The 56189-nt window shown below is 61.5% G+C and carries 56 protein-coding genes (2 of these 56 running past the window's edge); 36 read left to right on the forward strand and 20 right to left on the reverse strand.

The features are described 5' to 3' along the window. The 3 genes from ACYQ47_RS13740 to ACYQ47_RS13750 form a co-directional block, all read left to right on the forward strand. Positions 1-908, forward strand: the 3' portion of a protein-coding gene (locus tag ACYQ47_RS13740) for a Dyp-type peroxidase (protein ID WP_459905688.1). The gene continues 142 nt to the left of window position 1, outside the view; the window shows 908 of its 1050 coding nt (coding positions 143-1050); its start codon lies off the left edge, out of view; the stop codon is at positions 906-908. A 1-nt stretch (position 909) separates the two neighbouring features. Next, positions 910-1716 carry a family 1 encapsulin nanocompartment shell protein gene (locus ACYQ47_RS13745; RefSeq protein ID WP_459905689.1) on the forward strand — a complete coding sequence of 269 codons (807 nt, stop codon included), beginning with the start codon at positions 910-912 and terminating at the stop codon, positions 1714-1716. A 90-nt stretch (positions 1717-1806) separates the two neighbouring features. Then, positions 1807-2127 (forward strand): DUF1330 domain-containing protein, encoded by a 321-nt coding sequence (locus ACYQ47_RS13750; RefSeq protein WP_459905690.1) that lies wholly within the window; start codon positions 1807-1809, stop codon positions 2125-2127. Here ACYQ47_RS13750 and ACYQ47_RS13755 read toward each other — a convergent pair. The 4 genes from ACYQ47_RS13755 to ACYQ47_RS13770 are packed head-to-tail and all read right to left on the reverse strand — an operon-like array spanning position 2124 to position 5823. Next, positions 2124-2867 carry a FadR/GntR family transcriptional regulator gene (locus ACYQ47_RS13755; RefSeq protein ID WP_244831068.1) on the reverse strand — a complete coding sequence of 248 codons (744 nt, stop codon included), beginning with the start codon at positions 2865-2867 and terminating at the stop codon, positions 2124-2126. The two genes, ACYQ47_RS13750 and ACYQ47_RS13755, sit on opposite strands and share 4 nt — an antisense overlap. 51 nt (positions 2868-2918) lie before the next feature. After that, entirely contained in the window at positions 2919-3707 is a 789-nt protein-coding gene (locus ACYQ47_RS13760) for an ATP-binding cassette domain-containing protein (RefSeq protein ID WP_244831069.1), read from the reverse strand. Beyond that, complete coding sequence (locus ACYQ47_RS13765) at positions 3704-4717, reverse strand: ABC transporter permease (RefSeq protein ID WP_244831930.1); 1014 nt, start codon at positions 4715-4717, stop codon at positions 3704-3706. Before ACYQ47_RS13765 ends, ACYQ47_RS13760 begins: the two co-directional genes overlap by 4 nt. Beyond that, positions 4717-5823, reverse strand: a complete 1107-nt coding sequence (locus ACYQ47_RS13770) for a sugar ABC transporter substrate-binding protein (RefSeq protein ID WP_244831070.1) — start codon at positions 5821-5823, stop codon at positions 4717-4719. Before ACYQ47_RS13770 ends, ACYQ47_RS13765 begins: the two co-directional genes overlap by 1 nt. A gap of 321 nt (positions 5824-6144) precedes the next feature. On the opposite strand from ACYQ47_RS13770, the gene ACYQ47_RS13775 reads away from it, so the two are divergent. From ACYQ47_RS13775 to ACYQ47_RS13820, 10 genes are all read left to right on the forward strand, one after another. Continuing rightward, positions 6145-7887 (forward strand): IlvD/Edd family dehydratase, encoded by a 1743-nt coding sequence (locus ACYQ47_RS13775; RefSeq protein ID WP_310391091.1) that lies wholly within the window; start codon positions 6145-6147, stop codon positions 7885-7887. A gap of 182 nt (positions 7888-8069) precedes the next feature. After that, entirely contained in the window at positions 8070-9302 is a 1233-nt protein-coding gene (locus tag ACYQ47_RS13780; RefSeq protein WP_244831072.1) for an urea ABC transporter substrate-binding protein, read from the forward strand. Between the two features lie 62 nt (positions 9303-9364). Further along, entirely contained in the window at positions 9365-10234 is an 870-nt protein-coding gene (locus ACYQ47_RS13785) for an ABC transporter permease subunit (protein WP_244831073.1), read from the forward strand. A gap of 66 nt (positions 10235-10300) precedes the next feature. Beyond that, positions 10301-11281, forward strand: a complete 981-nt coding sequence (locus tag ACYQ47_RS13790) for a branched-chain amino acid ABC transporter permease (RefSeq protein ID WP_250511420.1) — start codon at positions 10301-10303, stop codon at positions 11279-11281. Next, on the forward strand, positions 11278-11988 hold the full coding sequence (locus ACYQ47_RS13795) for an ABC transporter ATP-binding protein (protein WP_250493837.1): 711 nt from the start codon (positions 11278-11280) through the stop codon (positions 11986-11988). The genes ACYQ47_RS13790 and ACYQ47_RS13795 overlap by 4 nt, the downstream gene beginning before the upstream one ends. After that, positions 11985-12692 carry an ABC transporter ATP-binding protein gene (locus ACYQ47_RS13800; protein WP_244831075.1) on the forward strand — a complete coding sequence of 236 codons (708 nt, stop codon included), beginning with the start codon at positions 11985-11987 and terminating at the stop codon, positions 12690-12692. The genes ACYQ47_RS13795 and ACYQ47_RS13800 overlap by 4 nt, the downstream gene beginning before the upstream one ends. 13 nt (positions 12693-12705) lie before the next feature. Further along, positions 12706-13692: an acetamidase/formamidase family protein gene (locus ACYQ47_RS13805; protein ID WP_309964562.1), complete on the forward strand. Its 987-nt coding sequence runs from the start codon at positions 12706-12708 to the stop codon at positions 13690-13692. A gap of 74 nt (positions 13693-13766) precedes the next feature. Next, complete coding sequence (locus tag ACYQ47_RS13810) at positions 13767-14921, forward strand: transporter substrate-binding domain-containing protein (RefSeq protein ID WP_250527119.1); 1155 nt, start codon at positions 13767-13769, stop codon at positions 14919-14921. Position 14922: 1 nt separating this feature from the next. Further along, on the forward strand, positions 14923-15564 hold the full coding sequence (locus tag ACYQ47_RS13815; RefSeq protein ID WP_244831078.1) for an ANTAR domain-containing response regulator: 642 nt from the start codon (positions 14923-14925) through the stop codon (positions 15562-15564). A gap of 17 nt (positions 15565-15581) precedes the next feature. Next, complete coding sequence (locus tag ACYQ47_RS13820; RefSeq protein WP_309964564.1) at positions 15582-16346, forward strand: SDR family NAD(P)-dependent oxidoreductase; 765 nt, start codon at positions 15582-15584, stop codon at positions 16344-16346. A gap of 15 nt (positions 16347-16361) precedes the next feature. Here the strand turns inward: ACYQ47_RS13820 and ACYQ47_RS13825 are convergent, their stop codons facing one another. Continuing rightward, positions 16362-17288 carry a lipopolysaccharide biosynthesis protein gene (locus tag ACYQ47_RS13825; RefSeq protein WP_459905691.1) on the reverse strand — a complete coding sequence of 309 codons (927 nt, stop codon included), beginning with the start codon at positions 17286-17288 and terminating at the stop codon, positions 16362-16364. Between the two features lie 4 nt (positions 17289-17292). Between ACYQ47_RS13825 and ACYQ47_RS13830 the strand changes: the two genes are divergently transcribed. The 5 genes from ACYQ47_RS13830 (at position 17293) to ACYQ47_RS13850 (ending at position 22774) form a co-directional block, all read left to right on the forward strand. After that, positions 17293-17784, forward strand: a complete 492-nt coding sequence (locus tag ACYQ47_RS13830) for a hypothetical protein (RefSeq protein ID WP_459905692.1) — start codon at positions 17293-17295, stop codon at positions 17782-17784. A gap of 878 nt (positions 17785-18662) precedes the next feature. Continuing rightward, positions 18663-19382, forward strand: a complete 720-nt coding sequence (locus tag ACYQ47_RS13835; protein WP_244831081.1) for a FadR/GntR family transcriptional regulator — start codon at positions 18663-18665, stop codon at positions 19380-19382. 37 nt (positions 19383-19419) lie between these two features. Then, a complete protein-coding gene (locus tag ACYQ47_RS13840; protein ID WP_459905693.1) occupies positions 19420-20187 on the forward strand; it encodes an SDR family oxidoreductase in 768 nt (255 codons plus the stop codon). A 27-nt stretch (positions 20188-20214) separates the two neighbouring features. Beyond that, positions 20215-21522 (forward strand): MFS transporter, encoded by a 1308-nt coding sequence (locus tag ACYQ47_RS13845; RefSeq protein ID WP_244831083.1) that lies wholly within the window; start codon positions 20215-20217, stop codon positions 21520-21522. Between the two features lie 4 nt (positions 21523-21526). Next, entirely contained in the window at positions 21527-22774 is a 1248-nt protein-coding gene (locus ACYQ47_RS13850; RefSeq protein ID WP_459905694.1) for an enolase C-terminal domain-like protein, read from the forward strand. Between the two features lie 2 nt (positions 22775-22776). Here ACYQ47_RS13850 and ACYQ47_RS13855 read toward each other — a convergent pair whose 3' ends face one another. The 3 genes from ACYQ47_RS13855 to ACYQ47_RS13865 form a co-directional block, all read right to left on the reverse strand. After that, positions 22777-23247 (reverse strand): hypothetical protein, encoded by a 471-nt coding sequence (locus ACYQ47_RS13855; protein ID WP_244831085.1) that lies wholly within the window; start codon positions 23245-23247, stop codon positions 22777-22779. A 42-nt stretch (positions 23248-23289) separates the two neighbouring features. Beyond that, positions 23290-23757 (reverse strand): zinc-finger-containing protein, encoded by a 468-nt coding sequence (locus ACYQ47_RS13860; RefSeq protein WP_250467797.1) that lies wholly within the window; start codon positions 23755-23757, stop codon positions 23290-23292. A 155-nt stretch (positions 23758-23912) separates the two neighbouring features. Continuing rightward, positions 23913-24092: a CsbD family protein gene (locus ACYQ47_RS13865; protein ID WP_244831087.1), complete on the reverse strand. Its 180-nt coding sequence runs from the start codon at positions 24090-24092 to the stop codon at positions 23913-23915. 148 nt (positions 24093-24240) lie between these two features. On the opposite strand from ACYQ47_RS13865, the gene ACYQ47_RS13870 reads away from it, so the two are divergent. Next, positions 24241-24948: a GNAT family N-acetyltransferase gene (locus ACYQ47_RS13870; RefSeq protein WP_459905696.1), complete on the forward strand. Its 708-nt coding sequence runs from the start codon at positions 24241-24243 to the stop codon at positions 24946-24948. Here the strand turns inward: ACYQ47_RS13870 and ACYQ47_RS13875 are convergent. Then, the gene (locus ACYQ47_RS13875; RefSeq protein WP_459905697.1) at positions 24932-25813 is read right to left on the reverse strand and encodes an alpha/beta hydrolase family protein; all 882 of its coding nucleotides are present in this window, start codon (positions 25811-25813) and stop codon (positions 24932-24934) included. The two genes, ACYQ47_RS13870 and ACYQ47_RS13875, sit on opposite strands and share 17 nt — an antisense overlap. 225 nt (positions 25814-26038) lie before the next feature. Between ACYQ47_RS13875 and ACYQ47_RS13880 the strand changes: the two genes are divergently transcribed. From ACYQ47_RS13880 to ACYQ47_RS13910, 7 genes are read left to right on the forward strand one after another with little or no spacing between them, the layout of a single operon-like run. Next, complete coding sequence (locus tag ACYQ47_RS13880; protein WP_459905698.1) at positions 26039-27118, forward strand: ABC transporter ATP-binding protein; 1080 nt, start codon at positions 26039-26041, stop codon at positions 27116-27118. Continuing rightward, positions 27115-28020, forward strand: a complete 906-nt coding sequence (locus ACYQ47_RS13885) for an ABC transporter permease (RefSeq protein WP_250493846.1) — start codon at positions 27115-27117, stop codon at positions 28018-28020. Before ACYQ47_RS13880 ends, ACYQ47_RS13885 begins: the two co-directional genes overlap by 4 nt. Further along, positions 28017-28871 carry an ABC transporter permease gene (locus ACYQ47_RS13890; protein WP_459905699.1) on the forward strand — a complete coding sequence of 285 codons (855 nt, stop codon included), beginning with the start codon at positions 28017-28019 and terminating at the stop codon, positions 28869-28871. The genes ACYQ47_RS13885 and ACYQ47_RS13890 overlap by 4 nt, the downstream gene beginning before the upstream one ends. Before the next feature lie 31 nt (positions 28872-28902). After that, positions 28903-29982, forward strand: a complete 1080-nt coding sequence (locus tag ACYQ47_RS13895) for an ABC transporter substrate-binding protein (RefSeq protein WP_459905700.1) — start codon at positions 28903-28905, stop codon at positions 29980-29982. Further along, positions 29979-31346, forward strand: coding sequence for an LLM class flavin-dependent oxidoreductase (locus tag ACYQ47_RS13900; RefSeq protein ID WP_310391113.1), 1368 nt, complete (start codon positions 29979-29981; stop codon positions 31344-31346). The genes ACYQ47_RS13895 and ACYQ47_RS13900 overlap by 4 nt, the downstream gene beginning before the upstream one ends. A gap of 10 nt (positions 31347-31356) precedes the next feature. Continuing rightward, complete coding sequence (locus ACYQ47_RS13905; RefSeq protein WP_459905701.1) at positions 31357-32586, forward strand: acyl-CoA dehydrogenase family protein; 1230 nt, start codon at positions 31357-31359, stop codon at positions 32584-32586. 15 nt (positions 32587-32601) lie between these two features. After that, complete coding sequence (locus ACYQ47_RS13910) at positions 32602-33900, forward strand: NtaA/DmoA family FMN-dependent monooxygenase (RefSeq protein WP_459905702.1); 1299 nt, start codon at positions 32602-32604, stop codon at positions 33898-33900. A 23-nt stretch (positions 33901-33923) separates the two neighbouring features. Here ACYQ47_RS13910 and ACYQ47_RS13915 read toward each other — a convergent pair whose 3' ends face one another. Genes ACYQ47_RS13915 through ACYQ47_RS13935 form a run of 5 tightly spaced genes read right to left on the reverse strand, consistent with a single transcriptional unit; the run spans position 33924 to position 38564 of the window. Beyond that, a complete protein-coding gene (locus ACYQ47_RS13915; protein WP_459905704.1) occupies positions 33924-35120 on the reverse strand; it encodes an acyl-CoA dehydrogenase family protein in 1197 nt (398 codons plus the stop codon). Positions 35121-35159: 39 nt separating this feature from the next. Next, positions 35160-35876 (reverse strand): ABC transporter ATP-binding protein, encoded by a 717-nt coding sequence (locus tag ACYQ47_RS13920; RefSeq protein ID WP_459905705.1) that lies wholly within the window; start codon positions 35874-35876, stop codon positions 35160-35162. A 3-nt stretch (positions 35877-35879) separates the two neighbouring features. Then, positions 35880-36695 (reverse strand): ABC transporter permease, encoded by an 816-nt coding sequence (locus ACYQ47_RS13925; protein ID WP_244831099.1) that lies wholly within the window; start codon positions 36693-36695, stop codon positions 35880-35882. A 23-nt stretch (positions 36696-36718) separates the two neighbouring features. After that, a complete protein-coding gene (locus ACYQ47_RS13930) occupies positions 36719-37723 on the reverse strand; it encodes an aliphatic sulfonate ABC transporter substrate-binding protein (protein ID WP_244831100.1) in 1005 nt (334 codons plus the stop codon). Between the two features lie 31 nt (positions 37724-37754). Next, entirely contained in the window at positions 37755-38564 is an 810-nt protein-coding gene (locus ACYQ47_RS13935) for a class II aldolase/adducin family protein (protein WP_309964590.1), read from the reverse strand. Positions 38565-38854: 290 nt separating this feature from the next. On the opposite strand from ACYQ47_RS13935, the gene ACYQ47_RS13940 reads away from it, so the two are divergent. Further along, entirely contained in the window at positions 38855-40426 is a 1572-nt protein-coding gene (locus ACYQ47_RS13940) for an alanine/glycine:cation symporter family protein (protein WP_459905706.1), read from the forward strand. Positions 40427-40474: 48 nt separating this feature from the next. Here the strand turns inward: ACYQ47_RS13940 and ACYQ47_RS13945 are convergent, their stop codons facing one another. Next, positions 40475-41221 (reverse strand): glucose 1-dehydrogenase, encoded by a 747-nt coding sequence (locus ACYQ47_RS13945; protein WP_244831103.1) that lies wholly within the window; start codon positions 41219-41221, stop codon positions 40475-40477. A 393-nt stretch (positions 41222-41614) separates the two neighbouring features. Between ACYQ47_RS13945 and aqpZ the strand changes: the two genes are divergently transcribed. Further along, entirely contained in the window at positions 41615-42346 is a 732-nt protein-coding gene (gene aqpZ, locus ACYQ47_RS13950; protein WP_459905707.1) for an aquaporin Z, read from the forward strand. Between the two features lie 26 nt (positions 42347-42372). Here aqpZ and ACYQ47_RS13955 read toward each other — a convergent pair whose 3' ends face one another. After that, positions 42373-42921: a MarR family winged helix-turn-helix transcriptional regulator gene (locus tag ACYQ47_RS13955; protein WP_250527139.1), complete on the reverse strand. Its 549-nt coding sequence runs from the start codon at positions 42919-42921 to the stop codon at positions 42373-42375. A 105-nt stretch (positions 42922-43026) separates the two neighbouring features. On the opposite strand from ACYQ47_RS13955, the gene ACYQ47_RS13960 reads away from it, so the two are divergent. Continuing rightward, positions 43027-43824 (forward strand): SDR family NAD(P)-dependent oxidoreductase, encoded by a 798-nt coding sequence (locus ACYQ47_RS13960; protein ID WP_244831106.1) that lies wholly within the window; start codon positions 43027-43029, stop codon positions 43822-43824. Positions 43825-43853: 29 nt separating this feature from the next. After that, a complete protein-coding gene (locus tag ACYQ47_RS13965; protein ID WP_459905708.1) occupies positions 43854-44894 on the forward strand; it encodes an aldo/keto reductase in 1041 nt (346 codons plus the stop codon). Between the two features lie 82 nt (positions 44895-44976). On the opposite strand, the gene ACYQ47_RS13970 is transcribed toward ACYQ47_RS13965, so the two are convergent. The 3 genes from ACYQ47_RS13970 to ACYQ47_RS13980 all read right to left on the reverse strand — a co-directional run bounded on the left by ACYQ47_RS13970 (position 44977) and on the right by ACYQ47_RS13980 (position 47100). After that, entirely contained in the window at positions 44977-45114 is a 138-nt protein-coding gene (locus ACYQ47_RS13970) for a hypothetical protein (RefSeq protein WP_244831107.1), read from the reverse strand. Between the two features lie 89 nt (positions 45115-45203). Beyond that, positions 45204-45659, reverse strand: coding sequence for a YaiI/YqxD family protein (locus ACYQ47_RS13975; protein WP_459905709.1), 456 nt, complete (start codon positions 45657-45659; stop codon positions 45204-45206). Between the two features lie 52 nt (positions 45660-45711). Beyond that, entirely contained in the window at positions 45712-47100 is a 1389-nt protein-coding gene (locus ACYQ47_RS13980) for an MFS transporter (protein ID WP_250467818.1), read from the reverse strand. Positions 47101-47314: 214 nt separating this feature from the next. Here ACYQ47_RS13980 and ACYQ47_RS13985 point away from each other — a divergent pair, with 214 nt between their 5' ends. Next, the gene (locus tag ACYQ47_RS13985; RefSeq protein WP_244831110.1) at positions 47315-49132 is read left to right on the forward strand and encodes an IlvD/Edd family dehydratase; all 1818 of its coding nucleotides are present in this window, start codon (positions 47315-47317) and stop codon (positions 49130-49132) included. A gap of 15 nt (positions 49133-49147) precedes the next feature. On the opposite strand, the gene ACYQ47_RS13990 is transcribed toward ACYQ47_RS13985, so the two are convergent. Beyond that, a complete protein-coding gene (locus tag ACYQ47_RS13990) occupies positions 49148-50248 on the reverse strand; it encodes a LacI family DNA-binding transcriptional regulator (protein WP_459905710.1) in 1101 nt (366 codons plus the stop codon). A gap of 219 nt (positions 50249-50467) precedes the next feature. On the opposite strand from ACYQ47_RS13990, the gene vgrG reads away from it, so the two are divergent. The 5 genes from vgrG to ACYQ47_RS14015 form a co-directional block, all read left to right on the forward strand. Beyond that, positions 50468-52861 carry a type VI secretion system tip protein VgrG gene (vgrG, locus tag ACYQ47_RS13995; RefSeq protein ID WP_459905711.1) on the forward strand — a complete coding sequence of 798 codons (2394 nt, stop codon included), beginning with the start codon at positions 50468-50470 and terminating at the stop codon, positions 52859-52861. Beyond that, on the forward strand, positions 52858-53691 hold the full coding sequence (locus ACYQ47_RS14000) for a DUF4123 domain-containing protein (protein WP_459905712.1): 834 nt from the start codon (positions 52858-52860) through the stop codon (positions 53689-53691). Before vgrG ends, ACYQ47_RS14000 begins: the two co-directional genes overlap by 4 nt. Next, positions 53685-54167 (forward strand): DUF3304 domain-containing protein, encoded by a 483-nt coding sequence (locus tag ACYQ47_RS14005; protein WP_250527144.1) that lies wholly within the window; start codon positions 53685-53687, stop codon positions 54165-54167. The genes ACYQ47_RS14000 and ACYQ47_RS14005 overlap by 7 nt, the downstream gene beginning before the upstream one ends. Positions 54168-54181: 14 nt before the next feature. Beyond that, a complete protein-coding gene (locus ACYQ47_RS14010) occupies positions 54182-55213 on the forward strand; it encodes a T6SS phospholipase effector Tle1-like catalytic domain-containing protein (protein ID WP_459905713.1) in 1032 nt (343 codons plus the stop codon). Between the two features lie 34 nt (positions 55214-55247). Next, positions 55248-56189 (forward strand): IS3 family transposase gene (locus ACYQ47_RS14015; protein WP_459904298.1). Its coding sequence is split into 2 segments (ribosomal slippage): positions 55248-55506 and positions 55506-56189, totalling 1122 coding nucleotides; it runs 179 nt beyond the window's last position; the frame shifts between segments, so codons are not numbered across the junction.

Below are 56189 nucleotides of genomic sequence, written 5' to 3' on the forward strand. Positions count from 1 at the left end.
GCGCAGTCGGCACGCGGGCTCCAACCGCGAATCTCTCTTGCGTGTGCGGCTTCGGCTCCGACATTTGGGACTCGCTGTTCGGCTCGCCACGCCCGGCCGCGCTGCATCCGTTCCGCGAGTTCGGTTCGGGCGAGCGGCGCGCCATTTCCACGCCCGGCGACATTCTGCTGCATATCCGCGCGGACCACATGGACCTGTGCTTCGAGCTTGCCGCGCAAATGCTCGAGGCACTCGGCGATGCCGTTACCGTCGTCGATGAAGTGCACGGCTTTCGTTACTTCGATCTGCGCGATATGGTCGGCTTCGTGGATGGCACCGAAAATCCATCGGGCCGCGCGGCGCAGCACTTCGCGATCATCGGTGAGGAAGATGCGGAATTTGCGGGCGGCAGCTATGTGATCGTGCAAAAGTATCTGCACAAGATGGCCGCTTGGAACGCGCTGACGGTAGAGCAGCAGGAGAAGATCATCGGCCGCAAGAAGCTGTCCGATATCGAACTCGACGCAGCCGTGAAACCCTCGTGCTCGCACAGTTCGCTCACCACGCTCGATGAAAACGGCCAGGAAGTAAAAATCCTGCGTCACAACATGGCCTTCGGACGGCCCGGCGCGGGCGAATTCGGCACGTATTTCATCGGCTATGCGCGTTCGCCCGCGCCCACCGAGCAGATGATGGAGAACATGTTCGTCGGCAGGCCGCCCGGCAACTACGACCGGCTGCTCGACTTCAGTCACGCCGTCACGGGCGGCTTGTTCTTCGTACCGTCGGCCGACTTGCTCAAAGCACTCGCCGACCGCGATCCCGCCGCACAACCCGCGCCCGCATCGTCATCGTCGTCTTCATCCGATGCAACGCCGAGCCGTGCGGACGGCTCACTGAACATCGGTTCACTCAAAGGACAGTCCTGACATGAATAACCTGCATCGCGAGCTCGCGCCCATTTCGAGCGCGGCATGGTCGCAAATCGAAGCGGAAGTGGCGCGCACCTTCAAGCGCTCGCTTGCCGGCCGGCGCGTGGTGGATGTGAAAGGTCCCGGCGGTGTCGATCTTTCGGGCGTGGGAACGGGACATCAGACGGCGATTGCATCGCCTGCCAAGGGCGTGAGCGCGAAGCGTTACGACGTGAGGACGCTCATCGAACTGACGGTGCCTTTCACGTTGCAGCGCGAATCGATCGACAGCGTCGAGCGCGGTTCGAACGACGGCGACTGGCAGCCCGCGAAGACGGCGGCGAGCGAACTGGCTATCGCCGAAGACAGCGCCATTTTCGATGGTTTCGGCGCGGCGGACATCACGGGCATCCGCGAAGGATCGTCCAACGACGCGACGACACTGCCTGCCGACGTAAGCGACTATCCGCGTGCCATTAGTGAGTCGCTCGAAAAATTGCGGCTTGCGGGCGTGGACGGTCCGTACACGGTGCTGCTAGGCGCGGATGCCTACACGGCGCTCGCCGAAGCCAGCGATCAGGGCTATCCGGTGATCCAGCATATCAAGCGCATAGTGGCTGGCGATCTCATCTGGGCGCCTGCCATCAAGGGCGGCTGCGTGCTTTCCACGCGCGGTGGCGACTACGAACTGCATCTCGGGCAGGACCTCTCCATAGGCTATACGAGCCATACGGACACGACCGTGCAACTCTATCTGCGCGAAACGCTGACCTTCCTGATGCTGACGAGCGAGGCGTCGGTGGCGGTGGTCGCTGCAACGGCTTAAAGCGCGGGCCACGCCTTACCTCTCAGGTAATCGACGCACGGCACGGCGCACGCGAAGATGTCTTCACCTCATCAAACGGGAGACATTCGAATGACCGCATACGCCGTGGGCCAACTGCACGAAGTCGAGATGTGCGCGGATATCGTTCAATACCTGGAAGCGATCGATGCGACGCTCGCGCCTTTCGACGGTCACTTCATCATTCACGGTGAACGCCCGGAAATGCGCGAGGGAGCGTGGAAGGGCGATCTCATCGTGATCGCCTTTCCCGATCTCGCGCAAGTGCGCGCCTGGTACGAATCCGACGCTTATCAACGCATCCTGCCGCTACGCACGAAGCACGCGAGCAGCGCGGTGTTCTTCATCGATGGCGTGGATAGGGATCACAAAGCGACCGACATCCTGACTTAACCCGACAGCGGCCGCTCGGGCTCCAGGGCTGCGCCGCCCAGAATGGACGTTGCATCGGCGCGCGCGTGGTTGAGTTGCACGAGGCTCGCCTGACGCGCGGCGAGCGCATCGCGATGCGCTATTGCCGTGAGAATGGCTTTGTGCCGCGGCAGCGACAGCGCATGCGTGTTCGGATGCCGGCTCGTCAGCTTGATCGATTCCGACAGCGCGAGCGACAGCATATTGCCGATATACGCGAGCATATCGTTGTGCGTCGCGGACATGATCGCGCGATGAAAATACAGATCCGGTTCGAGCAGCTCTTCGGCGGTCTGCGCGGCTTCCATGCTCTTATATGCCGCGCCGATACGCTCGATATCCTCGTTCGTTGCAGAGATGGCGGCGAGCGCGGCAGCGGCAGGCTCGATGATCTGCCGCACCGTCATCAGCGAACGAAAGAACTCGCCTTCACGGAGATTGCCGACGGTCCAGACGAGCACATCGGGATCGAGCATGTGCCATTCGTCGCGCGCACGCACCACGCTGCCCACGCGCGGCTTGGAGACGACGAGTCCCTTCGCCACCAGCACGCGCGTGGCCTCACGCAGCACGGGACGGCTCACGCCATAGGTTTCGCAGAGCGCGGGCTCGGCAGGCAGACGTTGTCCCGGCGCGAACACGCCGCTCACGATCTGCATGCCGAGTTCCTGCACGATCCGTCCGTGCATGCTCTTGCGTTTCGCCGGGTTCCGGTAGTCCATATCGATCCGGCCGATGTCCTGAAGTCGCGCCCGTTGCGCCCGTTGCGTCCGCTACGCGGTGGTCGCACGCATCGCGCGATATTCCCGCCGCACGATTTCCATCAGCTCCGCCACCGACGTATTCGCGCTGCGCTGCTCATACGTCACGCGTCCGCGTTGCATCAGGATGATGCGATCGGCGATATCGAGCGTCTGCGCGTAGTTGTGCATGATCATGATGATCGACAGGCCGCCTTTCTCCTTCAGACGCAAGACGAGATCGATGATGAGCGCAGCCTCGCGTGCGCCCATGGCGGCGAGCGGTTCGTCGAGCAACAGAATCTTCGCGTTCGAATTGACGGCGCGCGCCACCGCGATAGCCTGACGTTGGCCGCCCGAAAGACGCTCCACAGGCAGATCGACGGAAGGCACATGCACGCCGATATCGTCGAGACATTGCGCGGCGCGCTCGCGCATCTGCTTGTGATCGAGCAGACGAAACGGGCCCGGCTTCACGATCTCGCGATTCAGGAACATGTTGTGATAGATGCTCAGCGAATTCGCGAGCGCGAGATCCTGATACACACATTCGATACCGAGCGAACGCGCATGATCGACCGAGCGCAGCAAGGTTTCTTCACCGTGTATCTCGAGCTTGCCATCGGTCTGCTGATGGTAGCCCGTGAGTATCTTGACGAGCGTGGACTTGCCCGCGCCGTTGTCGCCCAGCACGCCAAGAATTTCGCCGGAGCCGAGCGAGAACGACACGCCATCGAGCGCCGTCACCGCGCCGAAGCGCTTGACGAGGTTGTCGCCACGCAGCGCATAGCTCGCCGGGGCGGTTTGCAAAACATCGCTCATACCCGGCCTCCCTTGCGGCGAACGCGGCCGATATGGATGTTGAAGATCATCGCGGCGAGAATGGCGGCGCCCAGAATGATGTTGAACGTGAACGCGTTGATGCCGATGAGCGTAAAGCCATCGTTCAGAATGCCCAGCACGGCCGCGCCGATGAGCCCGCCCACGATGGTGCCCGAGCCGCCGGTCAGTGGGGTGCCGCCGATCACGGCCGCCGCGACGGCCAGAAACATGATCTGGTTGCCGCCTGCTTGCGGGTCGATGGACGTAATGCGGTAGCCCTCGAGAATACCCGTGAAGCCCGCGAGCACTGCGGCGAGAACGAAGTTTCCGAGCCGCAGGCGGTTCACCTGAATTCCGGCCTCGCTCGCGCCAATGGCGTTCGCGCCGGCCGCCTGCGTATGCAGTCCCCATCGCGTATGACGTAACAGCACGTGCATGACGAAGCCTATCGCCACCGTCCAGATGATCTCGCTATAGCCCCATCCGCCCATCACGGCAGCGAAGCCCGGTTCGCCCGGCGTGGCCACCGGCGTGCCGCGTGAAAGCGTCAAGGTGATGCCGTTGATGAGAAACAGCGTGCCGAGCGTGGTGACGAATGAAGGCAGGCGCAGCCATACCGTCACCGCGCCATTCACGAAGCCGATGATCGCCGCCGCGACGAGTCCCGCGATCACCGCGAGCCACATGGGCGCGCCCGCGTCGTTGGCGAACACCATCATGAAAGGCGCGAAGGCGAACACCATGCCCGCCGACAGATCGATGTCGCCGCCGATCATCAGCATCACTTCGCCGAACGCGATGATCGCCACCGGCGCGATGAACTGCGAGAGGTTGACGAGACTCGCGTTGCTCAACAGGAAGTCGTGATTGATGACCTGAAAGTACGCGCACAACAGCACGGCCACGAGCAGGATGCGCAACTCCGCCGCCCAGTTCGACAACAAGGCCCCGCGCGGCCGTGGAACGCGCGCGGGAGCTTGTGTCTTCTGCGGTTCGTTGACCGCGTTCATCATGATTTGATCGCGCCGTTCATCGGCACGATCTGCGGCTTGGTCGACTTGCCTTCATAGCGCGTCGACGTGTTGAGATACGGCTCGACCGTGCCCTTGGTGACGAACTTCAGGCCCGTGTTGATGTTGGCAGGCCCGACGAGTCCACCGGAAGCCAGGAACGTGAACGCTTCCACGACCGTATAAAAGCCCTGCACATAAGGCTGCTGGTCGATGGTGAAATCGAGGAAGCCTTCGTGAATCAGCTGGACGGTCTGGGGCAACAGATCGAAGCCGCCGCCGTGCACGCCCTTCGACGGCAGGTTGGACTCCTTCATCACTTGCGCCACGCCTTGCGTGCTGCCTGCATCGACCGCGAACATGCCTTTCAGATCCTGATGGCCGAGATAGAACGCCTTGATCTTCGAAAGCTCTTCGTTGACCGTGGCGCCCGTGGCGACCGTCTGAACGTCGATTTTCTTGCCGGACTTCTTGATCGCGTCGCTCGCGCCATCGAGGCGCGGCTGGATGTTCAACTGTCCCGGCGTCGCGATGAAAAGCGCCACCAGGCCGCTGTCGACGAGACTCGCAATACGCTCGCCCATCTGATAGCCAGAGAGATACAAGTCCTGCCCGATGTACGCGAGGCGCGGGCTCGTCTTGCCGCGCGGCGCATCGGCGTTATAGGCGAACACGGCGATGCCCGCATCGAGCGCGGCCTGGATGGGCTTGTCGAAGGCGGTCGGATCGACGATAGGAACGGCGATGGCATCCGCCTTGGCCGCGATGGCGGAATTCACCGCGCGCACCATTTCGCCCGCATCCGAAGTGGCGGAGCCCGTCCACTGATAATCCATGCCGAGCAGCGAACAGGCGTCCTGAATGCCGTATTGCGTTGGCACGAAGAAAGGATTCGTGGTCACGTGATTGACGAACACGATCTTCCATTTCTTGTGCTGCGGAAATGCGGTTTCCGCGGCCTGCGCCGACGAGATCAATCCGCCCGCGCCGCCGGCCGCGCCGAGAAGCGACAGCGCTGCTCCCAGACCCGCACCCTGCATGAGGCCGCGACGGCCGTTGTTGATCGTGCTCTTGTTGTCTTCCGCGTCTTTTGAATCATGCGCCATGTCTTCCTCCTAGCCCTTTCTCGTTGGTCGATGGGTCGACTGATCGTCGATCATGTTCAGATAGTGAGTGGTGCGGGTTTGCGTCAAATGATGGGATGCTCGTGCAGCTCCGACGTTGTTCTATTTCTTCGATTCATCGCGCTCTCAGGTTCGGCGTGGTGAAGCTCGAAGCACTCGGTTTGCTTCGCTGCAGCATCGCCTCTCGCTGAATTAGCCAAACTATATGCAGCGTTCACGCACGTTTCGATTAGCGTTTTCCCGGTAAGATGAAGCGCAATAGTCATGCTATTTCCAGCATCTCTCAAAGAGTGGGTAAAAGACATGGATGAGCCAAAACGTAAGCTTCGATCGGCCGCCTGGTTCGGCACCGCGGACAAGAACGGCTTCATGTATCGAAGCTGGATGAAGAACCAGGGCATTCCCGATCACGAGTTCGAAGGCAAGCCGATCATCGGCATATGTAATACGTGGTCCGAACTAACGCCGTGCAATGCGCACTTCCGCAAGCTCGCCGAGCACGTGAAGCGCGGCGTATTCGAGGCGGGCGGTTTTCCCGTCGAGTTTCCGGTGTTTTCGAATGGCGAATCGAACCTGCGTCCCACGGCCATGTTCACACGCAATCTCGCGAGCATGGATGTCGAGGAAGCCATTCGCGGCAATCCAGTCGATGCGGTCGTGCTGCTCGTCGGTTGCGACAAGACCACGCCCGCGCTTCTGATGGGCGCGGCGAGTTGCGACGTGCCGGCCATCGTCGTGTCGGGCGGGCCGATGTTGAACGGCAAGCATCACGGGCGCGACATCGGCTCGGGCACGGTCGTGTGGCAACTGAGCGAGCAAGTGAAGGCGGGCAAGATATCGATTCACGAATTCATGTCGGCGGAAGCGGGCATGTCGCGTTCGGCGGGCACCTGCAACACCATGGGCACCGCATCGACCATGGCGTGCATGGCCGAAGCGCTCGGCGTGACCTTGCCGCACAACGCCGCGATTCCTGCCGTCGATGCACGCCGCTATGTGCTCGCGCATTTGTCCGGCATGCGTATCGTCACCATGGCGCTCGAAGACTTGCGACTGTCGAAGCTCCTCACGCGTGAAGCATTCGAGAACGCCATCCGCGCGAACGCGGCCATTGGCGGTTCGACCAATGCGGCCATTCACTTGAAGGCGATTGCGGGACGCATTGGCGTCGATTTACAACTCGACGACTGGACGCGCGTCGGACGCGGCACGCCCACGCTCGTCGACCTTCAGCCATCGGGCCGCTTTCTGATGGAGGAGTTCTATTACGCGGGCGGCTTGCCTGCGGTGCTGCGGCGCCTTGGCGAAGCGAATTTGCTGCCGCATCCAAACGCGCTCACCGCGAATGGCCACACGATCTGGGAGAATTGCAGGGAAGCGCCGCTCTATAACGACGAAGTCATCCGGCCGCTCGACAAACCGCTCGTGGAAGACGGCGGCCTGTGCGTGCTGCGCGGCAATCTCGCGCCGAATGGCGCGGTGCTGAAGCCGTCGGCGGCGACGGCGTCGTTACTCAAGCATCGCGGGCGCGCGGTCGTGTTCGAAAACTTCGACGACTACAAGCAGAGAATTGCCGATCCCGAACTCGAGGTCACGAAAGACTCTGTGCTCGTGATGAAGAACTGTGGACCGAAGGGTTATCCGGGCATGGCTGAAGTCGGCAACATGGGTTTGCCGCCCAAGATTCTCGCGCAAGGCGTGACCGACATGGTGCGCGTATCCGATGCTCGCATGAGCGGCACCGCTTATGGCACCGTCGTGCTGCACGTTGCGCCGGAAGCGCGCGCGGGCGGTCCGCTGGCTATCGTGCGCAACGGCGACTGGATCGAGCTCGATGCCATGCAAGGCGTGCTGCGTATCGATATCGACGAAGCGGAGATCAACACTCGGCTCGCAGCATGGAAGGCGGCGAAGACCGAGACGCCCGCGGACCAGAGCGGTTATCGCAAGCTCTATGTCGATCATGTGCTGCAAGCCGACGAAGGCTGTGACTTCGACTTTCTCGTGGGCTGCCGGGGCGCGGAGGTGCCGCGTCACTCGCACTAGACACGAAGCGCACCGAACTATTTTGATTTCTCGTTGACAACGCGAATTTCGGCGCACTAGTATCGACTCCATTCCTTACGGCCCGACAACGATGTCCGCCTGAGGACCCGGCGCAGAAGCCCCCTGACGAACCGTGCGTTCGTCAGGGGGCTTTTTTTTGTCTGTTTTCCTGGAGAACCTCAATGTTGCCAAAGCCGTCTGGCTGGATGCGTCTGGCCCTGCTTGCAGGACTTGGTCTCTCGTCGCTTGCTGCCAGCGCGGCAGACCCCGTGAAAATCGGCTTGCTCGAAGATGCTTCGGGCAACTTTGCGCTTGCGACCATCCCGAAGATCCACGCGACGCAACTCGCCGTCGATGAAATCAACGCAAAGGGCGGCATTCTCGGGCGCCCCATCACGTTGATCGCGTATGACACGCAGTCCGACAATACGAAGTTCCAGGAGCTTGCCCGGCGGCTCGTTCAGACCGACAAACCCGACGTGATTTTCGGCGCGTTCTCCAGCGCGTCGCGCGAGGCCATTCGTCCGATCATGGACCGCGCCAAGCAACTTTATTTCTACGATAACCAGTACGAAGGCGGCGTCTGCGACAGCACCACATTCGTCACGGGCGCCGTGCCCGAACAGCAGTTCTCGACCTTGCTGCCGTGGATGATGCAGAAGTTCGGCAAGAAGGTGTACACCATCGCGGCCGACTATAACTTCGGCCAGATCTCGGCGGAATGGGTGCGCAATATCGTCAAGGAAAATGGCGGCACGATGGTCGGCGAGGAATTCATTCCGCTTTCTGTTTCGCAGTTCGGCCAGACCATTCAGAACATTCAGAAGGCCAAGCCCGACTTCGTCGTGACCTTGCTGGTGGGCGCCAATCAGGCTTCTTATTACGAGCAGCAAGCGTCCGCGCATCTGAACTTGCCGATGGCGAGTTCGGTCAACGTGGGCCAGGCCTACGAGCACAAGCGCTTCAAACCGCCCGCGCTCAAGGACATGTACGTGACGGCGAATTATGTCGAGGAAGTCGATACCCCCGCGAGCAACGACTTCAAGAAGCGCTTCCACGCCAAGTTCCCGAACGAGCCGTATATCAACCAGGAAGCGGCCAACGCTTACGACGCCATCTATCTGTACAAGGCGGCGGCTGAAAAGGCCAAGACCACTGATCAGGCGGCGGTGCAGAAGGCGCTGGAAAGCGGCATTTGCACGGAAGGCGCGCAGGGCAAGGTGTGTATCGATCCGAAGAGCCACCACGTGAGCCACACGATCTACCTCGTGCATGTGAAGGACGATCACTCGGTCGACATTCCGAAAGTATGGGACGACGTGCAGCCTTACTGGCTCGGCAAGGTCGGCTGCGATCTGCCGAACAAGCCGGATCATCGTCAGTACACGCCGACGAATCTGCCGAAGAAGTCGTAAGTTGAGGAAACGGCGCGCCGCTCGTCACGAGCGAAACGCGCCGGCAACCTGGGTGACGCATCATGGCCACGGTGTCCGTACTTTATTCGCTCGTTTATCAGTTCGGCGACAGCTTCGCTTATCTCGTGCTCGCAGCGCTCGGTCTTGCCGTGATCTTCGGCATGATGGGGGTGATCAATCTTGCGCATGGCGAGTTCATCATGTGCGGCGCGTATGTGACGATCATCGCGGCGAAGCGCGGCGTACCCTTACCGCTCGCGATGCTGCTCGGCGCGATCGCCGCTGCGATAGCGGGCGTCGTCATCGAACGTCTGGTGATACGTCATCTCTACGACCGTCTCTTCGATTCGGTGGTCGCGACGTGGGCCATCAGCCTTATCGTGCAACAGACCATGCTGCTGGTCGCCGGGCCGTCGATAGAAGGCATCGGCACGCCGTTCGGATCGTTCTATGTCGGCGAATACTCGTTCTCGGTGTATCGCGCCGTCTTGCCGGTGATCGCGCTCGTGATTTTGTTCGCGTTGTACCTCCTGTTCTTCAAGACCAACTATGGCGTCTGCGCACGGGCCACCATACAGAACGCGAACATCGCGCAATGTCTCGGCTTGCGCACGGACCGGCTCTACACGCTGACCTTTGCGCTCGGTGCGGGGCTCGCGGGGCTGACCGGCGCGCTCTATGCACCGACCATGACCGCCGTGCCCACGATGGGCAGCAACTTCATCGTGCAGGCGTTCGTCTCGGTGGTGGTCGGCGGCGCCAACGTCATTGCGGGCACCACGCCTGCCGCTGCCGTGCTCGCGGTGATACAGACGGCGCTCACTGCATCGTATGGTCAGTTGTTCGGGCAGATCGGCTTGCTGGTGACGGTGATCGTCGTCATCCGGCTGATGCCGCAAGGCCTCGGCAATCTGTTCACCCGCTTGCGTTAGGAGCCTCGTGTGAACAAATCAATCGCATTGAAGTGTCTGCCGTGGCTCGTCGCATTTTGCTTGCCGATGGTGATCGACGCCACCGCAAGCGGCAATCTCGCCTACTGTCTCGTGTGGGCTTTCAGCGCCGTCGGACTTGCGGCGATGTGGGGCCACGGCGGCATTCTCTCGTTCGGACAGACCGCGTTCTTCGGGCTTTCAGGCTATACGTATGGCGTCTTTACGCTCAACTTCGGCGACTACTGGTATCAGTCGTGGCTCGGCGTGATCGTCGGCTTGCTGGTGAGCGTCGTGGTGGCCGCGTTGATCGGCTACATGATCTTCTACGGGCGCATCAAGGGTGTGTTCATCGGCATCGTGACCTTGTCGGTCACGCTCGTGCTCGAAACGTTCATGGCGCAGACGGCGGGGCCGCAATGGACCATCGGACAGGCGCCGCTCAACGGCTACAACGGCATGGGCGGCATGCCGCAGCTCACCATTCCGTGGCCCGGCGGCACGCTCACGCTGGAGAACGCGAGCTTCTATTACCTCGTGCTGGTATTGCTGCTGATCGTGTATGCGATCACTAAACGCCTGCTCGACGGAACCTTCGGACTCACGCTCGTCGCGATCCGCGAGAACCCGCAGCGCGCGGAAATGCTGGGCGTGGATATCCGCCGGCATCAGTGGATGATCTTCGTATTCGGCTCCACGCTCGGCGGCCTGTCCGGTGCGCTCTATACGATCTGGGGGTCCTATATCACGCCATCGACGATGGGACTCACCGCAGCCGCAATGCCCGTCATCTGGGTGGCAACCGCGGGCAGGCAGAGCATCGGCGGCGCGATCATCGGCACTGCATTCCTCGTGTGGCTCTCGCAGAACCTCGCGGTGTACGGCAGCCAGTACGCGCTCATTCTGATGGGTGCGATCCTGCTGATCGTCGTGCTCGCGGCGCCCGAAGGCTTGCTGCCATCGTCGGCGAAGTTGCTGCGACGACTCTTCGAACGCGACCGGACGCATTCGCATGGCGCGATCAATGCGCACAAGGAGAGCAAATCTTGACGGCCTTACTCGAAACGCGCGCGCTCAAGAAGCACTTCGGCGGCGCGCATGTGATCAACGGTATCGACTTTCAGATCGATGCGGGCGAGATACGTTGCGTGATCGGTCCCAATGGCGCGGGCAAGAGCACGTTCTTCAAGCTCATTACCGGTGAACATAAACCATCGGACGGCAGCGTGTATTTTCTCGGCCGCGACATGAACCATGTGTTGCCGCATGAGCGCATACGCATGGGCATGAGCATCAAGTTTCAGATACCCGGCGTGTTCCCTGACCTCACCGTGCGCCAGCATCTGCAACTGTCGCTGCATCGCGCGAAAGATGACAGGCCCGAGAGCATCGACGAACTCTTGCAACGCTTCTTGCTGGCGCAGGAAGAGCATGTACCGGCGCGCAATCTTTCGCACGGCAAGAAGCAATGGCTTGAAATAGCGATGGCCGTATCGCTGCGCCCGAAGCTACTCTTTCTCGATGAACCCGTGGCCGGCATGTCGGTGGAAGAGACGCACGCGACCGGCGAACTCATCAAGCAACTACGCGACGATGGTCTCACGATGATGGTCGTCGAACACGACATGACCTTCGTGAAGCAGATCGCAACGCGCGTGAGCGTGCTGCACGGCGGACGCCTTCTCGCCGATGGTCCGCTCGATGAAATCCTCGCGCGCGACGATGTTGCCGAGGTTTATCTGGGGAAGAAGCAATGAGCGCCTTCTTCGAGGTATCGGGCGTGGAAGGCGGCTATGGCGGCGGACGCGTGTTGAATAGCGTGTCCTTCGGCATAGAACGCGGCGAAGTGCTCGCAATGATCGGCCGCAACGGCGTGGGCAAGACCACGTTGATGCGCGCGTTGATCGGACTCGTGCCGTTGAGCGCGGGAAGCATTGCGCTCGATGGCGTCGAGCTCGGGCATGCGAAGCCTTACGTGCGAGCGCAGCAAGGCATCGGTTATGTGCCGCAAGGGCGCGAGATATTCGGCATGTTGACCGTGGCCGAGAACCTGCAGGTCGGTGCACAGGCCAATCGCGCGCAGGCTGCCGAAATGAAGGCAAAAGTCGTCGAGTACTTTCCGATTCTCAAGGCGCGTTACCGGCAAAAGGCGGGCACCATGAGCGGCGGCGAACAACAGCAACTGGCGATTGCGCGCGCGTTGATCAGCGCGCCCAAGGTGTTGTTGCTCGATGAGCCGTCCGAGGGCATTCAACCGTCGATCGTCACGCTCATTGGCGACACCATTCAACGGATTGCGCGGGAGGCGCGTATCGGCGTATTGCTGGTCGAGCAGGACATGGGCATGGTGGAGCGCATTGCGTCGCGCTGCTGCGTGATGGACAAGGGCCGCATAGTCGATACCCTGAGCCCGGCGCAACTCGGAGACGAACAACTGATTCGCCAGTATCTGGCACTGTGAAGGAGCATCGGACATGAAATGGCTTGAAGATTCGATCATGATGAAACGTGGCGTCGGCGCGAGCCGCGAGCCGGTTGAGCACCATCTCACGGAAGAGTTGCAGCAGACGTTCCACTACACCATCGGTCCTTATTCGCAACCGGTGCTGCATGTGAAACCGGGCGACCGTATCGTGGTTGAAACGCGCGATGCCTTCGAAGGCAAGATCAAGGAAGAGACCGACAAGCCATCCGAACTGCTGACCGTGCCGTTTCTCAATCCGCAGAACGGACCCGTCATGATAGAAGGCGCGGAGAAGGGCGACGTGGTGGCCGTGTACATCGAAAAGATGTCGCCGCGCGGTGACGACCCGCACGGCTTCTGCTGCATGATCCCCAACTTCGGCGGCCTCACGGGCACGGACTACACGGCGCTTCTCAACGAGCCGCTGCCCGAGATCGTGCGCAAGATCAAGATCGACGAAGAGAACGTCTATTGGAGCAAGCGCAATACGTTGCCGTACAAGCCGCATATCGGCACCTTGAGTCTTTCGCCGGAGATCGACTCCATCAACTCGCTCACGCCGGATTCGCACGGCGGCAACATGGATGTGCCCGACATGGGGCCAGGCAGCATCACCTACTTGCCGGTGCGCTCGCCAGGCGGACGGCTTTTTATCGGCGATGCGCACGCCTGCCAGGGCGATGGCGAAGTGTGCGGCACGGCGGTGGAGTATCAAAGCACGACGACGGTGCGCGTCGATCTCATCAAGGGCTGGAAGATCGATTGGCCGCGACTCGAAAACGAAGACGCGCTGATGAGTATCGGTAGTGCGCGTCCGTTGGAAGACGCCACACGCATTGCGTACCGTGAGCTCGTGTTGTGGATGGCCGCCGAATATGGTTTCGACAAGTGGGATGCATATATGATGCTGAGTCAGGTAGGCAAGGTTCGGCTCGGCAACTTCGTCGATCCGAAATACACGGTGGGCGCCATGGTCGCGAAGCGCTACCTGAAATAACACTCAAATAAAGGCGTGCGACGCTCGAGTTCACGCGTTGCGCGTCCGTACATTTCCGGTGAGCGTGTCACGCTATGGCTTTGTCCGATCCCATCAAAGTGGGCCTGCTTTCTTCCACGAGCGGCGCGACTGCACTGCTCGAACGTTCGCAATGGCGCGGGGCCGCGCTTGCAATGGCCGAGATCAACGCGTGTGGTGGCATTGGCGGGCGCGAACTCGTGGCGGTTCATTACGATCCCGCGTCCGACCCGGCGGCATTCAGAGAGCGGGCGGAACGGCTCATCATGAAAGACGGCGTGAACGTGATCTTCGGCGGTTATACGTCCACGAGCCGCAAGGCCATGTTGCCGGTGGTCGAGAAGCACAATCGTCTGCTCATTTATTCGCAGCAGTATGAAGGCTTCGAGTATTCGGACAACATCATTTATAGCGGGGCATCGCCGAATCAGAATGGCGTGCAGTTGGCCGACTTCATGACGGAGACGTTCGGTGCGCGTGTGTATATGGTCGGCTCGCGCTATGTCTATCCGTATGAGTGCAACCGCACGATGCAGGAATTGCTGTTGCAGCATCCGGAAGGCGCGATTCTCGGTGAACGTTATCTTCCGCTCGATGTATCGCGCGAGCCGTTCGCCGAAGTCATCGCGGACATCAAACGCAAATCGCCCGACTGGATTTTTTGCACGCTGATCGGCGCCACGGTGCCGTATCTCTACGAAGCCTATGCGCGCGCCGGCCTCGATCCCGCGGTGATGCCCATTGCCAGCCTCAACACGTCCGAGACCGAGATTCATGCAATGGAACGAGGAATCGCACAAGGACACTACACGGCCGCGCCTTATTTTCAAAGCATCGATACGCCGGAGAATCACGCCGCCGTGCGTCATCATCAGACGCGCTTTGGCGCCGATACACCCACCGACATGAACTGGGAGGCTGCGTACTATCAGATGCACATGTTCGCCGAAGCCTGCGCGCGCGCGGGCTCGGACGAGATCGGCACGATCATGCCGCATCTGCTCGGCGCGGAGTATGCGGCGCCGCAGGGACGCGTGCGTATCGACCCGGTGAATCATCATATGGCGTTGTATCCGCGTATTGGCCGCGCGAATGAAGACGGTCACTTCAGCGTGTTGCGCGAGTCGAAGATCGCGGTCGCGCCCGATCCTTATATGACGCACCAGACGCTCGGCGATTGGGTGACCAAGCTGAGCTTGCGGGACTACTGACGTGAGCACGCGAGGCGACAGAGGACAGCGCAGTCTGACTGGCTCCATTCTGGAGCGCAGTCCGCGCGTGATCGTCGTGCATCCGGACGATGACGACGGCCTCACGTTGACGAGCCATTTGCGACGCATTGGCTTCGAGGTCGAACGCGTATGGCCGCCCACGGATGTGCTGCCCGATCACGTGGATCTCGTGTTTCGGGCGTTGCGGCCCGACGAACGCGCGCCGCAGGACGAATGGCTCGGTCCCGACGCGCCGCCGCTCATCTGCGTCATCGGCTACGAGAACCCGACGTTTATCGATCAGGCCATCAAGATGGGATCGGACGGCATCATCACCACGCCCATACGCGCGTCAGGCTTGTTGTCGGCCATCGTCATGGCGCTCTATCACGCACGACGCGCGCGTCAACATACGCAGCGTATTGCGAAGCTCGAACAGAAGCTGCTCGACAGTCGGCATTTGAGCGAGGCGAAGAGCATCCTCATGCTCATGCATCAGATCAGCGAGAGTCAGGCTTACGACATGCTCAGGGCGCAGGCGATGGAAAAGCGCGTGACTATCGACGATATCTGTCACTCGGTCATTCAAGCGGGCGAAGTGCTGCAGCTCAAACGCTGCGCCGCGCCCGGAGAGGAAAGTTAGGCACAGGAGCCACGGACATGGACTTGCAACTCAAGGGATTGAAAGCGATCGTCACGGGCGGGACCAAGGGCATTGGCCTGGCCATTGCACAGACGTTGGCGAAGGAGGGCGCGGATGTCGCCATCTGTGCGCGCGATGCGGCAAGCGTGGCAAGCACGGCGGATGCGCTCGCGGAACTGAGCGGCGCGCGTTCGCTGGGCGCAGCCGTCGATGTCGCCGACGGCGCGGCGCTCGAGACCTGGGTGCAAAGCGTTGGAGAGGACTGGGGCGGTATCGATATCATCGTCGCCAATGTGAGCGCGCTCGCCATCGGCAACGACATCGAATCGTGGCGCAAGGAGTTCGAGACCGACTTGCTCGGCACAGTTCATCTCGTCGATTCCGCCATGCCCTACCTCGAAAAGAGCGCGGCTGCATCTATCGTGGCCATTTCCAGCGTGTCGGGACGCGAGATCGATTTCGCGGCGGGACCGTATGGTGTTTTCAAGGCGGCGCTCGTTCACTACATGCAGGGGCTTGCGAATCAGCTTGCCGCGAAGGGCATTCGCGCGAACACGGTGTCGCCCGGCAATGTGTACTTCGAAGGCGGCGTGTGGGACTGGATCGAGCATAACGATCCCGAGCTCTTCGCCAAGGCGCTCGCGTTGAACCCGACAGGACGTATGGCAAAGCCGCAGGAGATCGCGAACGCCGTTGCGTTCATCGCGAGTCCGGCGGCGAGTTTCGTGAGCGGCGCCAACTTTGTCGTCGATGGCGCGCTCACTCGCGGCGTGCAGCTTTGAGCGGCACAGCGGCCCTTACATCGGGTTCGCGGCGACGAAGTTCTTGAACGCCGTGTACTTCGGCTTGATGGTCCTGCCGTCGTTCTGCATCAGACCGTAAGGACCTTCGCCGCCCACCGGGTCGTCATAGAGCTCGTAAGTCTGGATGGACTGGATGTTGTATTGCCTCGCGAGCAGCACGAACTCCGCCATCATCAGGTTGCCGACCAGATAGTTCGCGGTTTGCGTGTCCGTGCCATAGCTCGGGCGCACACCGAATTCGTTGATCCAGATGGGCTTATTGAACTGCGCGAGCGCCGCGAGCACGTTGTGGCATCCGGTGCCGCCGCAAGCGTTCACGATGTCGCCCTGATCCGAATACCAGTGCCATGCGGTAATGTCCCAGCTCACGATGGGGTGATTCGTGGTGCCGTCGGGTTGCGTGCCGTTGGCGAGCATCTGATCGAAGCCGTAGTGCATCCATGCGCCGCCGCCCATGACGATCTTGCCCGCCGTATCGACGGACTTCACGCCCGCGATCATGCCGCGGATCACGCCGCGTGCAATCTGAAACTTCGCGTTGTCGTAGTGCTGCGGATAGATGCCGTCCACGTTTCCGGTGAGGCATAGCGCTTCGAGCTCGTTGCTGACTTCATAGTACGGATAGCGATATGCGGCCGCCGTCTGCTGACCGAGCGTGAAGGCCGCGTTATAGGCATCGGCTTCGCTGCGGTAGTTTAGGTCCATCAGCATGACGGGGTAAACGGTCACGCCGCCTGCGGCCATCGTCGTTGCGATGCCGGCGAGCTTGGTCGCACCATACGCGCTGAACACTTCGTTGCGATACATCTTCACGCCTAGATCCTGCAACTGCGAGAGTTGCAGCGCGGGGCTCGATATGTCGTAGGCGCCGCCTTCGTTGTTGTGGCCGTTCGCGCCATAGAAGATCGAGTGCACGGTCACGGGTGTGACGGGCGTGACGATCGTGCCGGAAGCAGGGGAGCCTGATGACGCCGGAGGGTTGTTTGCAGCGGGCGGGACAATGGGCGTTACGGGCGTTATAGGCGTTACGGGCGCTGCGGGCGCCGTGGGCGCGATGACGGTCGTGTCGTTGCTGCTGGTCGAGTTGCTGCCGCTGACCGTATGCGCGGACGACGTCGTGTCGCTCGTGGATGCCGTCGTCGTCGTGGTGGTCGCGGCCGAAGCCGATGCAGCGCCGCTTTGGGTCGTGGTCGTGGTTGTAGTCGTCGCTGCGGAGCCGGACGAATTAGTGCCTGCCGCCGAGGTGCTCGACGCTTCCTTCGCATCGCCTCCGCCACCGCCGCCGCCACATGCCGCGAGAACGAGGCTCGCGGCGACCGCTGCTGCAAGCTTGATCGCGCTTGGCGCGGTAAAACGGGTTGCAGAGAAAAGAGGCGCGTTCGTCATAACGATACAGAATCCCTTAAAGAAGGCGTGATCATCCGCACGGACCAGACGCAACGGAAGTTAGTCATCCGTATAAACTCAAATCGAGGACGAACGAAACCGTCCGACACGAAGATCGGTGCTGGACCACTAAAGCGGTATCACGTCAGCCTGCGTCTTCAACGACGCGCGGCCCTGGGCGGCGAGCGTCGGACAATCGTTTGCCTCGAAGCTCGCATTTGAGAAAAGCTTGAAAAGTCGCTTGAACCGATGTTGCAAGAACGACCGATCGTCCTATAAGCATCGCTGCAACAAGTACGTTATCGGCGCGGCAGTGGCGAACTTTAGGCATTCAGGGAACGATGACAACGAAGTCCATCACGCCGGTTTCAAACTCCAAAAAAACCAAACCCCGCTGGGCCATCGGCCGAACGGGGTTTCGTCGTTGCACTTGCTCATTGCTCACTTCCTGACCATTGCGCTCAGGCCTGCATTACGGCTACAGCGGGAAAACGTGCTGCGCTTTGTTGCGATAAAGATGACGCGTTGGTTTCAGACAACTTCTGTTTGCAACTGCTTCAAGCGAACCTTGCTTGGCTGCGCTTCGGTCAAGGTAGGTAGGTGAGGCCGTGTGTTCAGCACTCGCTGGGTCCGCTTTCGTGCGGTGCGTTGATCAGCACCACGGAACAAAGTTTAATGCGCGTGCTCACTTTTCAATCGGTGAAGGTGATGCCTTTTCGACTTTCTGTTCGGCGCATATGCGGCACTCAAGTCCAGCGAGATACCGCCGTCTGATCGACGCTGCGCAACTAACCGCCGAATCCTGGCGCCCCGGCCTTCGCTGGCGCCATCCTAGGGACAACCCGCATTGTTCTGACGGCCACTTGATTGTTACCTTCCAAATCATACGTATGATCTAGAGACATAAAAATGCCGACTTTGCATAGTCAAGTGCTCAACGAGATGGGCGAGCAGATTTGCTCCGGCAAATTCGCGCCCGGCGACATCCTGCCTGCCGAGACAGAACTCGCGGAGCAGATGCAGGTGAGCCGCATCACTATCCGCGAGACGATGAAGTCGTTGTCGGCGAAGGGCATGCTTCAGGTGCGCCGCCGCCACGGCACCATCGTGCTGCCGCGCGCGCAGTGGCAGCTTTTCGATCCCGACGTCATCACGTGGCGCGCACGCGCAGGCGCAATCGACGACGCGCTCATTCAGGACCTGATGGAGTTGCGGCTCATCATTGAACCGAATGCCGCGAAGCTCGCCGCGAAACGGGCGACCGCGCAGGACCGCAAGGACATTCGACGCGCATTCAAGGCAATGGAGCGGGCTGTCGCGGGCCAGGGCGAATACGTTCCCGCCGACCTTGCTTTTCACGGCGCGATTCTCACCGCTTGCCATAACCAGTTCATCCAGCAGATGCAGAACGCGCTGTCGGCCATCCTGCGCACGAGCTTCGAATTGAGCTCGGAGATCGCGGGCGGTCCCGCGCGTTCGTTGCCGATGCACGAAGCGCTCTGCGTCGCAATCGAACAGGGCGATACCGCCGCCGCCGAGCGCGCGGTGCTTACGCTCATCGAGCGGGCGGAGAAGGACTTCGACGATCGCGCCGCGATGACGCGCACGCTCAACGACAAACCGCTTTGAACCTGCAACGCGAAACGATTCAACCGAGGACTTACGCATGACACAGTTGTTCGACTTGAGCGGCCGCACCGCGCTCGTAACGGGATCGGCGCGCGGCATCGGCTTTGCGCTGGCGGAAGGCCTGGCGCAAGCGGGCGCGGGCATCATCGTGAACGGCACGCGGGCCGATACCGTCGATGAAGCCGTGCGCCGTCTGCGCGAACGGGGCGCCACGGCGCAAGGCCGTGCATTCGATGTCACCGACGAAACCGCGGTCGCCGCCGCCTTCGAGGCATGGGACGCCGAACGCGTCGAGGTCGATATCCTCGTGAATAACGCGGGCATCCAGTTTCGCAAGCCGCTCGTCGAACTCGCGCTCGCGGACTGGCAACGCGTGATCGACACCAATCTCACGAGCGCGTTCATCGTCGCGAAGGAAGCGGCGCGGCGCATGATCGCGCGCGGCAAGGGTGGCAAGGTCATCAACATCGGGTCGCTGACGAGCGAAGGCGCGCGCGCCACCGTCGCGCCTTATACGGCGGCCAAGGGCGGCGTGAAGATGCTCACGCGCGCCATGAGCGCCGAATGGGCCGCGTTCGATATTCAGGCGAACGCCATCGGCCCTGGCTACATCCTCACCGACATGAATCAGGCGCTCGTCGATAACGTGCAGTTCGACGCATGGGTCAAGGCAAGCAATCCGTCGCAACGCTGGGGCAAGCCCGAGGAACTCGTCGGCACGGCGGTGTATCTCGCGTCGCCTGCATCGAGCTATGTGAACGGCCAGATCATTTATGTCGATGGCGGTTGGCTCGCCGTGCTTTGAAGTATCACCATGAATCTTGGAGACAACATGGATAGCGTCAAAACGGTGGCACCGCAAAGATGGTGGTATCTCATGCCCATCATCTTCATCACATACAGTCTTGCGTATCTGGATCGCGCGAATTACGGCTTCGCGGCTGCGGCGGGCATCGACCGCGATCTCGGCATCACGCATGCGACGTCGTCGCTCATCGGCTCGCTGTTCTTTCTCGGATACTGCTTGTTTCAAGTGCCCGGCGCGATCTACGCGCAAAAGAACAGCGTCAAGAAACTCATCTTCATCAGCCTCGTGCTCTGGGGCGTGTGCGCCGCGTTGACGGGCATGGTGAGCAATATCCCGATGCTGATGGTGCTGCGCTTCGTGCTCGGCATCGTCGAGGCGGCGGTGATGCCTTCCATGCTCATGTACATCAGCCGCTGGTTCACGCGCACCGAACGCTCGCGCGCGAACACGTTCCTCATTCTCGGCAACCCCGTGACGGTGCTGTGGATGTCGGTGGTTTCGGGCTATCTCGTGAAAAGCTTCGGCTGGCGCGAGATGTTCATCATCGAAGGCGTGCCGGCTATTGCATGGGCCGTGGTGTGGTGGTTCACGGTGAAGGACCGTCCCTCCGAAGTCACCTGGATGAGCGACGCCGAGAAAGCCGAACTGCAAGCGCGTCTCGTCTCGGAACAGGCGCACATCGCACCCGTGCGCGATTACAAGTCGGCGTTTCGGTCGTCCATCGTGCTCAAGTGCTGCGCTATCCACGCGCTGTGGAGTATCGGCGTGTACGGCTTCATCATGTGGCTGCCGTCCATCCTGAAGGCGGCCTCGACCATCGACATCGTGTCGGTCGGCTGGCTCGCGGCGGTGCCTTATCTCGCGGCCATCATCCTGATGCTGCTGGCATCGTGGCTCTCCGACAAGACGCGTAATCGCAAGCTCTTCGTGTGGCCGCTGCTGCTGATTGGAACGATCGCGTTCGTCGGCTCCTATCTCGTCGGCAGCTCCAACTTCTGGCTCTCGTTCGGCTTGCTCGTGATCGCGGGCGGCACCATGTACGCGCCCTACGGACCGTTCTTCGCGCTCGTGCCGGAACTCATTCCGAGCAACGTGCTTGGCGGGGCGATCGGACTCATCAATGCATGCGGCGCACTCGGCGCGTTCTGCGGTTCGTGGGTCGTCGGCTATCTGAATGGCGCGACGGGCAGTCCGTCCGCATCGTATGTGTTCATGGCTGCGGCGCTCTTCGCTTCGGTCGTGCTGATGATGCTCGTGCCCGCCACCACCGGTGAACGTTCCACGCCCAAGGGAGGCGCGGGCAAGTCCACGCCTTCCGTTCTTGCGAAGTAACGTCATGGCCATCCTCATCACCGATGTCAAAGTCATACTGACCGCGCCGGAAGGCATCAATCTGCTCGTCGTGAAGGTCGAGACGAATCAGGACGGTCTCCATGGGCTCGGCTGCGCGACCTTCGCCTACCGGCATCTCGCGGTCAAATGTCTGATCGAAGAGTACTTGCGGCCGCTGCTCATCGGGCGCGATGCGCAAGCTATCGAAGAGCAATGGCAGCTCATGCATCAAAACGCTTACTGGCGTAACGGGCCGATAGAGAACAACGCGATCTCCGGCATCGACATGGCCTTGTGGGACATCAAGGGCAAGCTTGCGAACATGCCGCTCTATCAGCTTTTCGGTGGCAAGGTGCGCGAAGGCGTGCCGATCTATCGTCATGCGGATGGTCGCGATCTCAACGAACTCTGCGAGAACATTCAGCGATATCGCGAGCAGGGCATCACGCATATTCGCTGTCAAAGCGGTGGTTATGGCGGTGGCGGTTTCGGCAAGGCACCGCAGAGCGCACCGCGCGGCGCGCCCGATGGCATCTATCTCGACAGCCGCAAATATATTCGCGATACGCTGAAGCTTTTCGATGGAATTCGCAGCAAGATCGGTTTCGATGTCGCGCTGTGCCACGACGTGCACGAGCGCCTGAAGCCAGTGGAAGCAATTCGCTTCGCACGCGAGCTGGAACCGTATGAACTTTTTTTTCTCGAAGATGCGATCGCGCTGGAAGAAGGCGAATGGATGCGCCAGCTACGCGCGAAGACCACGACGCCGCTCGCGCAAGGCGAGTTGTTCAACAACCCTTATGAATGGCGTTTTCTGATCACTGAACGGTTGATCGATTTCGTGCGTGTGCATCTGAGTCAGATAGGCGGCATCACGGCGGGACGCAAGCTGCAGATTTTCGCGGAGCAGTTCGGCGTGCGCACGGCATGGCACGGTCCAGGCGATATGTCGCCGCTCGCGCATGCGGCGAATATTCATATCGATCTGGCATCGCGTAATTTTGGCGTGCAGGAATGGTCGGGCACGGAGCCGCCCAACTTCGTGATCCAGAGTCTGAAAGGGCCGCGTGCCGCCTTGCTCGATGTGTTCCCCGGCCTGCCGGAGTTTCGCGACGGCTACGTTCATGCGAACGACAAGCCAGGCTTGGGCGTCGATATCGACGAGAAGGAAGCCGCGAAATATCCCTGCGAGGCCGACGTTACCGTATGGACGCAAACGCGCCTCATGGACGGCAGCCTGCAAACGCCTTGAAGCTAACTCAAGGCGCGGCGTTGCTGCATCGGTTGATACGCTTCGCCGGCCTTGAAGCGGTCGAGGCGCTCGCTTGCCGTCGTCAGGGCGGCGAGCGTGGCGCGCTGCAACTGATGATCGTACAAGGAGACGATTGCCGCGATCTGCTCGAATGCTTCCGGCGCAAGGGTCCACGTGCCGGATTCGCGGCCGCCATCGAATACTTCGGCCATGATGCGGTCCGCGGCCATCAGCGCGTCGTGGGAGAAGTCGCCGTGACCCGCTTCGGACAGGAAGCGCGCGAGCAGCATTGCTTCAGTGATCTGCTGGGCGGGTGCGATGTCGGTGGCGCCGGCACGCAGCGCTTGCAATGACAGATGCACTTGCAACGCGAGTTCGTTGGCTACCGCGCGAGGAATCGGCAGCAGTTGCGCTTTGGACAGCCGCGCGCGCGAAGCCTGCGGCGAACGCTGAAAAGGAAGGGTGCGTGACATGCGTATAAGCGAAAGAAGCGCCGTCGTGGTTGACTTCTCTCGTTAACGTTCGTCCCACGCGTTTTCTGAAGGGTTGTTTTGGCGTGTGCGTGCAAATTCTTCGAGGATCGCAATGGCGCGCTCGCACTGCGCCGCATCCAGCGAGTGGATGGACGGTTTTACCGTATCGGCGCCGATTTGCTGCGCGAGCCACTTCAGGCCCTTTGCGCGGGCTTCGAAAATATTGCACGCGTCGCGGCGCACTTTTGCCTGGGCGAGCGGTTCGAGGGCAGCGTGTAGTTTTGTCTTCAGATCGCGTAAAGCGGCATCGGCCAGACGCCCGAGCGGAACCTGGCGCGTGCTGCGCGGGAAAACACCGATCCACGCCTGACAAGGCGCACAGACCCAGAGCGGGCCGTGATCGTCGCGATACGGGTAGATTTCATCGTCCGAGCGAACAAGCGTCGCGGGCGCGCCGCAATAGTCGCAATTGGGATGAGGCAGAGGTTTGACCGGGCGGCCGACTCGCATTGTTGAATAAGTCGAGGGACGGAAGCGGCCAATATATCAAACGCAAACTGCGAAATGAAACGATGCCGGCAAGTGAGCGCGAAGCTCTCGTGCCGGCATCAAACCTCGACTTGCAGGGAGCGGCTCAAGGCTCACTCCTGGAGGCATTTAGCGACTTAGCGCTGGTCCTTCTTCACTTCTTCCTTGACGTCGCCGTATTGCTTGCGAGCTTCGCCGGCGCCTTGCTGGACCTGACCCTTCACTTGCTGGGCAGTGTCGCCAGTCATCTTGCCGACCGCCTCATTCGCCTTGCCCTTCACCTTTTCGGCGGTACCCTTAACTTGATCCTTGTTCATGGTGAACCTCCTTGAATGGTTGCGTGGGACGGTTTGCCTCCACAAATATCCTTATCGCAAAACACGGGCCTGCCCTGCGAACGATCGGTCGTTTTTGTTCGTGCCACACTACACTGCAAATTCAACTGAAAGAGGAGACTTCCGGCGTATGGCAAGAACCAACGAGTACCAACAAGCTATCGGCGATGCCGTGACCGACTGGAAAACGCGCGAGCGGCCCGCGCGAATCGTCATCGAAGGCACGCACTGCAAGATCGTGCCGCTCGATGTCGGCGCACATGCGCAGGATCTTTTCCACGCGTACAGCGAGCCGAGCGACTGGACCTATCTGTTCACCGGTCCGTTCAAGGAGTTTGCGGCGTTCCGCACGTATTTGACACAAGCGGCGGCATCGGCCGATCCGTTGCACTACGCCGTCATCGATAAATCCAGCGGCAAGGCAGTCGGGACGTTCGCGCTGATGCGCATCGAGCCGGTTCATGGCGTGATCGAAGTGGGCAGCGTGACGTTTTCGCCGCTGCTCAAGCAAACGCGCATCTCGACCGAAGCGCAGTATCTGCTGATGCGCTACGTGTTCGAAGCCCTGCAATACCGGCGCTACGAATGGAAATGCGACAGCCTGAACGCGCCATCGCGCAAGACGGCGCTGCGACTCGGCTTCGAGTTCGAAGGCATCTTCAGGCAAGCTATCGTGTACAAGGGGCGTAACCGCGATACCGCGTGGTATTCGATCATCGATAAAGACTGGCCCACGGTGCGCGCCGCATTCGAACGCTGGCTCGCCGACGACAACTTCGACGCCGACGGCAAGCAACGCGCATCGCTTGCGAGCTTGAGAGTCAACGCATCTGAATGACAGGCGCGAGAAAATTGCGCACGTAAGGCAGCCAGATCGGAATGGCCGCGCGGGACGCGAACATTCCGTGACCGTTTTCACCGTAGGGCGGCTCCATCACGAACTGACCTTGGCCGCCTGCTTGCTGGAATGCGTTGAACCAGCTTCGTGTGTAGTCCGGGCCGAAGTACTGATCGTTCTCGACATAGTGCCAAAGCACCGGCACGCGCACGGTGCCCGCGAAGTGCGTGATCGCGCTCAGCATGTTGTCCGGGGCGCACGGCACGGTTGGATGCCTCGCCGGATCGCCGCCGCGTCCGCCCGAGAAGTTGAGCACCGCTATCACGCCGGGCGGATCGAAGCTCGCCGCGGCCAGCGAAGAAAACCCGCCCGCAGATTGCCCCGCCAGCACGATCCGGTTGCCGTCCACTTGCGGCAGGGTCTTCGCATACGCGATGGTCGCGAGAATGTCCTGTGCGGCTGCATTGCCGGATGCTTCGTAGTCGGCATTGACGCACTTGCCGGTGCTCTCGGCATACGTGCCGCCCGTCGCGCCATAGCCTCGGCGAATCGGCACGATCACGGCGAAACCCATCTCCACGAAAGTACGAATCTGCGGAATCAGCCGATAACGCCCGGTCTTCACGCGATTGAGCGGATCGGGCGGACTGCCGTGACTCAGCACGATGAGCGGAAACGGCCCCGCGCCATCCGGCTGATAGAGCGTCGCGACCAGCTCACGGCGCGAGTCGCCGAACAAGCCTTTCTCGATCATCGGAACCTGCACGACGGTTTCATGCAAATCGGCGGCGAGGCTTTCGGGTTCGTCCGCGCGCGCGACGGAGACGGCGGCAAGCGCGACAAACACAAGGGCTGAAAGGCGCATGAGCGGAGTTCGAGCGTCTGGGTGATGCGCAATGTATCAGATCGTCTCCTTAGTTAATCACCCATCGGTGAATTCGTTTATCACCGCGCCATCACTTTTCTAAGCCAGGAAAATTGGTTTGGCCTCGGCATGCCGGCTCTTATTCTTTTTGCTCTGCGACGACGCGTCTCTCCAGTGCTCGTTCCATTCAACCGGCGCGGCCACGCGCTGCATCTCAGAGCGTCCATGGCAACGGTTCAATTGCATAGCGTCATCAAGCGCTACGACGGCGCACCGGTCGTCGATGCGGTCTCGCTTTCCGTGCGCGACGGCGAATTCCTCACCTTGCTCGGCCCGAGCGGATGCGGCAAGACGACGTGTCTCCGCATGGTCGCGGGCTTCGTCACGCCGGATGCGGGCTCGGTCCATATCGGCGGCGAGGATGTGACGCAGGTTCCGGCTCATCGGCGCAATACGGGCATGGTGTTTCAACAGTACGCGCTGTTTCCGCATCTGACGGTCGCGCAGAATCTCGCCTTCGGTCTACGCGTGCGCAAGCTGCCGGGCAAGGAGATCAAACGGCGCGCCACCGAAGCGCTCGACCGCGTGCGCCTTTCGGGTTATGCGGATCGTTACCCGGACCAGCTATCGGGCGGGCAGAAGCAGCGTGTCGCGCTGGCACGAGCGCTCGTCATCAATCCGCGCGTGCTGTTGCTCGACGAACCGCTCGGCGCGCTCGATCAGAAACTGCGCGAGGAATTGCAGGCGGAGATCAAGCGCATTCAGCGCGAAGTGGGCATCACGACCATCTTCGTCACGCACGATCAGAGCGAGGCGCTGAGTCTTTCGGATCGCATCGTCGTGATGCGGCAGGGCGGTATCAGTCAGATCGGCTCGCCGCAGGAACTGTACGACCGGCCGGTGGATCGCTACGTCGCGAGTTTCATCGGCAAGATCAATCTCGTCGCGGTGACGGCGGGCGCGCTCGGCGCCGATGGCCGCCTACGCGTGCAAAGCCGCGAGACGGCCGAACCATTCGATGTCGATCTCGCCGGCGGCGCAACGCCCGCGCCCGGCGAACCGCTGTTGCTCGCGTTGCGGCCGGAGCGCATTCAGATCGGCGCGGGTTTGCCGAACCGCGTGCAGGGCCGCGTGGAACTCGCCACGTATGCGGGCGACGGCTGGTATCTCGAAGTCCGCACGCAGGCAAGCGAGCCGCTCATCGTGCGCACGTCGGGCCGCGCGGCACCCGCCGCTGGCGATACCGTCACGCTCGGCTGGCACCACGGCGATGCCGTCCTCTTGCGCGACGAGGCCGCCACATGAGCAACGATGCCTTGCTGACAGGCGGCGATCTCGCCGCGACGCCTTCGCCGCTTTCGGCGACGAAGCGCAGGGGCGCCGCCTACGGCGCGCTCGCCTTGCCGGGACTGGCGTTTCTTGGCGTGTTCTTCGTCGCGCCTATTGGCTATCTGCTGATCTTGTCGCTGCACGGCGGCGGCTCGATGGGCCGTGTCGACGACACATGGACGCTTTCCAACTACGCGCGCTTTCTCTCTGATGCGTACTACCTCCAGATCCTGCTCGACACGCTCGTCTTCGGCGCATTGACGGCGATCATCTGCGCGGTGTTCGGCTTTCCGTTCAGCTATTACCTTGCGCGCACGCGTTCGCGCTGGCGCACGCCGCTTTTGTTCGTGACGGTGTTGCCGTTGCTCATCAGCGCCGTGATCCGCAATCTCGGCTGGATTCCGGTGCTTACCGAACACGGCATGCTCAATACGCTCTTGCTGGGTTCCGGTGTGGTGAAGGAACCCGTGCAGTGGATCTTCAACTACACCGGCGCGCTCATCGGCATGGTGCACGTGGAGTTTCCCTTCATGGTGCTGATGCTGACGAGCGCCATCCGCAAGATCGATCCCGCGCTCGAGGAAGCCGCCATCAATCTCGGCGCGACGCCTTTTCTGGCGTTCGTGCGCGTGGTCTTGCCGCTGTGCCGGCCGGGACTGGCGGCGGGCGCGTCGATGGTCTTCATGGCCGCGATCAGCGCGCTCGTCACGCCGGGCATTCTCGGCGGGCATCGGGTGATGTTCATGGCGCTCTACATCGATCAGCAGATGCACGGCGTGCTGAACTACACGGTCGGCTCGACCGCGGCCATCCTGACGATGATCGCCGCGCTCGCATCGATGCTGCTTGCCGTGCGCATGAGCGGAGCGCGGACATGAGTACCCAAGCGAGTACGTCGGCCGTCGTCTGGCATCGCGATGCCGCATCGAGCGCGTTGAAATGGCTGCTGCGTATCGCGACCTTCGCGGTGCCCGTGTTTTTGCTGCTGCCGTTTATCGGCATCGTCAGTGCTTCGTTTTCGAAGAGCGGCGCGCTCGCGTTTCCGCCGAGCGACTGGACGCTCCACTGGTATCGCTCGATCTCGCCGGACTATTACGCTGCGCTTCGCTACAGCGTCGCGCTGGGCACGGCGACGACCGCGCTCGCCACGCTCGTCGGTGTGCCGCTTTCGTTGTCGATCGTGCGCGGACGTTATGCGGGGCGCGGCATCGTGAATGCGCTATGCGTTGCGCCGCTGGGCGTGCCGACTATCGTCATTGCGGTGGCGGGCTTCAAGTTCTTCATGCTCGCCGCCGACTGGCACGACATCGGACTCAACGGAACGAGCGCGGCCATCGTGCTGATGCAGGCCGTGTTCACCTTGCCGCTCGTCGTGCGCTCGGTGGTCGCGAGCTTCGCGCACTACGACAATGCGCTCGATGAAGCCGCGCAGAACCTTGGCGCCACGCCTTGGCAAGTGTTTTGGCGCGTGACCGTGCCACTCGTTTTGCCCGGCGTGATCGCGGGAATGCTGTTCGCCTTCGTGCTTTCGTTCGACGACGTGGTGGTCGCATGGTTCATGGGCAACCCGAGCCGTCCGACCTTGCCCGTCAAGCTCTTCAACGCGATGGAAGTGGAGTTCGATAACGCAGTCACCGCGCTGTCCACGCTGATCGTTGCGTTCTGGGCCGCGCTCGCGTTGCTGCTCAATCGTTTCTTCCGTCTCGAACGTCTCTTTTCGCGGCGTTGAGCCTTCTCCTTCTTTCCTCACGAGGCCATTCTTGAAAGTTATCGCCAGGCTCGCGCTCGGGCTCTTCGCACTGACCGCATCCCTCGTTGCCGGGCTCGCGCATGCGCAGAGCGCAGACCCCAAAGACATCGTGCTGCGCGTGTCGTCGTGGGGCGGCAAGTCCACGCAGACGCAGATCAAATACGCGGGCGACATCTTCACCAATAAAACGGGCGTGAAGGTGCAATTCATCGATGGCGCGTCGATCGATCACGTCGCCAAGCTCGTCGCCGCGAACGGCCGCAACGTGCCCTATGACGTCGTGTTGCTCGACGGCGACGTGCGCGCGCAAGCCATCAAGGCAGGCGTGCTGCAAAAGCTCGATCCGGCGAAAGTGCCGAACGTGAATTTCGCGCTCGATCTCGCGAAGAACGCGCAGGGCTATGCGCCTGACTTCGATTTCGTCTCGGCGATCTTCGTCTACAACGCGGACAAGTTTCAGCAAGCAGGCATTCCCGCGCCGTCATCGTGGAAGGACTTGTGGAACCCGAAGCTCGCGGGTCACGTTGCGTTGCCCGATCTCGCCAATGGCGCGGGCCGCGCGCTGCTGATCGAAACGTCGCGTCTGAATGGCGGCGATGAAGGCAATCTCGACAAGGCCGTTGCGGAGATTGCGAAGGTCAATGCGCGCACGTTCTGGCAGACCTCGCAACAGGCGGAGCAACTCATCAAGTCCGGCGATATCTGGCTTACCGTCATTGCCGATGGCCGTGCCTACGCGCTTCAGGATGCCTACAAGCCCGCGCGCGCGGTGCGTCCGAAGGAAGGCTCCATCGCGTTCGCATCGACGGCGGATATCGTCAAGGGCACGCCGCATCCCGACCTCGCGGCGCAGTTCCTAAACGAGATCTACGGCGCGCTTTATCAGCTCGGCAACGCAACGGACTTCTACTACGGCCCGACCAACCGCCTGCTTGCGCCCGTGATCGAAGCCGACCCGCAACTCGCGGCCAAGCTCATCTACAAGCCGGAGCAAGCCCAGGCGCTCTATCACCCGGACTGGAACAAGTTCTGGGGCGCGTTCGATCGCGCGCAGGACTCGTGGAACCGGACCATCGTCTCCAGAAAATGACCCAGCACATCCACTTCAACGCGTTCCACATGAACGCACCCGCGCATTCGTGGGCGGGCTTCTGGCGGCATCCGCGCGACCGCTCGCTCGAACACAACACGCTCGGCTACTGGGTCGAACTCGCGCAGACGGCCGAGCGCGGTCTCTTCGACGGCGTGTTTCTCGCCGATGTCTTCGGCATCTACGATGTCTACGGCGGCGGCACCGACGCCACGCTCTTCGCGGCTGCGCAAGCGCCTTCGCACGATCCGTTGCTGACCGTGCCCGCCATGGCTTATGCGACGAAGCACATCGGCTTCGGCGTGACGGCGAACCTCACGTACGAGCATCCGTATCAGTTCGCGCGGCGCTTTTCCACGCTCGATCATCTGACGAGCGGCCGTGCGGGCTGGAACGTCGTGACGGGTTATCTGGAAAGCGCGGCGCGTGGCATGGGTCTCGCGAAAGCGCGCGAGCACGACGAGCGATACGCGGCCGGCGAGGACTTCCTCGAAGCCGTCTACAAGCTGTGGGAAGGAAGCTGGGCCGAAGGCGCGGCGGTGCGCGACAAGCGTGCGGGACACCCTTATACCGACCCGTCGCGCGTGCGGCGCGTGAAGCATGAAGGCCCGTATTACCGTGTCGATGGCTTCAATCTCACCGAGCCTTCGCCGCAGCGCACGCCGGTGTTGTATCAGGCCGGTGCGTCGGGACGCGGCAAGGCGTTCGCAGGCAAGCATGCGGAATGCGTGTTTCTCGAAGGACAGACGCCTGCCATCGTCGCGGCGGCGGCGCGCGACATCCGCCAGCATGCAGTCGATGCAGGCCGCGCTGCCGACGATGTGCTGCTCTATCTCGGCGCGACCGTCGTGGTTGCGCGCACGTCGAAGGAAGCGCGCGAATTGCAGGCCGAGTATGCCGAATACGTCGATACGTTGGGACAACTTGCGCTGGTGTCGGGCTGGACCGGCATCGACTTCGGGGAACTGGATCTGGACGAACCGATTCGCTATGTGAAGAGCAACGCGCTGCAGTCGACCGTCGAGAATCTCACGAAGCGTGCAGGCCGGCCCATCACGCCGCGCGACATGAGCCGCTTCGATCAGATCGGCGGACGCGGGCCGTTCATCGTCGGCGATCCGCGCGAGGTGGCGGATCAGTTGATTGCATGGATTGATGAAACCGGCGTCGATGGCTTCAATCTGCGGCGTCTCGTGATGCCCGAAAGCCTGCATGCGTTCGTGGATCTCGTCGTGCCGGAACTGCAGAATCGCGGGCGTTATCGCACCGAGTATGCCGAGGGCACGCTGCGCGAGAAGCTCTTTGCCGGGCGCGGACCTCATCTGCGAGCGACGCATCCGGGCGCGCAATATCGCGACCTTTGAGACAGCCGACATGAACCAGATCGATCGAACCATTTTCTCCGATGCCATCGCGCGCCTGCATCGTGGAGTTGCCGAAGCCACGCCGGTGCTCAAGCAACGCAGTGCGCAAACCGACGAAGCCGCGACGTTTCCCTATGACAACATCCGCACCTTGCACGATGCGGGTCTGCTCGCAGCGGGTCTGTCGCTGGAACGCGGCGGAGCGGGCTTCGGACGCGGCACGAGCTTCACGCATTTCTTCGATGCGGTGACATCGATCGCGCGCGCCTGCAGCAACACCGCGCAGCTCTATACGGTGCAGACAGGCGCGCTTTTCACGCTGGAAATGCTGGCCGATTCCGCACTTGTGGATGAACTCGCCGCCGCCGTGCGCGAGGATGGCGCGACCTTCTGCTTCACCGCCGCCGAACCCGACGAGCGCTTCACGTACGACAACAAGCGCACGAACCTCAAGTCGTATGCCGAGCGTCTCGACGACGGCCGCTGGCGCGTCAAGGCGGAAAAAGCCTTCGCGACAGGCTCGGTCGGCTGCACTTATGCGCTCTTCCAGTGCGCGACCGTGACCGATGACGAAGGCCGTCCGCCCGAGTCCGTTCTCGTGCTGCTGCCGCGCAGTCACGAAGCGGTGAACGTGCTCGATACGTGGGACGGCATCGGTCAGCGGGCCACATCGAGCGGTCGGCTCGTCGTGAACGAAAGCGTGATCGATGGCCGCTGGGTTGCGGGCAATCCGGCCAGCGTGCCTGCTGCGGCTATCTTCGCGCCGCTCTATCAACTCGGCTTTGCGGCGATTCTCGCGGGCATCGGCGAAGCGGCGCTCGACGATACCTTGCACTTCGTGAATAACGTGCAGAAGCCGACCAACGGTTACGCACGCGCCGCCGAGGAGCCCGCGATTCAGGCGCATGTCGCCGATATCCGCATCGCGCTGAGTGCGAGCCGCGCGCTGATCAACGAAGCAGCCCGTTCGATGGACGCCTTCACGCGCGGCGAAGCGGATATTGCCGAGGTGCTGGTCGCCGTTTATCAGGCGAAGGTGCATGCGAGCGGCAGTTCCATCGAGGCGGGTTCGCGGCTCTTTCAGATCGGCGGCGCGCGTTCGGCTACGAGGCGCGCCGCGGCGGACAGGCACTGGCGCAACGCGCGCACGCTGACGCTGCACGATTCGATCGACAAGCAAAAAGGCGTGGTTGCGCGACACGTTCTCGGCGTCGAGCGTCCGAACGTTTCTACGCGCTAAACAAGGACACATATCGTGCTGCTTGCATTCTTTCTGTCGCATTCGGCTTCGCCGCACACGGTCGGGCAATGGCGTTTGCCGCGCTCGTTCCAGGGCTTGCGCTACGACCGTCCGGCGTATTGGGAGCACGTTGCGCGCACGGCGGAGCGCGGCGGCATCGACACCATCTTCTTGTCGGATTCGTATTCGATCTACGAGACGTATCGCGGCGACAGTGACGACACCTTGCGCTGGGCCGTGCAATGTCCGCGACATGACCCGCTGCCGCTCATTCCGATCATGGCGCGTGTGACGCAGTCGGTTGGCATCATCACGACGCTGAGTACCGCGTTTCTGCCGCCGTACTGGGTCGCGCGGCAGTTCGCGACGCTCGATCATCTGACCGAAGGGCGCGTGGGGTGGAATCTCGTGACCACGGCGGGCGAACCCGAAGCACGTCAGTTCGGGCAGAAGCTCGATGAACACGACACGCGGTATCGGCGCGCGGAGGAGTATCTCAAGCTGTGCCAGACGCTATGGGATAGCTGGGAGCCGGACGCGATCGTCGCGGACCGCGCGTCGGGCGTGTTCGCCGATCCATCGAAAGTCGCGAGGATCGACTTTCACGGCGACTTCTTCGCGAGCCAGGGGCGCTTCACGGTGCCGCGCTCGCCGCAGGGCAGGCCGTTGATTGCGCAGGCGGGTTCATCGAGCGCGGGCGCGGCATTCGCGGGACGGCATGCGGAACTCGTGTTCGGCTTGCGGCATTCGGCGCGCGGCATGCGCGAGTTCGTCGACAAGGTGCAGGGCGAAGCCTCGAAAGCCGGACGTAGCGCGGGCGATGTGCGTATTTTGTGGGGTGTCGTGCCTATCGTTGGGCAGACTCGCGAAGAAGCCTTGCAGAAGCAGAAGGCCATTCGCGACAACGTGACGGTCGAAGCGGGCCTCACCATGTTGTCCGCGTTTCTCAACACCGACCTCTCGCGCTTCGACGCCAACGCGCCGTTTCCCGATATCGGCGAAACGAGCGGCATTCGCGGGCATCTTTCCACCATCACCGAAGACTTTGCGCCGCATACGCCGCTCGGCGAGATCGCGCGTCATTTCGCTGCGGGACAGGGACCGCATGTCGTGGGTACGGCGTCGGAAGTCGCGGATCAGTTGCAGACCTTGCTCGATGAAGGCGGCGGCGATGGCTTTATCTGCATCACGCACGCGTTGCCTGCCTGCATGGACGAGTTCGTCGATCTCGTGGTCCCCGAGTTGCGGCGACGCGGCTTGCGGCCCGCGTCGTATGAACATGCGACGTTGCGCGAACGCGTGAAGGCGGGTTGACTTGCACGGCACGCGAGCATGATTCAGAAGTAGGAGAGATTGGGCAGCGGCGTGCCATGCGCCGCCTGCCTGCCGATTGCAAGCGCCTTGAAGATGAGCGGATTGTGCGCCGTCACCGTACGCAACGCGCGCCAATGCCGGTCGAGCCGCTGGCTCACGCGCGTGCTCGAAGCGCCACCGAGTTCGAACAGTTCTCCCGCTGCGCGCAAGGCGAGTTCGTCGATCACCACTTTCGACTTCGCCGTGCTGTTGGCGGCGCGCTCGAACGCATGGGAGGAGACATCGCCCGATGCGGCGCTGTCGAAGCCGCGTTCGAGCCATTGCGCCGCTTCAAGCACACTCACACGCGCCAGATGCGCCACGCTTTCGATGCGGCCGAGCACTGCTTGCAGAAGCGGGTCGTTGGCGGGTACTTCATCAACACCGTGATAGAAGTTGCGTTCGCGCGACTTCAGCAAGTGCGCGGCATCGGAAACAACGCGCTGCAAAATGCCCGCCACCACCGCCGAGAGATACAACTGCGCGAAGGTCGCGACATACGGCAGCGCGGTGACGCGGCTGTTATCGACGATCTCGTCGGGCAACACCTTCACGTTCGTGTAGTTGGTCGAGCCGCTTGCCGTGAACTGCTGACCGAAGCCGTCCCAATCGTCCGCTATATCCACGCCTTCGCGCGTGGCGGGCACGACGACCTTGATCTGCTTGCCGGCTTCATCGACTGCATAGACATAGATGTGGTCCGCATACAGGTTGCCCGTGCTGTAGAACTTCTTGCCGTTCAGACGCAGGCCGTCAGGGCCGGACGTGACCGCTGTGTCGTAGTCGAAGTTGCCTACGTTGCGCTTGCCGAGTTCCGTCGCCGATGCGCCATAAGTCTCGCCACGCGCGACGCGGTCGAGATAGGTATCGAATGCGGGAAGGCGTTTATGGTCGATCAGCAGGCTTTCCACCAGATTCAGATGGTTGCGGAACGCGTGCGCGACATTCGGATCGGCTGCTGCAAGATCGATCACGAAGTCGAATAACTGCGTGAGCGTCAACGCGGCGCCGCCACGTTCGCGCGGCAAACGCAATGCGCCGATGCGCGCGTCTTTCAGGCGCTGCATCGTGGCCTTGAAGGCGGCCGTGTCGCGGCCGGGTTGCGCTTCCTGATCGGCGACCCAGGGCAAAAGCGCGCGCAAGTCGCGGACATCGAGTGCAGATGGTGCGGTGTTGGTCACGTTGATCTTCCTTGAACGATGAGAGGGAAAGATGTCGGATTACGCGTGCGCTTCGGCGGGCACACCGAGCGTCGCGAGCAAGCGGTCGCGTAGCGCCGCAAACGCAGGATCGGTGGACACGCGCGGGCGCGGCAACGCGATGTCGATATCGCTGCCAATGCGGCCATGCTCCAGGACGAGCACGCGGTCGGCGAGCAGCAGCGCTTCATCGACGTCATGCGTGACGAGCAGCACCGTCGCCGCATGCGCTTTCCACACGTGCGCAATGAGCCGCTGCATCTGGATGCGCGTGAGGGCATCGAGCGCGGCGAACGGTTCGTCGAGTAGCCAGACTTTCGGATCGCGGACCAACGCACGCGCGAGCGCCACGCGTTGCGCTTCGCCGCCCGACAGCGTCAGCGGCCATGCATGCAGCCGATGCCCGACGCCCACTTCGTTGAGTGCCGCGGCGATCACGGCGCGCGCGTCGGGCTTGCGCAAACCGAGCGAAAGATTTTCCTCGACGGTTTTCCACGGTACGAGACGCGGCTCCTGAAACACGACCGCGCGCTTGTCCGGCACGTCGACCGTGCCGGCGGGTGCTTCATCGAGGCCCGACAGCGTGCGCAACAAGGTGGACTTCCCCGAACCCGAACGGCCGAGCAACGCCACGAAAGAGCCGCGTTCGATGTCGAGATCGAGCCGGTCGAGTACGGTGTGCGCGCCGAAGCGCCGCGTCAGTTGCCGGATACGGATGATAGGATCGCGTGTGGTCATCGCTCAGTCCTTGATCGTGGATGGCCGCCATGCAAGCAGACGTTTTTCGGCGCCGCGCACGAGGGCATCGGTGACGAGTCCGAGCAGTGCATAGATCAGGAGACACGCCATAATGATGTCGGTACGCATGTAGTTCTGCGCCGTGATCGCGAGATAGCCGATCCCGCTCGACGCGTTGATCTGCTCGCCCACCACGAGCGAGAGCCACGCAATGCTCAGCGAATAGCGCAAGCCGACGAGAAACGAAGGCAATGCGCCCGGCAGCACGATATGGCGAATCTGCTCGGCACGTGTGAGGCCGAGCGTGCTCGCCATCTCGACGATCTTGGCATCGACGCTGCGGATACCCGCGAACAGATTGAGGTAGACCGGTATCAGACAGCCCAGCGCGACGAGCGCGATCTTCGGTGTCTCGCCGATACCGAACCACAGGATGAACAGCGGCACGAGCGCCAGATGCGGCAAGGTGCGCGTCATTTGCAAAAGGGCATCGACGGAATCCTCGCCACGGCGCGAGAGACCGCTAACGAGCGCAAGCGCGACACCGAGCGTGAGGCCGATGGCAAGCCCGCTTCCCGCACGCGCCAGCGACGCGAGCAGATGCGTGCCGAGTTCGCCGCTGGCTGCGAGTTCCCAGAGCGTCGTGGCAATCTGCGCGGGCGACGAGAAGCGCCGTTCGTTGACGAACCCGGTTGACGACGCCAGTTGCCATGCCGACAACAACGCCACCGGCACGACTAGCCGCCGCCAGCGCAATACGGCGGCGCGTCGCGGCGCGGGCGCGGCTTGGCCTTCGACGGCAAGTGTTGGATGCGACATGAGACGAATCCTCCGGAAAGTGTTCATGCCCGCGTCGCGAGCTGGCCATCGAAGGCCGTGCTCACGTTGCCGATCGACTGCTTGATCATGCCGTAGCGATAGAAACCGTCAGCGGCGTGCTGAAGCGCGTTGCGCACGTTGGAATCGAGCGGCGCGGGCGTCGGCTTGTACTCGGCGAGCAAGGACTTCGCGGTGGCGGGATCGAGATGCGTGTCCTTCACGAGCGCGGCGGCGGCGGCATCGACATTGGCGAGCGCCCAACGTTGCGCGCGCTCGCTGCGAGCGAGGAAGTCGCGGATCGCATCGCGCTTGTCGCGCGCCGCTTTCTCATGCACGAGCAGAAAGTTGTTGCCGCTATAGAGATAGTCGACGTCGCGCAGATCGGCGATGGGATACGCGCCGTTCTGCTGGATCGCAAGCGTCGAATATGGCGCCCAGGTGAGCCACGCATCGACGGCGCCGGCGGCAAATGCGGGCTTCGCGGCACCGGGATCGAGGAACACGAGGTTCACGTCTTCCCGCTTCAACCCCGCCTTTTCGATGAGACCGTAAGCCATCAGTTGCGGCCCGCCGCCTGCATTGACCGCGAGTTTCTTGCCCTTCAGGTCCGCGACCTTGCGGATGCCCGAGTCGCGTTGCGCGAGCAGCGGAATGAAGCTCGGCGCGAAGGTAATCGCGCTGACCGCGCGCGCTGGGCAACCCGCCGCATATGCAAAGAGGAACACGCTGTCGCCGGTCTGACCGACATCGAGTGCGTCGGCGTTGAAGGCCTGCAATTCCGGCTGGCCTGCGGGAAACTTGCTCCACTCGATTTCGTACGGCAGATTCTTCGCTTCGCCGGAGGCTTCGAGGAAGGCTTTCCAGCCGATGGAATTCATGTCGCCCACGCGCAGCACCGGAGCCGCGCGCGCGGACGTGCCTATCATGAAGCCCGCCGCCGTGGCGAGGCCGCCGAGAATCAGCTTGCGGCGAGTCGAAGAGCCGGGAGTGTCGTCGGATAGAACGGTGTTGGTCGATTGGTCGGTCACGTGGGTATGTCGGCAGAAGAGTGGCGGGAAGTCAGAGGGCGTAACCGGGATTGCGCTGATCGAGCAGACGCTTGAGCGCTTCGAAATGCAGCACGTGGTAGGGCTTGCCGGACCAAGCCGCGCCTTCCTTTGCCGCTTCCGTGTATTGGCGATGCACCTTGTCCTGCTGCTCTTGCGATAAAAGCCGCAGCGGTTTGCCGGTTGAATACGCGAGCACCTGAAAGCGCGCCGCGCGTTCGAGCAGATAAAGACGGTCATACGCCTGCGACACGCTGCGCCCCGTGACGATCACGCCATGATTCGCCAGGAACAAGATGCTCTTGTCGCCGAGACGGTCGGCAAGACGCCGCCCTTCCTCGATGTCGTAGGCTAGCCCGGTGTATTCGTCGTCGTAGGCAATGTGCTTGAGCAGCAGCAATTCCGCCTGGCCGATAGGCAACAGCCGCTGATCCGCAAGACGCGTGAGCGCGGTCGTGTAGGGCATATGCGTATGCAGCACGGCGGCATGACGAACTGGATCTGCCTGATGGATCGGCAGGTGAATGCATAGCGCCGATTGCTCCACCACGCCTTCTCCGGCAATGCGGTTGGCGTCGTAATCGAGCGTGAGGAAATCGCTGGCCTTGACTTCTGACCAATGCAAACCGAATGGCGCGACGAGAAAGCGCCCGCGCGGATCGGGCAGCGACAGCGAGAAATGATTGGCGATGCCTTCGTGCAGATCGTGCATGACCGCTGCGCGATGCGCGGCCGCAAGATCGATGCGTCCTGTCTGTTCGAATCGTTCGATTTCCGCGATTTCCGCGATATCCACGAGCGTCGCGCTGTCCGCTTCGGCCATTGCAGTCACCTTTCCTTGCATTCGATGGAGAAGGGCATTCTGCTGGCATGCAGGTGCGCGAACAAACATCGAAAGGTGATTCGCTATTGAGCGCGCGGCTTGATTAGTTATGCGATGGGGACAGCTTTGTAAATAATCGCGCGTGAATGCAGGACTATTTGAGACGCGGCGTGACAGTATAATTAGCGCCCGCGCCCGTAGCCGGTCGCATCAATGCTCTCGCAATCAGCCAGATTTTTGCAATTCGACCGTCCTACAGGACAGGTCGCAGCAACAAAGGATAAGCCTGCGTGGAAAATCTTTTCCAATCCGTGAATGCGTTCTTCGCATTCATCGCGCCCATTTCCGATTTTCTCTGGGACTTTCCCACCAACTTCAAAGCTTATTCACAGATTCCGGTTCTCGGACAGTTCCCCTTCGCAATACTGCTGCTGGTTGGCGTCGGCATTTACTTCTCCATTCGCACGCGCTTCGTCCAGACCATGAATATGCGCAAGATCGTGCGTATCATGTTGCGCCGGCAGACATCGAGCACGGGCGTAAGCGCGCTTGCATCGTTCATGCTGGGACTCGCGATGCGCGCGGGACCGGGAAATATTGTCGGCATCACGGGCGCGATTTCCGTCGGCGGACCAGGCGCATTATTCTGGATGTGGGTCGCGGCGTTCTTCGGCATGGCGACCGCATTCATGGAATCCACACTGGCGCAACTCTTCAAGGAGAGAAAGCAGAACGAGTTCGTCGGCGGCTTGCCGTTTTATGGACGCCGCATTCTCGGCGACCGGCGAATTGTCGGCACGTTTCTGTCGCTCGTGTTTATCGTCTATGCGCTTTTCAACGTGCCGCCGCAAACGTTCAACGTGTTCACCGCGATAGGCACGATTGCCGATACCGTCGCCAGCACGCATCTCGCGCGGCAATCGGCGGTGTATTACTTCATTGCGGGCGGATTGATCGTCGCGTGTTCGTTCATCATCATGGGCGGCATTCGGCGAGTCACGGCTTATACCGATGTACTCGTGCCGATCAAGGCCGCGCTCTTCTGCCTGATGTCGCTCGTCATCATCCTCATTAATCTGCCGCTCATTCCGTACTTCTTTCGCGAAGTGGTGGTCGGGGCGTTCGCGCCGCATGCATTGTTCGGCGGCGCTATTGGCACGGCGCTCGCGCAGGGCGTGAAGCGCGGGCTGATGTCGAACGAAGCAGGACAGGGCACCATTACGATGGCGGCCGCTATTGCCGATAACGATCACCCGTGCGAACAGGGTTTCGTGCAAAGCCTGGGCGTGTTCTTCGACACCATGGTCATCTGCACGATGACGGGCTTCATCGTCGTGATGGCGCACGTGTGGACCGGCACGGTCGATGGTCAGGCGTGGGAATCGGTGAGGGCATCGAAGATCACGGTTTATCTGGCTTCCGTGCAGGCGCTGGTGCCTGAGTCGGTGGGCCACGTGATCCGCATCGTGATGTGTCTGTGCTACGGCCTTTTTGCGTTCACCACGTTGCTCGGCATGATCTCGTTCGCGGAGATTTCCGCGAATTTCATCTCGCGTGGGCGCGCGTTCATCGTGGGAATAAGAGTCGTCGGCTCGCTCGTGTTCGTGCCGTTCGGCGCGTTGACGGTGCTCGCGGGCCTCGAATTGCCGAACCTGTGGGCGTTGTCGGACCTGATGAATATCGTCATGGTGCTGCTCAACGTTCCGATCGTGCTGGCCGGGCAACGGCTCGTGTATCGCGCGCTGGCGGATTATCGGAAGGGAAGCGGCGGGAGGTTCGTCTCGGCGAACATTGGCGTGAAGACAGAATATTGGCTGGACGATCGGAAAAGCGCCACGCCGCCGCAGCAGACAACCCGCTAACGGCGGCGTGATCGAAGGTCCTCTCGCGAGGACCCGTTACCGCTCAACTTAGCGCATACCGCCGCTGGCGATCAGTTGCTCGCCGGTGATCCACTTCGAATCATCCGAGGCCAGGAATACCGCGATCGTCGCGATATCGTCCGGGCGGCCAACGCGGCCAAGCGGCGTTTGAGCGACGATCTGAGTCTCGAAGTCGGAGCCGATGATGCCGTTGCTCTGCGTGCCTTCTGTCACGATCATGCCGGGGTTGATGGAGTTCACGCGGATCTTCTTCGGGCCGAGTTCACGGGCGAGGGAACCGGTGATGGCATCGACCGCGCCTTTCGTGCCGCTATAAACCGCGCTTTGCGGCGGCGTGATACGCGACACGACCGAACTCACGTTGATGATGCTTCCGCCTTCGCCGAGGTGCGCCGCAGCGAACTTGGTCGTCAGCAGCACACCGAGCACGTTCACGTTGAACTGCTTATGGTAATGCTCCTCGGTGATTTCCTCGACCGGTGCGAACTCGTACACGCCCGAGTTGTTCACGAGGATATCCAGCCGCCCGTAGGTTTCGACGGCGGCATTGACGATTCCTTGCGCATCCGCCGACTTCGACACATCGCCGCCCACTGCGGTCGCCTTGCCGTTTGCCGCGGTGATGGCCGCGACCACTTCATCCGCGCCCGCCTTGCTGCTTGCGTAATTCACGACGACGGAAGCGCCTTCTGCTGCGAGCGCCTTGGCGATTGCCGCGCCAATTCCCTTCGATGCACCCGTTACGACTGCAACCTTGCCGGTGAGCTTGCCCATGTCTGTCTTCCTTTATCGATGATTCGCTGAAAGTTAAGCCGGCGTTGAATCAGGTTCAGGCCGGCTTGCGTTGAGAAGCAATGTATCCGTGAGCGACATCTTGAAAAAGCCCGATATGACGAATTGATTTGCGGGATTTAACGAACAATCGAACGCTGGTTATTCATTGAACGATGAATTACCACGCGGCTTGCGCATTCTTCAGAGGTGAAAGGGCCCAATGGCGAGCATTACCGATTCTGAAACATCCGGCTGGCAATCGGCGTACTTTCGCATACTCTTAAGGAGCACAGAAGGTGCGATCTCGGCGGCTGCTTATTCAACAGCGGCTCCACATACTTCAGATAGATTGGTATTACTTACTAAACTGCGACTAACCTGCGGAGAAAGGCCATGCCTCTACAGAATCGAATGTTGGCGGAGTTCGTCGGAACGTTCTGGCTGGTGGTGGGCGGATGCGGCAGCGCGATTATCGCGGCAAAATTCTCGACTGTCGGAATCGGGCTCCTTGGTGTGTCGCTCGCGTTCGGACTGAGCCTTCTCACGATGGCCTACGCCGTCGGTCCCATCTCCGGATGCCATGTTAATCCCGCTGTCACAATCGGCCTGACGGTTGCGGGCCGTTTTCCCGCGCGCGATGTCGGTCCTTATATCGTCGCTCAGGTGCTTGGCGCTATAGCGGGCGCGGCCGTGCTCGCATATGTCGCCGCGGGTGCGCCGGACTTCGACCGCTTCGCGGGATTCGCCGCCAACGGATACGGCGATCATTCACCCGGCAAGTACACGCTAGGCGCGGGACTCGTGTCCGAAGTCGTGATGACGTTCATGTTCGTGTTCGTCATTCTCGCGGCCACGCATGAGCGCGCGCCGGTCGGCTTCGCGCCGATCGCCATCGGACTCTGCCTTACGCTCATTCATCTGGTAAGCATTCCGGTGACCAACACCTCGGTCAACCCGGCGCGCTCGACCGGTCCCGCGCTTTTCGCGGGCATGTGGGCAATCCAGCAACTTTGGATGTTCTGGGTGGCGCCGATAGTGGGCGCGGTATTCGCGGGCCTGATCTATCCAGCGATGTCCGGGTCGTTGTCGCCCACCGCGCCTATCGTGGGCCGCAAGGTGAGCTGACGCCAAGCCCCAGGCGCGCGGTGAAGCTACCGCGCGCTGTCGGCCTGATAAGCCTCGAAGAAATCATCCGATGCGACCTTGTCCGCAAGCGTCCGCAACGTCGCCGCAGCGCCCGCTCCGAGCACGCGATCCACGCGCCGGTTCGCAGCCACCCAATACGCGAGCGCGGCCTTCAATTGCTTTCTGCCCAACGCCGTAAGCACACAGCGCTTCGAGCGCTTGTCCTCGGCATCCGCGCGTAGTTCCACCAGTTCGTCACGCACGAGCGGACGCATGGCATGCGTCACCGCCGATACCTGTATGCCGAGCCGCGACGCCAGTTCCTGCAGGGACGGTCCTTCGCTTGCGTGCTCCTTGCAGTATCGATCGATCTGCGAGAGCAGCGCCATTTGCGTCGCCTTCATGTCGAGCGGCGCGAGCGCCTCGTCATAAAGCTGGCTCAGTCGACGCGATGCCCGGCGCAGCGCCGTGTTCGTGCAGGCGAGCGGTGCAAACACGTCCGCGGCATCGGACTCGATAGTCGGAACGGACTCGGCACGCTTCGTTCGTGCCTTAGATGTAGCTTTCTTTTCCATACGCATAGGATGGTTGATTGCCTCGCGCTTGACAAGCTTCGGGCAAATACACATATACTTGAGCCCTCAACTAACTCCAGTTTATTCCTTCGTCAGGGAGAAGTCATGGTGAATCAAGCATCCCGCAAGATTGCGGTTGTCACGGGCGCGTCGTCGGGTATCGGCGCGGTGTATGCGCAACGTCTGGCCGCGCGCGGCTACGATCTGTGGCTGGTCGCGCGTCGCGCCGACCGTCTGCGCGAACTGGCGAGCGAGATTGGCGGCGCGCATGGCGTGAACGTCGAGACGGTCGTCGCAGACCTGACCAGCGAGGCGGATCTGCAACGCGTCGAGCAGCGCATCGCGGCCGAAGCGAACATCCACGTGCTCGTCAATAACGCGGGACTCGCGCGGCTGCGGCCGGTGGCGCAGTCATCGGTGGCGGATACGGCCACGCAGATCGCGCTCAATATCACCGCGCTCGTTCGTCTGACGCAAGCCGTGGTGCCCGGTTTCGTCGCGCGCAACGAAGGCGCGATCATCAACATTGCTTCGGTGCTGGCGCTCGACACCTTGCCCGTCAGCGCGGTCTATAGCGGCACAAAGGGCTTCGTTCTGAACTACACGCGCGGCTTGCAATTGGAACTCGCGAACACCGGCGTGAAGGTGCAAGCGGTGCTGCCCGCAGCGACGGCCACGGAAATCTGGGACGAATCGGGCGTGCCGCTCGACTCGCTGGCGGCGGGCACCGTCATGCGCACGGAAGACATGGTCGATGCCGCGCTCGAAGGTTTCGATCAGGGTGAAGCCATCACCATGCCGTCGGTACACGACGCGCAGTTGTTGCACAGCTTCGAAGAAGCGCGTCAAACGCTATTCCGCGCATCGCAGAACGGCACCGCCGCGCCGCGCTATCGCGCCTGATCGCCGGAAACGGAGAGGAGCAGATCGACATGCGTTATCGCATTTTCGGAAGTACGGGGCTGAAGGTATCGTCGCTGGCTCTGGGCACGGGCAACTTCGGCACGGGTTGGGGATACGGCTCGGAGCGCGACGAAGCGAAGACGGTCTTCGATACGTATCGTGCGGCAGGCGGCAATTTCATCGATACCGCCGACAGCTATCAGTTCGGCGATAGCGAAACCATCCTCGCCGAGTTCATCAAGGCGGAGCGCGAGGACATCGTGCTCGCTAGCAAATTCTCGCTCGGGGCGTCGCCGGACGCGGGTCTGCAGCGCACCGGCAACAGCCGCAAGGCGATGGCGCAGGCGGTCGATGCAAGCCTGAAACGGCTCGATACCGATCGCATCGATCTTCTCTGGGTGCACATGCCCGACGGCGTGACGCCAAGCGAGGAGATCGCGCGCGGGCTCGACGACCTCGTGCGCGCCGGCAAGATCCTCTATGCGGGGCTATCGGACTTTCCCGCCTGGCGCGTCGCGACGGCGGCGACGATCGCCGAGATGCGCGGTTGGGCGCCGATCAGCGCGTTGCAGATCGAGTACAGCCTGGTCGAGCGCACCGTCGAACGCGAGTTGCTGCCAATGGCCGCGGCTTTCGGTCTTGGCACGGTGGCCTGGTCGCCGCTCGGAGGCGGGCTTCTGAGCGGTAAGTATCGGCAAGGCGAGACGGGGCGCAAGCAAGGACTCGGTGTCGTGATCCACGACGAAAGCGACGCGCGCAAGACCGCCACGGTCGACGCGGTTCTCGCCATCGCCAATGAGCTGGGTGTATCGGCGGCGCAGGTGGCGATCGCGTGGGTGCTCGCGAAGGGCGTGTTGCCGATCATCGGACCGCGTACCTTGAAGCAGCTGGACGACAACCTCGGTGCGCTCGCGGTCTCGCTTAGTGCGGAGCAGCTCGCGCGTCTGGATGCGGCAAGCGCCACGCCGCTCGGTTTTCCGCATGACGTGGTGAACGCGGAGAGAACGCGCAGCCGGCTGGCGGGCGGCAAGGCGGATTTGCTGGATTATCCGCTGACGCCTGTTCGATGAAGAAAAGGGCGCGAGCCTCGGCCCCAAAAAACAAAAAGCCTCGCATGAAGCGAGGCTTTTCAAAGACCGCACGAGGCAGCCGTTACTTGCAGTGGCGTTCCCAATGATGATGCACGCGCACCTTGTGGCACTCGGCATGATGGTGGGGGGCCGCGAAAGCGGTGGTAACGGAAAGGAACGTGGTGGCGGCCAGCAGTGCGGCGAAAACAGCTTTCTTCATGACGTCGATTATCAGGGGATTGAGAGGAGGCGCCATCGTATCAACCGAACTTTACGATTACGTTATGTGATGCGTTTTGCGCAACAAGATTACTTTGTGGCGGACCGCTTCGCGAGAAATCTGTCCAGTTCGCCCGCGAACTTCTTGCCATCGCGCGGAGCGTAGGGCGGCGGGCCGCCGGTCTGCACGCCGGAACTGCGCAACTGATCCATCATCGCGCGAATGGAGAGTCGCTCCTCGATATTTTCCGCGTTCATCCATTCTCCGCGCGGGTCGAGCACATGCGCGCCTTTCGCGAGCACGGCGGCCGCAAGCGGAATGTCCGCGGTGATGACGAGATCGCCGGCTTGCGCCATTTCGACGATGCGCTTATCCGCGACATCGAAGCCCGCTGGAACCTGAATCGCGCGCAGCCACGGCGACGCGGGCGTGCGCAAAAATTGATTGGCGACGAGCGTCACGCGTACTTCCACGCGCGGCCCGGCGCGGAACAGAATGTCCTTGACGATGGCAGGGCAGGCGTCGGCATCGACGAAAATTTCCATTGACTGGCGTCCGCTCGAAGGAAGACGCCGATCATACTCCCGATGCCAACGCTCAACGAACGGCGTCGCGCAAGTCGGTGAGATCGCGGCCACGGGTCTCGGTGGACATGGCGACGCCGACGAGCGTGAGCGCCGACAACACGGCGGTGTATGCGCCCATGACCCAGAAGCCGCCGCCCGCGCGGCCAATCAGATAGATGCCGAGAATTGGCGCGAGTCCGCCCGACAACACCGCGCCGATCTCGCGCGACAAGGCCACGCCCGAGTACCGATAGCGATTGCCGAAGAGTTCCGCGAAATGCGCGCACTGCGCCCCGAGCATGCTGTTTGCGCCGATGGCGAGCCCTCCGAACATCGCGAGCGCGACCCACCAGAAGCTGCCGGTGCTCACCATCCACCACGCGGGGAACGCCCAGAGCAGCATGAAGATCGCGCCGCCGCGATACACCGTCTTGCGCCCGAGCCGATCCGACAACGCCCCGAAAAGCGGTGTGGTAATCACGCTCGACAAAGTAGCGATGAGCGCGCCGCTCGTGCCCACGCGCGCCAGTTCCGCTGGCGGCACGCCGTGCCGCGCCGCCACGGTGCCGCTGAGGAACGCGATCACGATGGTCGTATAGATGGTCGAGCCGCCTTGTTCCGCAAGCCGCATCAGCACGGCCGCGACGACGGTGCGGCGCGCGTCCTTGATGACGAGCCGCATCGGCGAACGCGCGACCTTGTGTCCGCCTTCGAGCGCGGCGAAGGTCGGGCTTTCGCGCAGACGCAAGCGTATCCAGATGGCGACGCCGATCAGCACGACGCTCGCGAGGAACGGAATGCGCCAGCCCCAGGCGAGGAGCGTGGCCTGATCCATCGAGTGCTGCATGATGCTGAACGTCGCCGTCGCAATGCCGAAGCCCGCGAAGATGCCGACGAACGGAAGCGCCGCGAAGAAGCCACGCGTCTTCACGGGCGCGACTTCGGCCATCAAGGTGGATGCGCCCGCCTGTTCCGCGCCCGCGCCGAATCCTTGCGTGAGGCGCAGCAAGACGAGCCCGACCGCGCCGAGCGGACCGGCGGGCAGCAAGCCGACAAGCGTCGTGGATACGCCCATGATCGCGATGGTCAGCAACAGGACGAACTTTCGGCCTTTCCTATCCCCGAGCGAGCCGAAGAACAAGCCGCCGAGCGGACGCGCGAGAAAGCCCACGCCGTAGGTCGCGAAGCTCGCGAGCAGACCTGCGCTCGCGTCGAGCGTGGAAAAGAACACGCGGCTGAAGATCAATGCCGTGGCCAGCCCGAAGATAGCGAAGTCGTAGTATTCGAGCGCGCTGCCGACGGCGCTCGTGAGAATCGCGCGCCGAAGCTGCCTCGCGGAAACGGGCGCGGAAGCGCCGTCGGAAGGACGATCGAGCGGAAGCGCGCCGGCATGCGCCAACGCATCGTGGTGGGACGTCATCTTCTCGTGTCTCCTGATTCCTGCGCGGTGTCTCTCTGACGACACTCGATCTGAAAGCCGGACGAAAACCGCCGCCTTCGGATAAACCCGGTTATCGGTAACCGTCAACAAAATCTAACATGGAGGGATGCCGATCTACAAGAAAGCGCTAATGGGCATTTGCCCGGATGCGCGTAGGCTGTAACCCCGTCGTCAACGTATCGCGAGTACTGTCATGACACCAACGAATAACTCAGCTCCCCAATCCGAAGACGCGCAGAACAAGAAGCGCCTGCGCAGCCGCCGCTGGTTCGACGATCCCTCGAACCCCGGCATGACCGCGCTCTATCTCGAGCGCTATATGAACTACGGCATCACGCGCGAGGAATTGCAGTCGGGTAAGCCGATCATCGGCATTGCGCAGACGGGCTCCGATCTCGCGCCCTGCAACCGGCATCATCTGGAACTGGCGACGCGCGTGCGCGACGGCATCCGCGATGCAGGCGGCATTCCACTCGAATTCCCCGTGCATCCGATCCAGGAAACCGGCAAGCGCCCGACCGCCGCGCTCGACCGCAATCTCGCGTATCTCGGGCTCGTCGAAATCCTGCACGGCTATCCGCTCGATGGCGTGGTGCTCACCACCGGTTGCGACAAGACCACGCCCGCGTGTCTGATGGCTGCGGCGACCGTCAACATTCCGGCTATCGTGCTGTCGGGCGGTCCCATGCTCGACGGCTGGTGGAAGGGCAAGCTCGCGGGCTCGGGCACCATCATCTGGGACGCGCGCAAGCGTCACGCCATCGGCGAGATCGACTATGAGACGTTCATGGACGAAGTGTCGTCGTCCGCGCCTTCGGTCGGGCATTGCAACACCATGGGCACGGCGTTGTCGATGAATTCGCTCGCCGAAGCGCTCGGCATGTCCTTGCCCGGTTGCGCCGCGATTCCCGGGCCGCATCGCGAACGCGGCTGGGTGGCGTATCGCACGGGGCAGCGCATTGTCGGCATGGTGCACGAGAATCTGCGGCCTTCGGACATCATGACCAAGGGCGCTTTCGAAAACGCCGTGGTCGCGGCGGCGGCGCTCGGGGCATCGTCGAATTGTCCGATTCACATGATCGCGATTGCGCGGCACATGGGCGTGGATCACACGCTGGATGACTGGCAGCGCCTCGGTCCCGAGATTCCCTTGCTGGTGGACTGTCAGCCCGCTGGCCGCTTTCTCGGTGAGGCGTTCCATCGCGCGGGCGGCGTGCCGGCCGTCATGCGCGAACTGCAGGCGGCAGGCAAGCTCGACACGAGCGTGCGTACGGTCACGGGCAAGACGCTCGGCGAAGACCTGGCCGCCGTCGCAGACGTGGATCGCGAAGTGATTCGCGCCTATGACGATCCGCTTAAGCCGGCGGCGGGCTACGTCGTGCTCTCCGGCAATCTGTTCGACAGCGCGGTGATGAAGATCAGCGTGATCGACGACGCCTTCCGCAAGCGCTTTCTCTCCGATCCCGAGCATCCGAACGTGTTCGAAGGCAAGGCGATCGTCTTCGAGGGACCGGAGGATTATCACGCGCGTATCGACGACCCCGCGCTCGAGATCGACGAACGTTCCGTGCTGGTGATTCGCAATTGCGGGCCGGTGGGTTATCCGGGCGGCGCGGAAGTGGTGAACATGCAGCCGCCCGCCGCGCTCATCAAGCAAGGCATCACGCAGTTGCCGACACTGGGCGATGGCCGCCAAAGCGGAACCTGCGCGACGCCTTCGATTCTCAACGTATCGCCGGAAGCGGCGGTGGGCGGCAACCTCGCGCTGCTGAAGACGGGCGACCGCTTGAGAATCGACTTGCAGAACTACAAGGTCAACGTGCTGATCGGCGATGATGAAATGGCGCAGCGCCGCGAAGCGTACGTGCCTATCGAGTTGCAGAACAAGACGCCGTGGGAAGAGATTTATCGCAGCATGGTCGGGCAGCAGGGCAGCGGCGCGTGTCTTGAGCCGGCGCTCGGCTATCAGGACATCATCGAGACGCGCGGCGAGTCGCGGCACAACCACTGAGCCGTAACGAGGTCTTTACGCGCTTTCTCGCGGGATGACTTCGTAAGGCACGCGCATGAACGTGGGCACGTCCTGCCGGTCGGGACGCGCCTGCGCGATTTCGCGCCGCGACGCGTTGGGTGTCTCGGACTCGTCGAGCGCGGCGAGCAGCGATTCGCCGGTGGCGTGACCGATCCCGTAGGCATCGACGGATACGGTGGTGATGGTCGGATAGCAATGGCGCGACACTTCGAAGTCGCCGAAGCCCGCCACCGCAATATCGCGCGGCACCGACATACCGCGCCGATGACACGCCATGATGACGCCGAACGCGTGGATGTCGCTCGTGCACATGATGGCGTCGGTATCGGGCCATCGGTCGAGGATCTGTTCGAGCGCCGCGCCGCCGTGACCCATGGCCGCGCCATGCGCCATGTCCGTGGTCCAGTCCGTGTGCGCGATTTCGCGGATGTCGTGCAGGCCCGCTTCCTTCACGGCGCCGAGATAGCCATTGCGCCGCGCGACGCCGCGCAAATCCAGATGCGATGCGCTGCTCACGAAGCCAATGCGCCGATAGCCGCGCGCATAGAGATAGCGCATCATCGCGGCGGCCGCGTCCGCGTTGGAGAAGCCGACGACGCGATCCACGGGTTTCGCGGGAATCTCCCAAATTTCGACCACTGGAATGCGCGCCTGTTTGAGCATGGCGCGCGCCTTGGACGTGTGCTGACCTCCCGTGATGACAACGGCACGCGGCTGATGACTCAGGAGCGCGCGGATGAGCGCTTCTTCCCTTTCGAGCAGATAGTCCGTGTTGGCGAGCAAGAGACGCAGACTGCGCGCCTCGACGACATCGTTGATGCCGCGCACGGTCTCCGCGAAATTCGAACTCGATAACGACGGCACGATGACCGCGACGACATTCGTTCGGCCGGAAGAGAACGCACCCGCGATGGCATCGGCGACATAGCCGGTTTTCAGCACGGCATTCATGACTCGCGCGCGCGTTTCTTCGCTGACGTGCTGGCCTGTCAAAACGCGCGACACCGACATCTTCGACACCCCGGCGATACGCGCGACATCGGCCATGCGCACGGGGGCGGCGGTGGGTGATGTGGGATCGTTGACTGATGTCATGCCGGGGCGTTGCGCGGTGATGATTCGATGGGGGTAATCATACCGGCTTGTGGGGGGCAAGTTCGCGTTCAGACGATGACGCGTGACCTTGGCTACTTGAGACTATTCCTGTTTGTCAGCCGATCGATTGACGTTCTTTTGTTGCAGCCCTAAATTCCTGCGCTAAAAAGCTCCAGGCGCGACGGTTCCATACGTTGCGTTCAACTGAACGGGATGCGAATGAATGCTGTAACGAAAAAACTGACGGACGCGCTGCAGCATCCAAGCGCGCGACTCACCCAGCGTTTGAGCATATGGATCGGTACGCTCGAGCTCGAACTCGACGTGCTCAAGTTCAAGGTCAAAGCAGGATTATGCGATGACTACAAGGCGGAGGTCACCGTTACCTCGCCGCGTCTCGATATCGATGGCAAGCTCTGCGTGGGTCGGCGCGCGGGCTTGCAGATCGACGAGCGAGTAGCCGTCCCGTCGGTGAATTATGTCGCGCCTGTCGATCACGAGGCGGCCACTTTCAATGGCATCGTCACGCGCTTCGAACGCATCAAAGCGAGCCGCGACGAGGCGACCTACAAACTCCGGATCGAACCTCGGTTCGCCGCGCTCTGCAAGCGCGTGCATGGCTCGGATGTATTCAAAGACATCACCTTTCAGGAGATGGTGACGCGACTGCTCGTCGACCGGAAGAACATCGATGCCTTCGATATCGAGTTCCATCTGGAAGGCGCGCAAGAGAAGATGGAGCAGGTTGTGATGTACGAGGAGTCCGTGTGGGCCTTCGTGACACGTCATGCAAAACGTCAAGGCATATGCTGGTTTTACAAGCAGGGTCGAGGCAAGGATGGTCAACTGGACACGCTCGTGTTCACGGACAATCCGCGCGGGTACGTGCGCTCGATCGACGTACCCCTACTCTCTGACTCGGGCATGAACAGCAACTGGCATGAGGCTGCACTCTCGGTCAGCGAGACGCGTACGCTGGTGCCGGCCGCCATCGAGTTGTGGGAGCGCAATTACCGCACGCCGGAAGATCCGCTGCGGGCGAGCGCGAGCGTTTCCGATGAGGCCAATGACCAATCGGTGTTCGGGCGGATCAGCGGCAGCGCGGAATTTCATCTGACGCCTCAGCAGGGTGAGTCGCGAGCACAGACGCGGCGCGACGAGCAGATTGCAAAGCAGGTAAAGCTTTCGGGCAAGAGCAACGCGAAGGGCATGGCGCCAGGCGTGGTGGTCAAGCTGACCAATACGAAGCTGACGAGCGCTCCGTATGGATTCGTGGTCGAGTCGATGACGATGAAGGGCAGCCGATCGAAACCGGCGCATGTCCGCTTCAAGGCGATGCCCGCGCATCTGGCCTACCGCCCTGACTTCGTTTATGAACGTGACTGGAGATTTCTGAAGGGACCGGTCGTTGGCGTCGTCACGACGTTTGACTCGTCGCCTTATGGCTGCATGGACGAGCATGGCCGATATCCTGTGTTGCCGAAGTTCCTGCAGGGAACGGCTAACACTGACAAGCAGTTGCTGAAGCTGCGGCTGCTGCGTCCGTCTTCGTCGTATCAAGGTGGCTTCCATTCGCCTTTGCTGCCGTCCACGGAGGTTTTGCTTGGTGCGGCGCATGCTGATGTAGATCGCATGCATATCGTCGGAGCGCTCCATGACTACTCGCATCCGGACGTGGTGCACGGCGCCGATGCGATGTTCAGTTACGCGATCTGGCGCGCGCCGCTGCTCGGCGCCGAGGTCGTCTTCAATGATCTGCGAGGCAAGGAAAGCGCGCGTATCGCCACGGTCTACAGCCAGACGGCGTTCAATCAGGGCTATCTGCTCAACAGTAAAAAGCTTGCGCGAGGCGAGGGCTTTGAAGCGACCACCCAGGCTTGGGGGACCGTGCGCGCAGCGAAAGGACTGTTCTTTTCGGCCGATGCGGCGGCTGGCGCTGATACGCCGCACTTGGAGATGCCTGCTGCGATCCAGCAATTAAAGGTGGCGTTCGAGCGCGTGACGGCTCTCGTAGACGCGAATAAGCAGGCCAACGCTGACGCGGCTGACAAGGACACGCAGGCGGCGCTCGTGGACGGGTTGAGCCAGCTTCATGATGCCGGGTTACTCGCGAGCACACCGGGTGGCATGGCCTTCGTTACGCCGAAATCGGTCCAGCATTCGGCGGGCGAGAACGTGATTGTCACCGCAGGGGAGCACATGGACGTGAGCATCATGCGGCGGCTGCGCATGGCGGCGGGCGAACTCATTTCGCTATGCGCGCATAAGCTTGGGATCGAGTTAATCGCCGCCAAAGGGAAGGTCAGGATCGAGGCGCACAGCGACGAGATGGCGTTGACGGCCCTAAAGGACGTCACCGTCACGAGCACGGAGGGCCGATTGGTCCTCGCCGCGAAAAAGGAAGTGTGGATTGGCGCGGGCGGCTCGTACATCAAGCTCAACGCTAGCCAGATCGAGAACGGAACCATGGGCGCCATCTTGGAGCGAGGTGCCTCCTGGGACCGACCCGGCCCCGCGTCAATGCAGCCGGAACTCCCGTTGCTGCCCAAGTCCATCTGCATTCCATGTCTGCTTTCGGAATTCTCGCAAGGCGCACTGTTGGGTACGAAATGACACAGAACAACCCAGAACTCGAAGCACAGGCGCTAAGTACGGCGATTCATGAATTTCAGCAAGCCAATCAAGATATTCAGACCTACGCGTTGGTATATGGCGTGGCTTTTCCGCCGCTCTATCGCGAGCTGCGTCAGTGGCTGGGGCAGGACATCAGCAATCAGCGGCTGTCGTTAATTTTCAATGCGCAGTCGGAGGATGGACGCAGTCAGTATGGTCCGTACCTGGTTCGTATCGCGCGAGGGGCCGAGAAGCCATCGAAGCTCCTGACGCGGCTGGCGCACGCCTGCGTAGATGATTACCGCGGCGTGTCGTTCCTGTTCTCTCGCCTGCCAACCGACGATCTGATCTGCGGCCTGAGCGAGCGGCTAGATGCATTGTGCGAGGACGGCAGTGAATGGCAGATGAAATTTTTCGATACGCGCTCGCTCGCCGTGCTTGACCGCGCTTTGTCTGCCGAGCAGCGTCGGGCGTATCTCGGACTCGCAAAACAATGGTGGTATCTCGATAGGTATGGTGAGACGCAGAAATTGATCTTGGCGGACGAGACTGAAGACTCATACTGCGGTCCCCTTCGGCTAAGCGAGCAACAGACTGAGGTCTTTGTGGACGCCAGTTTGCCTGATTCCGTGTTGCATTCGCTGCAGCTGAGCGATGACGATCTCCTCGCTGAGTTCGATGCACAGACTCGCTACCGGGTCTGCGAGGGGATTGTCGCGCAGGCAACAACCGAGGAGTTGCTCAGTCATATGTTGCTGACTAACCGGGTGAGATCGGCTTTGCTCGCAGCACATAAACAAGAGGAACAAGAGGAGCCGAAATCATGCTGAAAAGGCGATTTAAACGTATTGCATTGGCAAGCTTGCTGGCGCTTACGAGTCTCGGGGGGTGCACACAAGATCCATACATGCTCGGAATAATTGGATACAACTACACCGATCGCGCCTTCTGGAACTTCGGAGTGAATGGTCAGGGGGGAGGCAGTGTTGAGCTAAGCACGCCGACTTCTGGCGGTGGAAGTGTTTCCTGCTGCGTCATTATGAGTCGCAAGACAAAAATGCCCTTTTGGGTCGAGGTTGGATACTCAATGGACGCTCTCGAATCCTATCCTTCAAGGAAAATCGTCGATCCGCCCAAGCCAGCCAAAAAAGTACGAGTCGAAGTAAGAGGCTCTATTCCTCCTAATCCGAAATATCTTGAGATTCACTTCTACCCGGACGGTCATATTGAGGCCGCCATATCTGGTTCGGATGGACCCTCGCCGCCGCGATTGAAGCTTGAGCGACGCATGCCCTTTGTACGATAAGAGAATAAATAGCCATGTTGGACATTACTCAGGTTCCTTCCTCGGCTGGTCTGCGGCCGTTAACTTCGAGTGAGCGTGAAAAGCGTGCGGAATCTATGGCTTGCTTCGATGAGAAAAAGCGGCCTGGTACTTCAGACTGTTCGCAATCGCTTTGGATTTCTGTCTTCTTCGACGGTACAGGAAACAATCTTTACATTGACACAGAAAAGTCGGCACATAGTAACGTTGCACGCCTTCATGCGGCACATGCTGAAGATGAAGAAAGGACAGGCACATATCGAATCTATATCAACGGGCTCGGCACACCTTTCCCTGAAGTCGGCGAGATGACAGCGAGCACGCCGGGACTTGCGTTCGCTAGCGGTGGAGACAAGCGTTTGCGGTGGGCAAGGACTCAGTTCGATCAGAGAATCTCCAAAGCGAAAGCTCGCGCAACGAACCCTAAGCAACCGATTCGAATGATCAACGTCGCGCTGTTCGGCTTTTCACGAGGCGCAGCCCTGGCGCGTGCTTTTGCTGTTCGCCTGTCCAAGGATTGCCGACAGGACTCCGCCGGATGGCGCTATCAAGGTTACCCGATCCGGGTGTACTTCATGGGCTTGTTCGATACGGTTGCCTCCGCAGGGTTACCCGCTAGTGCCAAATCCGTCGATCATAGTCCAATCCTAAAATTCGCCACGTACGCCATATCGCCGGCTCTGAGCGTCGGACTTAGTATTGCACCGAAAGATGGTCACTACGATTGGGCGAAAAGCCTAAAGATTCCGGCAATGGTAGAGCAGTGCATTCACTACGTCGCCGCGCATGAGGTCCGCGATTCTTTTCCCTTGGATTCCGTGCGTGACGGAAAGCACTACCCTCCGAATTGTTCTGAGATCGTCTATCCCGGAGTGCACTCAGATGTGGGTGGGGGCTATGCGCCCGCAGAACAGACCAAAGCGCTGGAAGACGCGGAAAAGCTAAGTCAGGTGCCGTTGCTACACATGTATCGTGCGGCTCGAACTGCCGGCGTACTGACCTGCCCCGGTAACTTGAGACCGAATTGATCTAGGATAACGGCGCATCCATACGGAGCGCGTCATGAAGAAGAGTCGATACAGCGATGAGCAGATTGTTCGGATCTTGCGGGAGGCGGACAGTGCGCCGATTGCCGAGGTGGCAAAGCGACACGGTGTCAGCGACGCGTCGATTTACGCGTGGCGCAAGCGATTTGGCGAAATGGTCAGTTACGACGTCAAGCGATTGAAGGCGTTAGAGCTCGAGAACAATCGACTGAAGAAGCTCGTGGCGGAGCGTGACCTGGAAATCGAGGTCATGAGGGAGATTTCCGCAAAAAAATGGTAAGCGCACAGGCACGCCGCGAGCAAGCCCGCTATGCCATTTCGCGCGGGCTGAGCCAACGACGTGCGTGTGCGCTGATTCACGTCAGTCGCGCCAATCTCGGTTACATCAGCCTCATGCCGGGCAAGAACGGCCCGATCGTGGAGATGATGCGACGCCTCTCGGGTGATTATCCCCGCTTCGGCTCGCGGCGCATCCGCATCATGCTGGGCCGCGAAGGGATCGTCATCGGCAAGGAGCGGTGCAGCCGGTTGTGGGCGCAAGCCGGTCTTCAAGTGCCTCGCAAACGACGCCGACGCCGCGTTGCCGGTTCGCGTCCTCGACCGCTTGCTCCGAGCGCTCGCAACGCCGTATGGAGTTACGATTTCGTCTTTGACGCGTGTGCCAACGGCCAGCAACTGAAGTGTCTGACGGTCGTCGACGAGTACACGCGTGAATGTTTGGCCATAGATGTGTCTGGCTCGATCCGATCGGCCAGAGTCATTGAGGTGCTGAGCAAGCTAATCAGCGTTCACGGCGCGCCACGCTATATGCGAAGCGACAACGGCCCCGAATTCGTCAGCGCAGCGTTGCTCAAGTGGGTGGTATCGGAGAAGATCGAATCGGCGTTAATCGATCCCGGCAAGCCATGGCAGAACGGCACGAACGAAAGCTTCAACGGTAAATTCCGTGACGAATGTC

This window comes from Caballeronia sp. HLA56 (assembly GCF_054655155.1).

What these genes read in the sequence shown, in the direction of transcription:
- ACYQ47_RS13745 (WP_459905689.1), top strand. Translation starts at nt 910, where the DNA reads ATGAATAACCTGCATCGCGAGCTCGCGCCCATTTCGAGCGCGGCATGG.
- ACYQ47_RS13750 (WP_459905690.1), top strand. Translation starts at nt 1,807, where the DNA reads ATGACCGCATACGCCGTGGGCCAACTGCACGAAGTCGAGATGTGCGCG.
- ACYQ47_RS13755 (WP_244831068.1), bottom strand. Translation starts at nt 2,867, where the DNA reads ATGGACTACCGGAACCCGGCGAAACGCAAGAGCATGCACGGACGGATC.
- ACYQ47_RS13760 (WP_244831069.1), bottom strand. Translation starts at nt 3,707, where the DNA reads ATGAGCGATGTTTTGCAAACCGCCCCGGCGAGCTATGCGCTGCGTGGC.
- ACYQ47_RS13765 (WP_244831930.1), bottom strand. Translation starts at nt 4,717, where the DNA reads ATGAACGCGGTCAACGAACCGCAGAAGACACAAGCTCCCGCGCGCGTT.
- ACYQ47_RS13770 (WP_244831070.1), bottom strand. Translation starts at nt 5,823, where the DNA reads ATGGCGCATGATTCAAAAGACGCGGAAGACAACAAGAGCACGATCAAC.
- ACYQ47_RS13775 (WP_310391091.1), top strand. Translation starts at nt 6,145, where the DNA reads ATGGATGAGCCAAAACGTAAGCTTCGATCGGCCGCCTGGTTCGGCACC.
- ACYQ47_RS13780 (WP_244831072.1), top strand. Translation starts at nt 8,070, where the DNA reads ATGTTGCCAAAGCCGTCTGGCTGGATGCGTCTGGCCCTGCTTGCAGGA.
- ACYQ47_RS13785 (WP_244831073.1), top strand. Translation starts at nt 9,365, where the DNA reads ATGGCCACGGTGTCCGTACTTTATTCGCTCGTTTATCAGTTCGGCGAC.
- ACYQ47_RS13790 (WP_250511420.1), top strand. Translation starts at nt 10,301, where the DNA reads ATGGTGATCGACGCCACCGCAAGCGGCAATCTCGCCTACTGTCTCGTG.
- ACYQ47_RS13800 (WP_244831075.1), top strand. Translation starts at nt 11,985, where the DNA reads ATGAGCGCCTTCTTCGAGGTATCGGGCGTGGAAGGCGGCTATGGCGGC.
- ACYQ47_RS13805 (WP_309964562.1), top strand. Translation starts at nt 12,706, where the DNA reads ATGAAATGGCTTGAAGATTCGATCATGATGAAACGTGGCGTCGGCGCG.
- ACYQ47_RS13810 (WP_250527119.1), top strand. Translation starts at nt 13,767, where the DNA reads ATGGCTTTGTCCGATCCCATCAAAGTGGGCCTGCTTTCTTCCACGAGC.
- ACYQ47_RS13820 (WP_309964564.1), top strand. Translation starts at nt 15,582, where the DNA reads ATGGACTTGCAACTCAAGGGATTGAAAGCGATCGTCACGGGCGGGACC.
- ACYQ47_RS13835 (WP_244831081.1), top strand. Translation starts at nt 18,663, where the DNA reads ATGCCGACTTTGCATAGTCAAGTGCTCAACGAGATGGGCGAGCAGATT.
- ACYQ47_RS13840 (WP_459905693.1), top strand. Translation starts at nt 19,420, where the DNA reads ATGACACAGTTGTTCGACTTGAGCGGCCGCACCGCGCTCGTAACGGGA.
- ACYQ47_RS13845 (WP_244831083.1), top strand. Translation starts at nt 20,215, where the DNA reads ATGGATAGCGTCAAAACGGTGGCACCGCAAAGATGGTGGTATCTCATG.
- ACYQ47_RS13850 (WP_459905694.1), top strand. Translation starts at nt 21,527, where the DNA reads ATGGCCATCCTCATCACCGATGTCAAAGTCATACTGACCGCGCCGGAA.
- ACYQ47_RS13855 (WP_244831085.1), bottom strand. Translation starts at nt 23,247, where the DNA reads ATGTCACGCACCCTTCCTTTTCAGCGTTCGCCGCAGGCTTCGCGCGCG.
- ACYQ47_RS13860 (WP_250467797.1), bottom strand. Translation starts at nt 23,757, where the DNA reads ATGCGAGTCGGCCGCCCGGTCAAACCTCTGCCTCATCCCAATTGCGAC.
- ACYQ47_RS13865 (WP_244831087.1), bottom strand. Translation starts at nt 24,092, where the DNA reads ATGAACAAGGATCAAGTTAAGGGTACCGCCGAAAAGGTGAAGGGCAAG.
- ACYQ47_RS13870 (WP_459905696.1), top strand. Translation starts at nt 24,241, where the DNA reads ATGGCAAGAACCAACGAGTACCAACAAGCTATCGGCGATGCCGTGACC.
- ACYQ47_RS13875 (WP_459905697.1), bottom strand. Translation starts at nt 25,813, where the DNA reads ATGCGCCTTTCAGCCCTTGTGTTTGTCGCGCTTGCCGCCGTCTCCGTC.
- ACYQ47_RS13880 (WP_459905698.1), top strand. Translation starts at nt 26,039, where the DNA reads ATGGCAACGGTTCAATTGCATAGCGTCATCAAGCGCTACGACGGCGCA.
- ACYQ47_RS13885 (WP_250493846.1), top strand. Translation starts at nt 27,115, where the DNA reads ATGAGCAACGATGCCTTGCTGACAGGCGGCGATCTCGCCGCGACGCCT.
- ACYQ47_RS13890 (WP_459905699.1), top strand. Translation starts at nt 28,017, where the DNA reads ATGAGTACCCAAGCGAGTACGTCGGCCGTCGTCTGGCATCGCGATGCC.
- ACYQ47_RS13900 (WP_310391113.1), top strand. Translation starts at nt 29,979, where the DNA reads ATGACCCAGCACATCCACTTCAACGCGTTCCACATGAACGCACCCGCG.
- ACYQ47_RS13905 (WP_459905701.1), top strand. Translation starts at nt 31,357, where the DNA reads ATGAACCAGATCGATCGAACCATTTTCTCCGATGCCATCGCGCGCCTG.
- ACYQ47_RS13920 (WP_459905705.1), bottom strand. Translation starts at nt 35,876, where the DNA reads ATGACCACACGCGATCCTATCATCCGTATCCGGCAACTGACGCGGCGC.
- ACYQ47_RS13925 (WP_244831099.1), bottom strand. Translation starts at nt 36,695, where the DNA reads ATGTCGCATCCAACACTTGCCGTCGAAGGCCAAGCCGCGCCCGCGCCG.
- ACYQ47_RS13935 (WP_309964590.1), bottom strand. Translation starts at nt 38,564, where the DNA reads ATGGCCGAAGCGGACAGCGCGACGCTCGTGGATATCGCGGAAATCGCG.
- ACYQ47_RS13945 (WP_244831103.1), bottom strand. Translation starts at nt 41,221, where the DNA reads ATGGGCAAGCTCACCGGCAAGGTTGCAGTCGTAACGGGTGCATCGAAG.
- aqpZ (WP_459905707.1), top strand. Translation starts at nt 41,615, where the DNA reads ATGCCTCTACAGAATCGAATGTTGGCGGAGTTCGTCGGAACGTTCTGG.
- ACYQ47_RS13955 (WP_250527139.1), bottom strand. Translation starts at nt 42,921, where the DNA reads ATGGAAAAGAAAGCTACATCTAAGGCACGAACGAAGCGTGCCGAGTCC.
- ACYQ47_RS13960 (WP_244831106.1), top strand. Translation starts at nt 43,027, where the DNA reads ATGGTGAATCAAGCATCCCGCAAGATTGCGGTTGTCACGGGCGCGTCG.
- ACYQ47_RS13965 (WP_459905708.1), top strand. Translation starts at nt 43,854, where the DNA reads ATGCGTTATCGCATTTTCGGAAGTACGGGGCTGAAGGTATCGTCGCTG.
- ACYQ47_RS13970 (WP_244831107.1), bottom strand. Translation starts at nt 45,114, where the DNA reads ATGAAGAAAGCTGTTTTCGCCGCACTGCTGGCCGCCACCACGTTCCTT.
- ACYQ47_RS13975 (WP_459905709.1), bottom strand. Translation starts at nt 45,659, where the DNA reads ATGGAAATTTTCGTCGATGCCGACGCCTGCCCTGCCATCGTCAAGGAC.
- ACYQ47_RS13980 (WP_250467818.1), bottom strand. Translation starts at nt 47,100, where the DNA reads ATGACGTCCCACCACGATGCGTTGGCGCATGCCGGCGCGCTTCCGCTC.
- ACYQ47_RS13985 (WP_244831110.1), top strand. Translation starts at nt 47,315, where the DNA reads ATGACACCAACGAATAACTCAGCTCCCCAATCCGAAGACGCGCAGAAC.
- ACYQ47_RS13990 (WP_459905710.1), bottom strand. Translation starts at nt 50,248, where the DNA reads ATGACATCAGTCAACGATCCCACATCACCCACCGCCGCCCCCGTGCGC.
- vgrG (WP_459905711.1), top strand. Translation starts at nt 50,468, where the DNA reads ATGAATGCTGTAACGAAAAAACTGACGGACGCGCTGCAGCATCCAAGC.
- ACYQ47_RS14000 (WP_459905712.1), top strand. Translation starts at nt 52,858, where the DNA reads ATGACACAGAACAACCCAGAACTCGAAGCACAGGCGCTAAGTACGGCG.
- ACYQ47_RS14005 (WP_250527144.1), top strand. Translation starts at nt 53,685, where the DNA reads ATGCTGAAAAGGCGATTTAAACGTATTGCATTGGCAAGCTTGCTGGCG.
- ACYQ47_RS14010 (WP_459905713.1), top strand. Translation starts at nt 54,182, where the DNA reads ATGTTGGACATTACTCAGGTTCCTTCCTCGGCTGGTCTGCGGCCGTTA.